Origin of the sequence: Asaia platycodi JCM 25414, from assembly GCF_000614545.1 — a bacterium.
GTDB classification, from domain to species: Bacteria; Pseudomonadota; Alphaproteobacteria; order Acetobacterales; family Acetobacteraceae; genus Asaia; species Asaia platycodi.
Genome location: NZ_BAKW01000021.1, coordinates 1 through 53,490, shown reverse-complemented (window position 1 = coordinate 53,490; position 53,490 = coordinate 1). Strand labels below are relative to the sequence as shown.

60 protein-coding genes, 1 tRNA gene and 6 pseudogenes (1 of these 67 only partly in view) are annotated in these 53,490 nt (G+C 59.7%); 29 read left to right on the top strand and 38 right to left on the bottom strand.

The genetic code is table 11. The annotated features are described in order from the left end of the window. Positions 1 to 651: the end of a TonB-dependent siderophore receptor gene (locus tag JCM25414_RS20640; protein ID WP_242403607.1), read on the top strand. The gene continues 1,044 nt to the left of window position 1, outside the view; only the last 651 of its 1,695 coding nucleotides appear in the window; its start codon lies beyond the left edge, outside the window; its stop codon occupies positions 649 to 651. A 34-nt stretch (positions 652 to 685) separates the two neighbouring features. Here the strand turns inward: JCM25414_RS20640 and JCM25414_RS13950 are convergent, their stop codons facing one another. Together JCM25414_RS13950 and hrpB are read right to left on the bottom strand one after the other, a co-directional pair. After that, positions 686 to 2,119, bottom strand: coding sequence for a sugar porter family MFS transporter (locus tag JCM25414_RS13950; RefSeq protein ID WP_025842030.1), 1,434 nt, complete (start codon positions 2,117 to 2,119; stop codon positions 686 to 688). A gap of 210 nt (positions 2,120 to 2,329) precedes the next feature. Beyond that, a pseudogene (hrpB, locus tag JCM25414_RS20635) lies at positions 2,330 to 4,856 on the bottom strand (ATP-dependent helicase HrpB). A gap of 186 nt (positions 4,857 to 5,042) precedes the next feature. On the opposite strand from hrpB, the gene JCM25414_RS26185 reads away from it, so the two are divergent. The 3 genes from JCM25414_RS26185 to JCM25414_RS26175 are packed head-to-tail and all read left to right on the top strand — an operon-like array spanning position 5,043 to position 7,013. Then, on the top strand, positions 5,043 to 5,924 hold the full coding sequence (locus JCM25414_RS26185) for a protein-disulfide reductase DsbD domain-containing protein (RefSeq protein WP_277911340.1): 882 nt from the start codon (positions 5,043 to 5,045) through the stop codon (positions 5,922 to 5,924). Further along, positions 5,851 to 6,390 carry a cytochrome c biogenesis protein CcdA gene (locus JCM25414_RS26180; protein WP_456303459.1) on the top strand — a complete coding sequence of 180 codons (540 nt, stop codon included), beginning with the start codon at positions 5,851 to 5,853 and terminating at the stop codon, positions 6,388 to 6,390. The genes JCM25414_RS26185 and JCM25414_RS26180 overlap by 74 nt, the downstream gene beginning before the upstream one ends. Beyond that, positions 6,378 to 7,013 carry a thioredoxin family protein gene (locus JCM25414_RS26175; protein WP_277911337.1) on the top strand — a complete coding sequence of 212 codons (636 nt, stop codon included), beginning with the start codon at positions 6,378 to 6,380 and terminating at the stop codon, positions 7,011 to 7,013. Before JCM25414_RS26180 ends, JCM25414_RS26175 begins: the two co-directional genes overlap by 13 nt. A gap of 123 nt (positions 7,014 to 7,136) precedes the next feature. Here the strand turns inward: JCM25414_RS26175 and JCM25414_RS13935 are convergent, their stop codons facing one another. After that, a complete protein-coding gene (locus tag JCM25414_RS13935; RefSeq protein ID WP_025842029.1) occupies positions 7,137 to 7,340 on the bottom strand; it encodes a hypothetical protein in 204 nt (67 codons plus the stop codon). A gap of 108 nt (positions 7,341 to 7,448) precedes the next feature. Then, a complete protein-coding gene (locus JCM25414_RS13930) occupies positions 7,449 to 8,387 on the bottom strand; it encodes an AraC family transcriptional regulator (protein WP_025842028.1) in 939 nt (312 codons plus the stop codon). A gap of 131 nt (positions 8,388 to 8,518) precedes the next feature. On the opposite strand from JCM25414_RS13930, the gene JCM25414_RS13925 reads away from it, so the two are divergent. The 3 genes from JCM25414_RS13925 (at position 8,519) to JCM25414_RS21970 (ending at position 10,087) form a co-directional block, all read left to right on the top strand. Then, a complete protein-coding gene (locus JCM25414_RS13925; protein ID WP_148301109.1) occupies positions 8,519 to 8,746 on the top strand; it encodes a hypothetical protein in 228 nt (75 codons plus the stop codon). Between the two features lie 92 nt (positions 8,747 to 8,838). Further along, positions 8,839 to 9,570: an SDR family NAD(P)-dependent oxidoreductase gene (locus tag JCM25414_RS13915; RefSeq protein ID WP_025842026.1), complete on the top strand. Its 732-nt coding sequence runs from the start codon at positions 8,839 to 8,841 to the stop codon at positions 9,568 to 9,570. Between the two features lie 76 nt (positions 9,571 to 9,646). Then, the gene (locus JCM25414_RS21970; protein ID WP_148301108.1) at positions 9,647 to 10,087 is read left to right on the top strand and encodes a DUF805 domain-containing protein; all 441 of its coding nucleotides are present in this window, start codon (positions 9,647 to 9,649) and stop codon (positions 10,085 to 10,087) included. Between the two features lie 113 nt (positions 10,088 to 10,200). On the opposite strand, the gene JCM25414_RS13905 is transcribed toward JCM25414_RS21970, so the two are convergent. The 7 genes and pseudogenes from JCM25414_RS13905 to hisG form a co-directional block, all read right to left on the bottom strand. After that, positions 10,201 to 10,276, bottom strand: a tRNA-Phe gene (locus JCM25414_RS13905). Positions 10,277 to 10,304: 28 nt separating this feature from the next. Next, complete coding sequence (locus JCM25414_RS13900; protein ID WP_025842024.1) at positions 10,305 to 10,490, bottom strand: DNA gyrase inhibitor YacG; 186 nt, start codon at positions 10,488 to 10,490, stop codon at positions 10,305 to 10,307. Further along, on the bottom strand, positions 10,487 to 11,467 hold the full coding sequence (locus tag JCM25414_RS20615; RefSeq protein WP_242403602.1) for a ribonuclease E/G: 981 nt from the start codon (positions 11,465 to 11,467) through the stop codon (positions 10,487 to 10,489). Before JCM25414_RS20615 ends, JCM25414_RS13900 begins: the two co-directional genes overlap by 4 nt. Before the next feature lie 91 nt (positions 11,468 to 11,558). Continuing rightward, a pseudogene (locus JCM25414_RS20610) lies at positions 11,559 to 12,165 on the bottom strand (Maf family protein). 10 nt (positions 12,166 to 12,175) lie between these two features. Then, on the bottom strand, positions 12,176 to 12,394 hold the full coding sequence (gene infA / locus JCM25414_RS13885; RefSeq protein ID WP_023979930.1) for a translation initiation factor IF-1: 219 nt from the start codon (positions 12,392 to 12,394) through the stop codon (positions 12,176 to 12,178). 145 nt (positions 12,395 to 12,539) lie between these two features. Then, positions 12,540 to 13,847, bottom strand: a complete 1,308-nt coding sequence (gene hisD, locus JCM25414_RS13880; RefSeq protein WP_025842023.1) for a histidinol dehydrogenase — start codon at positions 13,845 to 13,847, stop codon at positions 12,540 to 12,542. Then, positions 13,844 to 14,550 (bottom strand): annotated as a pseudogene (gene hisG, locus JCM25414_RS20605) (ATP phosphoribosyltransferase). The gene hisD and the pseudogene hisG overlap by 4 nt, the downstream one beginning before the upstream one ends. Positions 14,551 to 14,747: 197 nt before the next feature. Here hisG and JCM25414_RS20600 point away from each other — a divergent pair. The 3 genes from JCM25414_RS20600 (at position 14,748) to JCM25414_RS23115 (ending at position 17,766) form a co-directional block, all read left to right on the top strand. After that, complete coding sequence (locus JCM25414_RS20600; RefSeq protein ID WP_277911335.1) at positions 14,748 to 15,467, top strand: aldo/keto reductase; 720 nt, start codon at positions 14,748 to 14,750, stop codon at positions 15,465 to 15,467. Then, positions 15,437 to 15,616 carry an aldo/keto reductase gene (locus JCM25414_RS26170; protein ID WP_277911334.1) on the top strand — a complete coding sequence of 60 codons (180 nt, stop codon included), beginning with the start codon at positions 15,437 to 15,439 and terminating at the stop codon, positions 15,614 to 15,616. The genes JCM25414_RS20600 and JCM25414_RS26170 overlap by 31 nt, the downstream gene beginning before the upstream one ends. 740 nt (positions 15,617 to 16,356) lie before the next feature. Then, positions 16,357 to 17,766 carry a glycosyltransferase family protein gene (locus JCM25414_RS23115; RefSeq protein WP_148301107.1) on the top strand — a complete coding sequence of 470 codons (1,410 nt, stop codon included), beginning with the start codon at positions 16,357 to 16,359 and terminating at the stop codon, positions 17,764 to 17,766. Between the two features lie 217 nt (positions 17,767 to 17,983). Here the strand turns inward: JCM25414_RS23115 and JCM25414_RS13850 are convergent, their stop codons facing one another. Next, positions 17,984 to 19,483 carry a replicative DNA helicase gene (locus JCM25414_RS13850; protein WP_025842019.1) on the bottom strand — a complete coding sequence of 500 codons (1,500 nt, stop codon included), beginning with the start codon at positions 19,481 to 19,483 and terminating at the stop codon, positions 17,984 to 17,986. Between the two features lie 125 nt (positions 19,484 to 19,608). Here JCM25414_RS13850 and JCM25414_RS20595 point away from each other — a divergent pair, with 125 nt between their 5' ends. Together JCM25414_RS20595 and JCM25414_RS22615 are read left to right on the top strand one after the other, a co-directional pair. Then, on the top strand, positions 19,609 to 20,148 hold the full coding sequence (locus tag JCM25414_RS20595; RefSeq protein WP_081775952.1) for an MgtC/SapB family protein: 540 nt from the start codon (positions 19,609 to 19,611) through the stop codon (positions 20,146 to 20,148). Then, the gene (locus tag JCM25414_RS22615; protein ID WP_081775951.1) at positions 20,115 to 20,327 is read left to right on the top strand and encodes a hypothetical protein; all 213 of its coding nucleotides are present in this window, start codon (positions 20,115 to 20,117) and stop codon (positions 20,325 to 20,327) included. Before JCM25414_RS20595 ends, JCM25414_RS22615 begins: the two co-directional genes overlap by 34 nt. 144 nt (positions 20,328 to 20,471) lie before the next feature. Here JCM25414_RS22615 and JCM25414_RS20590 read toward each other — a convergent pair whose 3' ends face one another. The 3 genes from JCM25414_RS20590 to JCM25414_RS13835 form a co-directional block, all read right to left on the bottom strand. After that, complete coding sequence (locus JCM25414_RS20590) at positions 20,472 to 21,638, bottom strand: aspartate ammonia-lyase (protein ID WP_242403600.1); 1,167 nt, start codon at positions 21,636 to 21,638, stop codon at positions 20,472 to 20,474. Beyond that, complete coding sequence (locus JCM25414_RS27125) at positions 21,563 to 21,880, bottom strand: lyase family protein (protein ID WP_242403599.1); 318 nt, start codon at positions 21,878 to 21,880, stop codon at positions 21,563 to 21,565. Before JCM25414_RS27125 ends, JCM25414_RS20590 begins: the two co-directional genes overlap by 76 nt. A 138-nt stretch (positions 21,881 to 22,018) precedes the next feature. Next, entirely contained in the window at positions 22,019 to 23,059 is a 1,041-nt protein-coding gene (locus JCM25414_RS13835; protein WP_025842018.1) for an aromatic ring-hydroxylating oxygenase subunit alpha, read from the bottom strand. A 185-nt stretch (positions 23,060 to 23,244) separates the two neighbouring features. Here JCM25414_RS13835 and JCM25414_RS26810 point away from each other — a divergent pair, with 185 nt between their 5' ends. Both JCM25414_RS26810 and JCM25414_RS26805 read left to right on the top strand, forming a co-directional pair. After that, complete coding sequence (locus tag JCM25414_RS26810; protein ID WP_369346090.1) at positions 23,245 to 23,697, top strand: LysR family transcriptional regulator; 453 nt, start codon at positions 23,245 to 23,247, stop codon at positions 23,695 to 23,697. Beyond that, a complete protein-coding gene (locus JCM25414_RS26805) occupies positions 23,658 to 24,086 on the top strand; it encodes a LysR substrate-binding domain-containing protein (protein WP_369346092.1) in 429 nt (142 codons plus the stop codon). Before JCM25414_RS26810 ends, JCM25414_RS26805 begins: the two co-directional genes overlap by 40 nt. A 10-nt stretch (positions 24,087 to 24,096) precedes the next feature. On the opposite strand, the gene JCM25414_RS20580 is transcribed toward JCM25414_RS26805, so the two are convergent. The 12 genes and pseudogenes from JCM25414_RS20580 to JCM25414_RS13785 all read right to left on the bottom strand — a co-directional run bounded on the left by JCM25414_RS20580 (position 24,097) and on the right by JCM25414_RS13785 (position 33,464). Then, positions 24,097 to 25,008, bottom strand: a complete 912-nt coding sequence (locus JCM25414_RS20580) for a L,D-transpeptidase (RefSeq protein WP_199897648.1) — start codon at positions 25,006 to 25,008, stop codon at positions 24,097 to 24,099. A gap of 94 nt (positions 25,009 to 25,102) precedes the next feature. After that, entirely contained in the window at positions 25,103 to 25,447 is a 345-nt protein-coding gene (locus JCM25414_RS26165) for an alpha/beta hydrolase family protein (protein WP_148301106.1), read from the bottom strand. Next, complete coding sequence (locus JCM25414_RS26160) at positions 25,363 to 27,096, bottom strand: S9 family peptidase (RefSeq protein ID WP_051535903.1); 1,734 nt, start codon at positions 27,094 to 27,096, stop codon at positions 25,363 to 25,365. Before JCM25414_RS26160 ends, JCM25414_RS26165 begins: the two co-directional genes overlap by 85 nt. A gap of 9 nt (positions 27,097 to 27,105) precedes the next feature. Then, positions 27,106 to 27,873, bottom strand: a complete 768-nt coding sequence (locus JCM25414_RS26800; protein ID WP_369346091.1) for an efflux RND transporter permease subunit — start codon at positions 27,871 to 27,873, stop codon at positions 27,106 to 27,108. A 273-nt stretch (positions 27,874 to 28,146) separates the two neighbouring features. Further along, a pseudogene (locus tag JCM25414_RS26795) lies at positions 28,147 to 29,729 on the bottom strand (efflux RND transporter permease subunit); the annotation flags it as partial. Beyond that, complete coding sequence (locus JCM25414_RS26155; protein WP_148301104.1) at positions 29,678 to 30,412, bottom strand: efflux RND transporter permease subunit; 735 nt, start codon at positions 30,410 to 30,412, stop codon at positions 29,678 to 29,680. The gene JCM25414_RS26155 and the pseudogene JCM25414_RS26795, both read right to left, overlap by 52 nt. 80 nt (positions 30,413 to 30,492) lie before the next feature. Further along, positions 30,493 to 30,960, bottom strand: a complete 468-nt coding sequence (locus tag JCM25414_RS25390; RefSeq protein ID WP_242403598.1) for an SDR family NAD(P)-dependent oxidoreductase — start codon at positions 30,958 to 30,960, stop codon at positions 30,493 to 30,495. A 27-nt stretch (positions 30,961 to 30,987) separates the two neighbouring features. Next, positions 30,988 to 31,341, bottom strand: coding sequence for an SDR family NAD(P)-dependent oxidoreductase (locus JCM25414_RS25385; RefSeq protein WP_242403597.1), 354 nt, complete (start codon positions 31,339 to 31,341; stop codon positions 30,988 to 30,990). Further along, complete coding sequence (locus tag JCM25414_RS13805) at positions 31,331 to 31,768, bottom strand: ATP-binding protein (RefSeq protein ID WP_025842017.1); 438 nt, start codon at positions 31,766 to 31,768, stop codon at positions 31,331 to 31,333. The genes JCM25414_RS25385 and JCM25414_RS13805 overlap by 11 nt, the downstream gene beginning before the upstream one ends. Beyond that, complete coding sequence (locus JCM25414_RS13800; RefSeq protein WP_025842016.1) at positions 31,765 to 32,301, bottom strand: hypothetical protein; 537 nt, start codon at positions 32,299 to 32,301, stop codon at positions 31,765 to 31,767. Before JCM25414_RS13800 ends, JCM25414_RS13805 begins: the two co-directional genes overlap by 4 nt. 103 nt (positions 32,302 to 32,404) lie before the next feature. After that, positions 32,405 to 32,872, bottom strand: coding sequence for a hypothetical protein (locus tag JCM25414_RS13795; protein ID WP_148301102.1), 468 nt, complete (start codon positions 32,870 to 32,872; stop codon positions 32,405 to 32,407). 211 nt (positions 32,873 to 33,083) lie between these two features. Then, positions 33,084 to 33,464 (bottom strand): hypothetical protein, encoded by a 381-nt coding sequence (locus tag JCM25414_RS13785; protein ID WP_051535902.1) that lies wholly within the window; start codon positions 33,462 to 33,464, stop codon positions 33,084 to 33,086. Between the two features lie 71 nt (positions 33,465 to 33,535). On the opposite strand from JCM25414_RS13785, the gene JCM25414_RS21960 reads away from it, so the two are divergent. Next, positions 33,536 to 33,976 carry a hypothetical protein gene (locus tag JCM25414_RS21960; protein WP_051535901.1) on the top strand — a complete coding sequence of 147 codons (441 nt, stop codon included), beginning with the start codon at positions 33,536 to 33,538 and terminating at the stop codon, positions 33,974 to 33,976. Between the two features lie 8 nt (positions 33,977 to 33,984). On the opposite strand, the gene JCM25414_RS13775 is transcribed toward JCM25414_RS21960, so the two are convergent. Genes JCM25414_RS13775 through JCM25414_RS21950 form a run of 4 tightly spaced genes read right to left on the bottom strand, consistent with a single transcriptional unit; the run spans position 33,985 to position 35,976 of the window. Continuing rightward, a complete protein-coding gene (locus JCM25414_RS13775) occupies positions 33,985 to 34,713 on the bottom strand; it encodes an ATP-binding protein (RefSeq protein ID WP_025842011.1) in 729 nt (242 codons plus the stop codon). Then, positions 34,710 to 35,378: a hypothetical protein gene (locus JCM25414_RS21955; RefSeq protein ID WP_051535900.1), complete on the bottom strand. Its 669-nt coding sequence runs from the start codon at positions 35,376 to 35,378 to the stop codon at positions 34,710 to 34,712. Before JCM25414_RS21955 ends, JCM25414_RS13775 begins: the two co-directional genes overlap by 4 nt. Then, positions 35,375 to 35,554, bottom strand: coding sequence for a metallophosphoesterase family protein (locus JCM25414_RS23105; protein WP_148301101.1), 180 nt, complete (start codon positions 35,552 to 35,554; stop codon positions 35,375 to 35,377). Before JCM25414_RS23105 ends, JCM25414_RS21955 begins: the two co-directional genes overlap by 4 nt. Then, entirely contained in the window at positions 35,539 to 35,976 is a 438-nt protein-coding gene (locus JCM25414_RS21950; protein WP_051535899.1) for a metallophosphoesterase family protein, read from the bottom strand. Before JCM25414_RS21950 ends, JCM25414_RS23105 begins: the two co-directional genes overlap by 16 nt. 95 nt (positions 35,977 to 36,071) lie before the next feature. Between JCM25414_RS21950 and JCM25414_RS13765 the strand changes: the two genes are divergently transcribed. After that, positions 36,072 to 37,763 carry a Na+/H+ antiporter gene (locus JCM25414_RS13765; protein WP_025842010.1) on the top strand — a complete coding sequence of 564 codons (1,692 nt, stop codon included), beginning with the start codon at positions 36,072 to 36,074 and terminating at the stop codon, positions 37,761 to 37,763. A gap of 27 nt (positions 37,764 to 37,790) precedes the next feature. On the opposite strand, the gene JCM25414_RS13760 is transcribed toward JCM25414_RS13765, so the two are convergent. The 3 genes from JCM25414_RS13760 to JCM25414_RS13750 all read right to left on the bottom strand — a co-directional run bounded on the left by JCM25414_RS13760 (position 37,791) and on the right by JCM25414_RS13750 (position 41,189). Continuing rightward, positions 37,791 to 38,690, bottom strand: coding sequence for a sugar phosphate isomerase/epimerase family protein (locus JCM25414_RS13760; RefSeq protein ID WP_025842009.1), 900 nt, complete (start codon positions 38,688 to 38,690; stop codon positions 37,791 to 37,793). Between the two features lie 201 nt (positions 38,691 to 38,891). Continuing rightward, entirely contained in the window at positions 38,892 to 40,067 is a 1,176-nt protein-coding gene (locus JCM25414_RS13755) for a mechanosensitive ion channel family protein (RefSeq protein WP_148301100.1), read from the bottom strand. 159 nt (positions 40,068 to 40,226) lie between these two features. Next, positions 40,227 to 41,189, bottom strand: a complete 963-nt coding sequence (locus JCM25414_RS13750; RefSeq protein ID WP_025842007.1) for a bile acid:sodium symporter family protein — start codon at positions 41,187 to 41,189, stop codon at positions 40,227 to 40,229. 55 nt (positions 41,190 to 41,244) lie between these two features. Between JCM25414_RS13750 and JCM25414_RS20555 the strand changes: the two genes are divergently transcribed. Together JCM25414_RS20555 and JCM25414_RS13740 are read left to right on the top strand one after the other, a co-directional pair. Further along, positions 41,245 to 41,859 (top strand): NUDIX domain-containing protein, encoded by a 615-nt coding sequence (locus JCM25414_RS20555; protein WP_242403596.1) that lies wholly within the window; start codon positions 41,245 to 41,247, stop codon positions 41,857 to 41,859. Between the two features lie 435 nt (positions 41,860 to 42,294). After that, complete coding sequence (locus tag JCM25414_RS13740) at positions 42,295 to 42,813, top strand: DeoR family transcriptional regulator (RefSeq protein ID WP_025842006.1); 519 nt, start codon at positions 42,295 to 42,297, stop codon at positions 42,811 to 42,813. A gap of 32 nt (positions 42,814 to 42,845) precedes the next feature. Here JCM25414_RS13740 and JCM25414_RS23445 read toward each other — a convergent pair whose 3' ends face one another. Continuing rightward, complete coding sequence (locus tag JCM25414_RS23445; protein ID WP_159101779.1) at positions 42,846 to 42,986, bottom strand: hypothetical protein; 141 nt, start codon at positions 42,984 to 42,986, stop codon at positions 42,846 to 42,848. 133 nt (positions 42,987 to 43,119) lie between these two features. Between JCM25414_RS23445 and JCM25414_RS13730 the strand changes: the two genes are divergently transcribed. The 4 genes and pseudogenes from JCM25414_RS13730 to JCM25414_RS13715 all read left to right on the top strand — a co-directional run bounded on the left by JCM25414_RS13730 (position 43,120) and on the right by JCM25414_RS13715 (position 47,084). Next, positions 43,120 to 44,115: a tagatose kinase gene (locus JCM25414_RS13730; RefSeq protein WP_242403595.1), complete on the top strand. Its 996-nt coding sequence runs from the start codon at positions 43,120 to 43,122 to the stop codon at positions 44,113 to 44,115. Further along, a pseudogene (locus tag JCM25414_RS26790) lies at positions 44,112 to 45,360 on the top strand (class II D-tagatose-bisphosphate aldolase non-catalytic subunit). The gene JCM25414_RS13730 and the pseudogene JCM25414_RS26790 overlap by 4 nt, the downstream one beginning before the upstream one ends. A gap of 25 nt (positions 45,361 to 45,385) precedes the next feature. Beyond that, positions 45,386 to 46,168, top strand: coding sequence for an L-iditol 2-dehydrogenase (locus JCM25414_RS13720; protein WP_035443530.1), 783 nt, complete (start codon positions 45,386 to 45,388; stop codon positions 46,166 to 46,168). A 118-nt stretch (positions 46,169 to 46,286) separates the two neighbouring features. After that, the gene (locus JCM25414_RS13715) at positions 46,287 to 47,084 is read left to right on the top strand and encodes an N-acetylmuramoyl-L-alanine amidase-like domain-containing protein (protein ID WP_025842003.1); all 798 of its coding nucleotides are present in this window, start codon (positions 46,287 to 46,289) and stop codon (positions 47,082 to 47,084) included. 1 nt (position 47,085) lies between these two features. Here the strand turns inward: JCM25414_RS13715 and JCM25414_RS25365 are convergent, their stop codons facing one another. Both JCM25414_RS25365 and JCM25414_RS25360 read right to left on the bottom strand, forming a co-directional pair. Then, entirely contained in the window at positions 47,086 to 47,475 is a 390-nt protein-coding gene (locus JCM25414_RS25365; protein WP_277911342.1) for a GNAT family N-acetyltransferase, read from the bottom strand. A 177-nt stretch (positions 47,476 to 47,652) separates the two neighbouring features. Next, entirely contained in the window at positions 47,653 to 48,039 is a 387-nt protein-coding gene (locus JCM25414_RS25360) for a MarR family winged helix-turn-helix transcriptional regulator (protein ID WP_242403590.1), read from the bottom strand. Positions 48,040 to 48,274: 235 nt separating this feature from the next. On the opposite strand from JCM25414_RS25360, the gene JCM25414_RS25355 reads away from it, so the two are divergent. The 7 genes and pseudogenes from JCM25414_RS25355 (at position 48,275) to JCM25414_RS20535 (ending at position 52,717) form a co-directional block, all read left to right on the top strand. Next, positions 48,275 to 48,655 (top strand): TonB-dependent receptor plug domain-containing protein, encoded by a 381-nt coding sequence (locus JCM25414_RS25355; RefSeq protein ID WP_242403589.1) that lies wholly within the window; start codon positions 48,275 to 48,277, stop codon positions 48,653 to 48,655. A gap of 11 nt (positions 48,656 to 48,666) precedes the next feature. Then, the gene (locus tag JCM25414_RS25350; RefSeq protein WP_025842001.1) at positions 48,667 to 49,161 is read left to right on the top strand and encodes a TonB-dependent receptor plug domain-containing protein; all 495 of its coding nucleotides are present in this window, start codon (positions 48,667 to 48,669) and stop codon (positions 49,159 to 49,161) included. Next, positions 49,097 to 50,570 (top strand): annotated as a pseudogene (locus JCM25414_RS26785) (TonB-dependent siderophore receptor). Before JCM25414_RS25350 ends, JCM25414_RS26785 begins: the two are co-directional and overlap by 65 nt. Then, entirely contained in the window at positions 50,567 to 50,851 is a 285-nt protein-coding gene (locus JCM25414_RS13685; protein WP_025841998.1) for a hypothetical protein, read from the top strand. Before JCM25414_RS26785 ends, JCM25414_RS13685 begins: the two are co-directional and overlap by 4 nt. Then, a complete protein-coding gene (locus tag JCM25414_RS23440) occupies positions 50,848 to 51,156 on the top strand; it encodes a hypothetical protein (RefSeq protein ID WP_025841997.1) in 309 nt (102 codons plus the stop codon). The genes JCM25414_RS13685 and JCM25414_RS23440 overlap by 4 nt, the downstream gene beginning before the upstream one ends. Continuing rightward, entirely contained in the window at positions 51,153 to 51,290 is a 138-nt protein-coding gene (locus JCM25414_RS26145) for a PepSY domain-containing protein (RefSeq protein ID WP_159101778.1), read from the top strand. The genes JCM25414_RS23440 and JCM25414_RS26145 overlap by 4 nt, the downstream gene beginning before the upstream one ends. After that, complete coding sequence (locus JCM25414_RS20535) at positions 51,284 to 52,717, top strand: PepSY-associated TM helix domain-containing protein (protein WP_051535898.1); 1,434 nt, start codon at positions 51,284 to 51,286, stop codon at positions 52,715 to 52,717. The genes JCM25414_RS26145 and JCM25414_RS20535 overlap by 7 nt, the downstream gene beginning before the upstream one ends. A 44-nt stretch (positions 52,718 to 52,761) precedes the next feature. On the opposite strand, the gene JCM25414_RS13670 is transcribed toward JCM25414_RS20535, so the two are convergent. Beyond that, positions 52,762 to 53,415 carry a recombinase family protein gene (locus tag JCM25414_RS13670; RefSeq protein WP_051535908.1) on the bottom strand — a complete coding sequence of 218 codons (654 nt, stop codon included), beginning with the start codon at positions 53,413 to 53,415 and terminating at the stop codon, positions 52,762 to 52,764. Positions 53,416 to 53,490 lie beyond the last annotated feature (75 nt).

Here is a 53,490-nt window from a genome sequence, read left to right as displayed (position 1 = left end):
CAGCCTCAGGTCGGCACGACGTTTGCGGGGGCTGCTTTCGTGCCAACGACGGGCAAGCAGATCGAGGCCGGTTTGAAATACAAGCCCGCTACCCCGTTGCGTGGTGTCGATAATTTCATGCTCACGGCCGATTTCTTCAATCTGGTGCAGGATAATGTCCTGACCGCCGATCCGAATAATACGTCCTTCAGCGTGCAGACCGGGCGTCAGAGAACGCGCGGCTTCGAATTCGAAGGGGTGGGCCGCCTGCCTTACAGGATCGATTTCATTGCAAGCTTCACCTATCAGGACCCGCGTGTTCTGAGATCGAACACGGTGAGCCAGATCGGGCAGCGTCCTGTCGCGATCCCGTCGCATATGGCCTCGCTTTTTTTGAAGCGCGATGTCGCTTTCTCGGCACTTTGGCAGGCCGGGCTCGGGGCGGGTATGCGCTATACAGGCAATACCGCAGGCTCCATTCCTCTGACCTTCACCGTGCCGTCGCAGCTCGTCTGGGATTTGCAGGCCCATATCGACAGGGGCCGCACGCGCATCCAGTTCAACGGGACCAATATAGCCAACCGCAAATATGTTGCGATGTGCACACGCGACGTCGCCTGCGTCTGGGCGCCGGGTCGCGCCGTGTTCGTGACCCTGTCGCAGAGCTGGTAAGGCGCTGCGTTTGCGGGTTTCACGATACAGACCATCAGGAGTGCGACAGGAAGTCACCCGTGTTCAGGCTACGCTCGATGTCTTCGAGCGACCGGCCTTTCGTCTCGGGAATGCAGCGGCGGATGAACAGCCAGGCGAGGGTCGTGAGCCCGGCGAAAAGAATGAAGGTGCCTGAAACGCCCATGGTCTCGATGATCGAGAGTGTAATCATCGAGATCAGCAGGTCGAAAGACCAGTGCGAGACCGTGACGAGCCCCATCCCCTTGCCGCGTACTGAAAGCGGAAAGACCTCGGCGCCGACCAGCCAGAGCGAGGCATTGATGCTGCCCAGCGTGCAGAGCACGTAGAGCAGTAGCCCGGCCACGGCGAGGCTCTTGCCGATGCCCTGTGGATCGCCGCCGAAAAAGACAAAAGCCAGCACGATCAGGGCGAGAATGGAGCCGGGAAGGACGCGCAGCATGAGGCGACGGCGACCCCAGTGATCGACCGCCCAAAAGCCGAAAATGGTCGCAACCGTAATCGTTACGCCGATAGCGATCGAAATCAGCAGGGCCGAGTTACGGTCGAAACCGGCGCCAGCGAGAATAGTCGGCGCATAGGTGAGCACGGCATTGGTGCCCGTCACCTGGCTGAACATCGCAAGCCCGGTTCCGGCAATGAGGGCGGGACGCAGGCGTTCTGAAAAGAGCAGGCGCCAGCTGCCGCGCTGCCCGGCAGCATCGTGGATTTCGGCCATTTCGGCCTCAGGATCTTCATCCGGGCCGCGCAGGCTGCGCAAAATGGCAAGGGCTTCTTCTTTTCTGCCTTTCGAGGCCAGAAAACGCGGGCTTTCGGGCAGAAAGATCAGACCGATCAGCAACATCAGCGCCGGAATGGCGCCCAGCAGGAACATCATGCGCCAGTCGCCGCCTTGGCTGAGCAGGCGGATCAGAAACGGGCTGCCGCTCAGCGCCCAACCGATGAGCGACGACACCAGCACACCGCCGACAATGGCGAGCTGAAACAGTAGCACCAGCCTTCCGCGCCGCGCCGCCGGGGCCAGTTCGGCGATATAGACCGGCACGATCTGGCTTGCCCCGCCAACGGCAAGACCCAGGATCACACGCATGAAGGTGAGCCCGGTCGGCGACATGGCCATAGCCGAGCCTATAGAGCCCAGCAGGAACAGCGCCCCTGCGAGACCTACAAGAAGGCGTCTGCCCCATCGGTCCGAAAGCGGCCCGGCCCCCATGCAGCCGAGCAGGGCACCGGCGACCATACCGGCAGCGATGGCCTGCTTGCCAAATGTGTCGAGCGGAAAACTGTCGCCCAGCGTCAGGAGGGCGGCTGAGATGATGCCCTGATCATAGCCGAACAGCACCCCGGCCAGTCCCGCCACGCAGGAGGCGATAAAGACCCGCCTTTGTCCCGAGGCTGAGGGGGCGGGGCTGGCGAGAGGTGTGGAAGGCAAGGGGGCGGCCAGAGTCATGGTCGTTTCTCATCCCGATCGGAAAGCTCAATTCGGCTCCGAAAGAAGTGGGAGAGAATCTTGCGATTCGAAAGACAAGTTTTCGTGCTGAAAGATGCCTCGATTACCTATCGCCGAGTGGAGCATTGCAAAACCGGCGTTTTGCCACGAGATACGCCTTCTTCACCTTTTGGTGTGATTTTGTTTCATCGGAGTGTTTCGTTTCATCGATCAGCGATCGGGACGTCGCCTCGAGGGAGGCGGGCTCGCCAGGGCCGGGTTTTCGGGCCAGTCATGACGGGGGTAACGGCCGCGCATATCGCGTCGCATATCAGGCCAGCCTGTCTGCCAGAAAGACGCGATATCGGCGGTGATGGCCTGTGGTCTTCCTGCCGGTGAAAGCAGCGCGAATTGCAGCTTCACCTTGCCATTGGCGATCAGCGGCGTTTCCTTCAGGCCATAGAAAGCCTGGGCTCGTGCCGAAATGGTTGGGATCGGCTCACGATAATCGATGGAGGGAGAGGCACCGGGCAGGGTGAGGCTGATCGGCAGCTCCTGATCGAGGCGCTTCAACTGCATAATCGAGCCTCTGGCGAAGCAGAGAAAGCATATCGAGACCCTGGATCTGCGAGAGTCTGTTCATGTCATCGATATAAGGCAGCAGCCATTCCTCCAGCGTAGCCGCAAGGGTTTCGTCATCGGCAGCGGGCAGAGTCTCATCCAGATGGGTGCGTGCCAGAGCCAGCCGGGCGCGGAATTGCTCACACCCTTCGCTCCAGTTGAGGCTGCCTGACAGATCGGTGCGAATGCGGGAGAGAAGCAGTGCCTGGATTTCTTCAGGGTCGGCTGGGGTCGAGCGATCGCGCAGCACAAGTGTCCCGAGGCGCAGCCTGCGGCGGGCGATGACGCTACCCGTCGCGCTGTCGAGTGCCGTCTCGACCTGCTCTTCGGTTCTGGCGAGCAGGGTCGGGGGCAGGGAGTTGAGGTCGAGAGGGGCGGCCAGACAGATTTCGGTAGCGGTGCGTGTGTGCAGGGCAGGCGCGACCAGAAACTTTTCGCGGGCCAGCGGGTCGATGGCGCTCAGCCTCGCAGACCCGCCGCCAGCCAGACGATAGCGCCCTGTCTCGCCAGCGGCCATGGCCACACGATCGGGGAACCCGGCAGCGAGCAGGGCTGCGGCACAATGCGGGTCGGGGGGAAGGCGCTGGGAGAGCCCGAGGCGCTTCTGATAGCGCTGGCTCGACTGGCGAATGCGCGCAATACTGGCCCTGTCGGCGCCGGGGTGGTGCTCTGCCCCCTCGATCAGTGCGAGGCGCGACTGGATATCGGCGGGCGTCACAGGCGCGCGCTGCCCCGGCACGGGCCGGGGGCGCAGCGGATCGCGCTCTTCCAGAAGGGCGGCGAGGGCGGCGGCGGTGGCTTTTTCGATCGGCGTTTTGGCCGCGCACATCATGGCGGCCAGACGGGGCTGCGCACCCAGACGCGCCATGGCAGTGCCGAGCGGCGTGACCCTGCCCGCCTTGTCGAGAGCACCAAGGGTTTGCAACAGGGCGATGGCGGCCTGCCTTGCGCCCGAAGGCGGGGCATCGAGCAGAGCCAGGGCATCGGGTGCCGTACCCATGATCTCGTGCCATGAGGCGGCATCGAGGCAATGCCCGGCAAGATCGCTACTCAGGATTTCAGGCAGATCATGCTGAATCATGGAGCGCCCTGTCGCTTCGGTCCATAGACGCAGGGCGATGCCCGGCGCTTCACGTCCGGCGCGACCCGCGCGCTGAGTGGCGGTAGCGCGAGAGACGCGCAGCGTTTCCAGACGCGACAGCCCCGAGCCGACATCAAGACGCGGCTCGCGTCGGAAACCACCATCGACAACCAGACGCACGCCGGGCACGGTAAGCGACGTCTCGGCGATGGAGGTGGCCAGCACTACCTTACGTCTGTCCGCCGGTTTGAGTGCCAGATCCTGCTCTTTCGTATCCAGTTCGCCATAGAGCGGGAGGATCAGCGCATCCAATCCAGCAAGGGCGGCGGCGCAGCGTCTGATTTCGGCAACGCCCGGCAGAAAGGCCAGAAGATCGCCTTCTTCTTCGGCCATGAGGCCGCGAATGCTGCGTGCCATGGCTTCAGGCAGTTCACGCAAGGCGGCGATATCACGTTTGGCATGGCGGATATCGAGAGGAAAGGCGCGGCCCTCGCTCTCGACGAGTGCGCCATCGAGCAGGGCGGTGAAAGCGCGCCCATCGGTCGTGGCGGACATGGCGACAAGACGCAGTTCAGGCCTCAGCGTGCGTTGCAGATCGAGCGCGAAAGCCAGCGCCGTATCGAGGTCGAGCGAGCGTTCATGCACTTCGTCGAACAGGATGGCGGCCACGCCTTCGAGAAGCGGGTCGGTCAGCAGGCGGCGCAGCAAAAGCCCTTCGGTCACGACCTCGATACGTGTGGCGGCGCTGACCGCAGAGTCCGTGCGGGTACGATAGCCAACCGTTCTGCCGGTTTCCTCCCCCAGCAGCGACGCCATGCGATGGGCGGCGCCGCGCACCGCCACGCGTCGCGGTTCGACCACGAGAAGCCGTCCGTCTTCACGCCAGGGGGCTTGTAAAAGATGAAGCGGCACCAAAGTCGTCTTGCCTGCGCCTGGTGGCGCGACAAGCACCGCATTGCGGCCAGAGGCCAGCACGTCCTGCAATTCCGGCAGGGCGGCCGAGACAGGAAGAACGGGAAGCGAAATGAGATTGGCGGGCAATACGGGACCGGTCATAATGACCTCTATGGCGCGTCCCTGGGGCGGTCGGCAATTCTCTTCCAACGATGCGATCGGTCCGATGCTGCGTAAGTTGTCTTTTCTAGTCCTGTCCCTGTCGGTGTTCCTGTTCGCTTCGGGCAACGCACCGGCTTTCGCCGCTTCCAGCGAGCCGGTCATTTCCAGCATGATACGGCGACTCTGGTGACCGATCGCGACAGCGTGGCGGCGGGGGCGACGCTTCATGTCGGGCTGCGTCTTCAGCTCAAGCCAGGTTGGCACACCTACTGGCTCAATGCAGGGGATGCCGGTGAGCCGCCGACGCTTAAGGTCACTGCCAGTGGCGCCATGACGGGGCAGAGCGAGACGATCGATTTCCCGACCCCCGTGCGCATCAGCGAAGGCGGGCTGATGTCTTACGCCTATACGGGCGATGTGCTGCTGCCTCAGGCACTGAAGCTTGAAGGGCAGGAAGGCCCGATCACACTCAAGGCCCATGCCGAATGGCTGGTCTGTGCGGCCACCTGTGTGCCCGAGCAGGGCGATTTCACGCTCTCTCTGCCCGCAGGCAAGAGCGCAGCCAATAGCTCTGCAGAGGGGCCGCTTTTCGTTCATGCCTCTCAGGCCAGCCCTGTGCCGTCCCCCTTTGCAGCATCTGTTGCCTCTGACGGGGTGCTGAGTCTGAGCGGCAAGGGGCTTTCTCCGGCGAGCATCGAACGCGCGTGGTTCATGCCGTCAGAGACCGGGGTGATCGATCAGGTGGCGCCGCAGAAACTGGCGGTGAGCGAGGGTAGTCTGACGCTCAAGCTCAACTGGATCGATGCGGCGCATCAGCGCCTCGCTGGCCGGGATTGTGGTGTTGCAGGATCAAGCCGGTCAGCAGACCGCGCTCTGGATCAAGACGGCGCAGGCTTCAGCCACGCCGGCCGAGGCGGTGCCGCCTGCGCCTGCTCAGGCAGCCTTGTGGCGTCTGCTGATTTTTGCGTTTCTTGGCGGGCTCATTCTCAACCTGATGCCTTGCGTCTTCCCCGTTCTGGCCATGAAGGCATTTTCGCTTGCGCGTCTGGGTGGCAGCCATCGCCATGAGCAGATCAGAAGCGCTCTTGCCTATACGACCGGGGTGATGGGCAGCTTCGCCGCGCTTGGTTTGGCCATGATTGTGCTGCGCAGCGTCGGCTCCGCTGCTGGCTGGGGCTTTCAGTTCCAGTCGCCGATTTTCGTGGTCGGTGTCGCCTGGCTGCTGGTCATGATGGCGCTCAATCTTCTTGGTGTTTTCGAGGTGACGCTGGGGCGTATCGGTCAGGATGTCACACCGCGCCATGGCATCTGGGGTGACATGCTGACGGGGCTGCTGGCCGTGATTGTGGCCACGCCCTGCACAGCCCCCTTCATGGGGGCTGCGATTGCGGCGGCGCTCAGCGGCCCGGCCTGGGCAGGGCTCGCCCTGTTTCTGGCCATGGGGTTCGGTCTGGCCTCGCCCTATGTGGCGATTGCACCATTCCTTTCCTGGCGCGCCATATGCCCAAACCCGGCGCGTGGATGGCTGTGTTGAAACAGGCTCTGGCATTCCCGCTTCTGGCCACGGCTGTCTGGCTGTTCTGGGTGGCCTGCGTGCAGCGCGGGGCGATGATCCTGCCTGTCGGGTTGGGCGGCGCGGTGGCGCTTGGTCTCGTGGCCTGGCTGTTCGGCACGACTCAGCGACAGGCCATGCTCAAGGGCGCCACGCCGGGCGTGATCGTAGGGCGTGTGCTGGCCGTGGTCGTGCTGGTTCTTGCTGGGATCGGTCTGGCGCGTATCGATAACGGGATTGCTGCCAGCGCACCGGCAGAAGCGAAGGCAGAGAGGGGCAGCGTGGCCTATTCACCCGAGCGTCTCGCCAAACTGCGTGAAGAGGGCAAACCTGTTTTCATCGACATGACGGCGGCCTGGTGCATCACCTGCATGGTCAATGAGCGCGTGGCCCTGCAAGCAGCACCCGTACAGAAGGCGTTCGAGGCACAGGGCATCACCTATATGAAGGGCGACTGGACCAATCGCGATGAATCCATCAGCGCTTATCTGCGCGCGCATGGACGCGACGGCGTGCCGCTCTACGTCTATTATGCGCCTCGCAAGGAGGGCGTCGTTCTGCCGCAGATCCTGACCGTTTCAGGCGTGCTCGACGCAATCAAATAAGGTCGCAGACCTCACGCGGAGCCACCCGGCTCAGACCCTGATCTGCTTGCTTGCCCTTCTGGAAGAGAAAGGTACGAACGGGCAGCGCAGGCGCTATTGGAAGCGGATTAGTCTGATGGCGGTTCAGAGAGGCGAGGCGCCCATACCCGTGCCCATATACATGTGGCCATGAGGTTTGTGGTCGAAAGAGGGGGTGTTTTTCGACGGGGCGCTGCCTGTTGACGAAACGGGGCGAAGCAATCCGGAACGACTCTCATCTGCCGGCGGGTGGGGATGAGAACATGCGGTCAGGGTGAGAATCATGCCGCAAAGGGCCAGAATACGCATAACGATACCTCGGTCTTTTTCCGGCCAGCCTGCGCTCAAAACATGCCCCGGCCAAGAAGCTGGCCCGGATGATCGTGTAACGCAGTGCATCCTGCCCTCATGCCTCTCTCAGATCCAGACATCCTCGTTCAATTCCCGGTAGCGCTCGACGCCGATTGTGCGAATGCGTTTGACGTCCTGATGAGGTGGCAGGCCAAAAATCGTCTTGTATTCACGCGTGAATTGCGACGGGCTTTCATAGCCCACAGCAAATCCTGCATCGGCAGCAAGCCTGTCTTCGCTCAGCATCAGGCGGCGGGCTTCCTGAAGCCGCAGGCGCTTGCGATACTGCACGGGGGAGAGACCGGTTATGTCCTGAAATTTGCGATAAAAGGTCGATTGGCTCATTCCGGCCAGGCGCGGTAGATGCGTCATCTCGGCTTCTTCCATGAAATTAGCGCGTAATGAGGCCAGAGCGCGATTGATTCGCGACGCATCGCTCTTCTGATCGGCAATTTCGTGCAGCACATGGCGCTGGTCGCCTTGGAGGGCGCGATAGATCATTTCCCGTTTGAGCATCGGCGCCAGAAAATCCCTGTCCTGCTCGTGATCGAGGGCAAGGAGCAGACGGCGCAGCACGTCCAGCAGGTCGGGCGTGACCGGACTGAGGCCGAGACTGGCGCGCAGCGGTGTCTTAAGCCCCGGATCGGCGTGGGTCTGTGTAATGATCTCGGCAATTTCAGCAGGGTCGAAGGCGATGCAGGCCGCGAGATAGGGTTCATCCGGCGAGGCACGGGTAATACGGCCCGAAAGCGGCAGATCGACCGTGGCGACCAGATAGTGATTCTGATCGTAATCGAAGCTGCGCTTGTGGATGCATATGGTCTTTGCACCCTGGATGATGAGGTAGATGCGCGGCTGATAGACCACCAGTAGCGGGTCGGTGGTCGTGTCGGAGTGATAGAGCGTCAGATAGTCGATGGCGGTCTTCGTGCTTTTGCGTGGGCAGTGAAGACGGACGAGTGCCTGAACCTCTCTGAGCTGCGCGGTTGTTTCCTGATTCATCATGGTCCCGCCATCGCATCATGAGAAAATAAGGCAAGTTTTTCGGAATCCTGAGATAACGCAGGCGGCTTCTGTCTGCGCATTCTCTGCCTGTCCGAAAAGGACAGGTGTTTTATTCCGAACAGGAGCCTGCCATGCAGAACCATATCCCCGCATCCCGCACCGGAAATGTCGTCAAGACGTGTCCGACGACGGAGCGCCGCAAGGATATCCGGCTTCTGTATCGCATATGGCGCGAGCAGATTGGCAGGCTCGAACGGGGCAGAATTCGCCTCTCTGCGGCTCAGAAGCGAAAGATGCTCAGGGATTTCTGCAGAAATTGCCGCGCTCTCGATCGCTCCTGTCGCCTGTTGCAGGCCTGAGCGATGCTCGAATTTATCCTCGTGACCGACGCTCTCAAATATCTCGGGCTGAACGCCTTTCTTGCCATTTTTCAGAACAGGGAAACAGATTGATGACTGCAAAAGTTGCTCTCGTAACCGGTGCCAGCCGCGGTATCGGCTCCGGTATCGCCCGCCAGCTTGCCAGCGAAGGCTATGATATCGCCTTTTCCTATCCTCGTGATGCAGCGAGCGCACAGGATACGATCAGGCAAGTCGAGGCGCTCGGGCGCCGTGTGCTGGCCGTGCATGCCGATGGCAGCACTGTCGAAGGGAATGAGAAAATCGTTGCGGAAACAATCCGCGTTTTTGGCCGTCTGGATGTGCTGGTGTGTAATGCCGGCATGTATCCCAAGGGTACGATCGACGACATCACGCCGGAGATTATTGAAGCCGGGCTCAATCTCAATGTGCGTGGTCCGATGATCGAGACCATGCATGCCGTCAAGCATATGCAGCGCGGTGGGCGCATCATTCTCATGGGCTCGTCATTCGGTGGGCGTGCGCCTTTGCCTGGTCTGTCGCTCTATTCCAGCACCAAGGCGGCTCTGCGCGGCTTCGCTCAGGGCGTGGCGCGCGATCTCGGCGATCGTGGCATCACCATCAATGTTGTCGAACCGGGACCCGTGAATACCGCCATGAATCCGTCGGATACTGAGGCGGCGAAGGTGCTCGCAAGCTTTGTCGCGACTGGCGCCTATGGCGAGATCGAGGACATCGTCAATGTGGTGTCGTTTCTGGTCAATGAGCGCTCGAGCTACATCACCGGATCGGCCCTGGCCGTGGATGGCGGTCTGCTGGCCTGAGGCAAACAGGCTCTTCCCGGCTGATATTAAGGTCAGGGAAGAGCTTTTTATTTCCGTATAACTTTGTCGCGTAATAGTGCCGTTCCAATTCTTCTTTTCTGCCCTAAAAAGCACAAAAGAAGGAATAAGGAATAAAAATATGGACGCCATCTGGATGGGGCTGAAACAGGCGTTTCAGTTTCAGGGACGTACTTCAAGGGCAGATTACGCGATCTTTATCATCGCATGCTGGCTATTTATGCCTGCTTGGGCGCGGGTTATCTATTACAATGCGCATCTGTTCAATGATCAGATCATCCAGTCCAGTCTGTGCGCCATCCAGGTGATCATCGACCTTTTTCTTCTGATAGCGACGATCTCCGCCTCTGTCAGACGTTGCCATGATTGCGGTTGGTCTGGCTGGGTAGCGCTTATTTCGCTCGTTCCCTTCATCGGTGGCATAATCCTTTTTTTCATGAAGGCTGACCCGGATGAGAACCGTTTCGGGAAAATGGGATTCATGCCCTGGACGAGCTGAACGCCGCTGTTTTGCCGATTACGACTGTTTCAGGCCCATTGGGCCTGAAATATCAAAAGGGTTCGCTCGCAGAGCCATTGCGGCCAAGTAAGAAAACAGATTTTCAGGGAAAATGGTGCCCAAGACCGGGATCGAACCAGTGACACTGCGATTTTCAGTCGCATGCTCTACCAACTGAGCTACTTGGGCACCGTCACCATGCGGTGTGAGAGGGGGTTTACTCTAACCCGTCATGCTGATCAAGCGGGGGAAAGACGTTTTTTTCCTCATCCTCTTCCGACACTGATGGCACGCTGTAGCTCTCGTTGAACCAGCGCCCGAGATCGATATCGGCGCAGCGCTTGCTGCAGAACGGGCGAAACGCTGTCTCCGTAGAGCGCTTGCAGATGGGGCAGAGGCTCATGGTGTGAAGCTCCAATAGGCATCCGGGTAATCGGGCATCATTGTCAGGGTCAGCGTTGCACCCCAGCACAGAGCGAATTGTGCCAGCGCGTCGTGGTCGCTCTCCAGAGCGCGAACGACGGCCAGTGAAGCCCGGAGTACAGGGCTGCCGCCAGCCCTCTTGTCGCTCCTGTCACGCAAGATTTGCCTCAGCGCAGAGAGACCGCGGCCGCCGGGGCTTGAGAGCGTCTCATGGAGCGGCGCGCGTCCCCTGACACGCACGACTTCGAGCAGGCCGAGGGATGTGGCTCCGAGCATCCTGGGCTGCATTGGGTCATCGACCAAGGCGTCGGCGAGAAAGCCGCCGAGTGCCGGGCGTTTGCGCAACGGCACTCCCGCCGGATCCAGCAGAATGGCCCCGCTCAGATTACGCAGGCGTATTTCGCGCGCCAGAGCCGGAAAGGCGTTGCGATTGGCGGTGAAGCCATCCATCTGGCGGCGCTGATCGGGGGCAGGGTCGTCCAGATCGATCGCGGTCAGGGCAGGTGTCGGGGTGATTGTGGCGCGCAGTCCGTTTGGCAGCGTTGCCTGCGGCGTGGCAAGCTCGTCGCAACAGGCTTCGAGCACCGTGTCGAAGGCCTGAGGAACACGCTCGATACGCGGCCTCAGCGCCGCCGGTATAAGCGCCATGAGCGTTGGATCGTCGCAGCATAACGCAAGATCCGGGTAGCGCATGGCGATGTCTTCGAGCGGTGTCGGGCCGCGCGCCATGAGCTGTGGGGCCTCGCCTTCAGGAGATACATTGGGGAGAGGCTTGAGGCGCAGCCCCTTGCCATTCTGGGCGCTGCGCGTCACGCGGGCAGCGATCAGTGCGCCATCCTGGTGTGTGCCTGTCAGAAAGCCGGTGCTGTGATCAGCAAGCGTGACAAAGGCCCCGCCAAGTGCTGGCGCGGCCTTCTGCACCCTGACCAGATGCGTGTCGCCATAGCCATCGGGCATGCCGGGCCGCCAGAGGCAAAATCGATCAGATCATCGCCATCGCAGACCGCAATGCGTGCCTCGCCCGGTGACCAGGCGATGCGGCATTCTCTCATGCCAGGAAGCGGAAGGACTGGCCGCGCAGCATCTGGGCGGTTTCGAAAAGGGGCAGGCCGATTACAGCCGAAGGGCTGCCACCCACATAGCGTATGACTGACGCAGCCGCACCCTGAAGCGCATAGCCGCCAGCCTTGCCTTGCCAGTCACCCTGATCGAGCAGGGCAGCAATCTGGGAATCGGTCAGACGGGAAAAGGTCACGTCGGTTTCTACCAGACGCTCGACCCGACGCCCCTCGGCCCAGGAGGCGCTCGGCATGACGCAAACCGCGGTCAATACGGTATGACGCCGGCCCGAGAGCAGGCGCAGGCAACGTTCTGCCGTCGCACGATTTTCAGCCTTGGGCAGTATTCGTCGCCCCACGGCAACGAGCGTATCGGCGGCGAGGATCAGCGCCGGTTCGCCTGTCCGGGTGGCAACCGTTTCGGCTTTCGATCGGGCCAGACGTGCGACGCAGAGGCGCGGCGTCTCGTTCTGGCGCGGCGATTCATCGAGATCGGCAGCAACGATGCGATCGGGGACGAGTCCGATCTGGCGCAGAAGATCGACGCCGGGGGGATGCCGAGGCGAGGATCAGCTCCGGCCGTATGCCGTCCGTCATGAAAACGCTCTTACTTGAAGCGGAAGGTAATGCGGCCCTTGGACAGGTCGTACGGCGTCATTTCGACATTGACGCGGTCACCGGCCAGAACGCGGATGCGGTTCTTGCGCATCTTGCCGCTGGTATGGGCGAGAATGGTGTGTTCGTTGTCGAGGGTCACGCGGAACATGGCATTGGGCAGCAGCTCGGTAACAGTGCCGCTGAATTCGATCATGTCTTCTTTTGACATTGGGGTCCTTGTCGAGATTGAAGCTGGAACAGGCCAGAAAAAGGGGCCGTGCCAGCCCCGGGCATGAAAATTCTGCCGCGTATGTGCTGGCTGCGGGGCGTTACGTCAAGTTTCTTGGTCATTTACCGGGATGAAAAGGGCCGGATTAGCTCTGATTCCATCCCAGCGCATCGAGTCGCGCCGAAAGGCTGAGTGCATGGGCCCCCAGTCCTTCGGCACGGGCAAGCGCGACACCGGCGGGGCCGACGGCGCGCAGGCCATTGGCGTCAGTGGCGATGGAGGTCGTGCGCTTGAGGAAGTCGAATACCGAGAGGCCAGAAGCAAAACGTGCCGTGCGGCTGGTAGGCAGAACATGGTTCGGCCCACCCACATAATCGCCCACGGCCTCGGGGCAGTTGCGCCCGAGGAACATGGCGCCTGCGTGACGGATCTGCGTAGCAAAGCCTTGCGCGTCGTCGAGCATCACTTCCAGATGCTCGGAGGCAAAGCGATTGGCGATCTGCGCGGCCTCAGCCCAGTCGCGCACGATCACGACCGCGCCGTGATCAGCCCAGGATTTCCCGGCGATGGCGGCGCGCGGCAGGGTCAGAAGCTCGTTTTCGAGCGCCTCGACAATGGTTTTGGCAAAGGCGGAATCATCTGTGATCAGCACGGCCTGGGCGAGTTCGTCATGCTCGGCCTGAGCCAGAAGATCGAGCGCGACAAAGCGCGGCTCGTTTTTGTTATCGGCCACGATGACGACCTCGGACGGGCCTGCAATCGAGTCGATGCCAACATGACCGAAGACCTGACGCTTGGCCTCGGCCACATAGGCATTGCCCGGCCCGACGATCCGATCGACGGGTGGAATGCTTGCCGTGCCATAGGCGAGGGCGGCCACCGCCTGGGCGCCACCGACACGATAGATCTCACTCACGCCGCAGACACGAGCCGCCGCAAGCACCAGCGGGTTGAGCACACCATCGGGGCAGGGCACGCACATGGCGATTCGCTCGACACCGGCCACACGGGCGGGCAGGGCATTCATCAGAACAGACGAAGGATAGGCGGCCTTGCCGCCGGGCACGTACAGCCCGACCGCATCGAGCGATGTCCAGCGCATGCCCAGCGTCAGACCGGCGTCATCCGTGTAGGAGAGGTCAGACGGCATCTGTGCCCGATGAAAGGACTCGATACGTGTGGCGGCGAGGGTCAGGGCCTCCATCAGCTCGGCATCGACCTTGTCAGCTTCCTGAGCAATCTCGGCTTCGGCAATACGGATGGTGTCCGAAGTGAGATTCAGCCGATCGAAACGGGCGGTGTAATCGCAAAGCGCCGCGTCACCCTGAGCACGTATGGTGGCGATAATATCGCGAACAGGGGTGCTGACACTGGTTTCGACCGCGCTGCGATCGGCTAGAAGGCTGCCGAGGCGGGTCTCGAAATCAGTGTCGCTGCTTTGGAGCCATTTCATGCGGCATTCTCCTGCAGGGCGTTGCGAAAGCGCTCGATCAGGCACGAATGGCATCGGGCCGGGTCTTCAGGGCAACGCGATTGACGATAAGGCGGCTCGTGACATGGGCGATGACATCGGTCTCGCGCAGGCCATTGGCCTTGAGCGTCGAGCCTGTATCGACCAGATCGACAATCACGCTCGCCATGTCGAGTGTCGGTGCCAGTTCCATCGCGCCATGCAGATGCACGATTTCGGCATTGACGCCCTTCGCGGCAAAATGGCGCCGCGTGATGGTCGGATATTTGGTGGCGACGCGAATATGCGAGCTCGCGGCATTCGTGTCATGCGCGCCCATGCCGACAGGTCGGGCAAGGGAGATACGGCAGCCACCTATACCCAGATCGAGCGGCGCATAGATATCGGGATAGTCAAATTCCATCAGTACATCGGCGCCGCAGACGCCGATCTGGGCGCCCCCATGGGCGACGAAGGTCGCCACATCGAAAGAGCGCACGCGTACCACATCGACATTGGGGTCAAGCGTCGGAAATCGCAGGCTGCGCGTGCCTTCGCCGATGGCGCTGCCATCCTTGAACAGCCCGGTGCGTTCGAGCACGGGACCGAGCGCCTTGAGAATGCGGCCTTTCGGCAGCGCCAGAATGAGGGGCGCATCCGTGGGGTCGGACGGGGCGTGAGACTGGGTTTCTGGTGCTGCGATCATGACACCTCGTTCCTAACACAGAGTCTCACGCTCAAGAACCGGGAGCGCGAAGAGTTTTTACCGCAGAAGCCCCTGTTTCGCGCCTCTGTGTTCACGCGTTGATGACCGTGTTTCGGTTTCGTGTTGCAACCCGGCGCGGGTCAGACCGCTAGACTGACTGAAAAATACCGCGCCAAGGCGACAGTAAGGAGATCCTCATGTCTCGCACCGATTCTTCCTCAGGGCTTTCTTCCGCGACGATGCGCGCTGATGGCCAGCAGGTTCATCTCACGCTCAATGATGGCACGCGCATCCCGCAATTCGGGCTTGGCGTTTACAAGACCCCCGCCGATGAAACGGCGGAGATCGTGCGTTATGCGGCCAAGGCTGGCTATCAGATGGTCGATACGGCCGCATTTTACGGCAATGAGAGCGGCGTGGGAGACGCGTTGCAGGATTTTCCCGATCTCTATGCCGTAACCAAGCTTTGGGCGAATGATCTCGGCTATGACAATGCCATGCGCGCCTTCGATGAAAGTGCCCGCAAGCTGCGTCGCGACGTGGTCGATCTTTATTTGCTTCATTGGCCCATGCCGAAAACGGGCCTTGCGGTCGAAAGCTGGAAGGCGCTCATCAAGCTCAAGAATGACGGGCGTATCCGCTCGATCGGCGTGTGTAATTTCCAGCCCGAGCATCTGACCCAGCTGATCGAGGAAACCGGGGTCAAGCCGGTGCTCAACCAGATCGAGCTGCACCCCTCCTTCCAGCAGAAGGATGTCCGCGCTTTCAATGAATCGCTCGATATTCGTACTGAGGCCTGGAGCCCCTTGGCCCGCGGCGCCGGCTTCGATGGCGAGATCATTACCAGTATAGCGAAAAAACACGGCAAGACGCGGGGCAGGTCACATTGCGCTGGCATCTCGAACTCGGGAATATAGTCATCCCGAAATCGGTTCATCAGAAGCGGATCGACGAAAATCTCGATGTGTTCGATTTCCGTCTCGATGAGGAAGACATGAAGCGCATCGAGACACTCGATGATGCGAATGGCCGCACCGGCCCCAACCCCAACACCGCTGAATTCTGACCGTAACAGGGCGTCACGAAAGTTGACGCCCTTTTTGACTTATTCAAGTGTAGAATTCACGTTATGCTTGAAGAAATAATCAATAAAAAAGCAATTCTTGTATGGGCTATGTGTGTCGGTGCAGTGCACAGTGAGGCTATGGCGGCTGACACGGGTTATTTCATGCCGAGTGCGCGAGCCGTCATGTCAAAAACTCGATACCAGTCGAGTGACAGAGCGAGCGCTCTCATCACCGCGGCGCTCTTGCCCGTAGGCAGAGGATTCGATCTGAGTATTACAGCTAGGCTCTACCTCAGCCGTTCTCCAAGCCGTCCATGCAATCAATCCTACGCCGGATCGGCCCGATTACGGTTGAAATTACTGACTCGTCCCCCATCGCAATGGAGCACGGTGTTACTACCACGTTTGCAATGCCTGTTACAGGCATTGCGGGACTCGATCTAACAGCCAACTTTTTCGCCGGTCATCGGAATACCCGTCTGGGTGCCCCACCCGGTTCAGCAGCGTTCACAGGAGGCATTCGCTGGCGTTGGTGAGGCGGAGAGCAATGCTTTCCTCGTCGACGGCAAGTTGCGCGACGATTGATATTCAACGAATATGTTCTCGTTTATGTTTCGTCTGTAATTCCAGTGTGTTTCTGGGATGCACGATTGACAACTGTGAGAATATGGCTTTCAGATCAGAAAGAGACGCCGTTAAAAGGCAAACAGACCCCAATTTTTCGTCGAAAGTGCATTAGAATGTCCGATCAAAGGAAAGATCCCGGACCTTTTTTTGTCATGGATGCGCACGGAAAGGTGTTGGTCCTTCAATGCGGTGCGCCAATATTCGTTGAAGTTACAGAGATTCATGAGCAGGAAGCTCTTCTCTTCGATAAGGAGAGAGCTCTCTTCATGCATGATGGGTGCGCCTATAGGCTGCGTGCGGGCTTCAGGAGTGTTCACTGTGAAAGAGCGAGTCAGCCGCAACAAGGCCTCCTGACCGAGGGGGAGCGCTTTTTATCGATCGGATATAACAGTGAGTATATATCCGCAGCGCCTGACGGGTCTCTTTTTACGACCTTTCGTCGAGAGATATGGGAGCGATTTTTCCTCCTCTCTTCTTCGTTACTGCACTATCTGCGCTGCATCCTGCGGCACGGTGTGACGGTCAATGGTCGTCCAATTCAACAGATCTCGTTTCAGCGCTTCAGGCTTCATCTCGATGAAGAAAGTTATTGTCTTGAGAGAAACGACGATCTTTCTCTGAGCGTTGCCGAGAATTTTCTCATGCGCGACAATCTTGCCATGGATCGCGCCACCCATTTCAATCCAGTGGTTTACTACTGCGCCTTTGAGCGGCGTGACGTGCTGTTATCGGCAGTTCTATGCGCCAAGTCAGTCATTCGGAACTCTGGCGTAAGTTTTTCTATCGTGATTTTCACGGATATCGATGAACCTGCTCGCGATCTTGATCTGACAGGGCTGGAACGGATTATCAGTTTCGTAAATTGTGACGTATTCGGATACACTGACATCTTCTTTTTTAGGTATAGTCTATTTGTTCTGGATAGATTGAGAGATTATAATCTAGTCTATTATTCTGATTCTGATATCATATGCAATAAATCTCTCATAGAAATGGTAGAGAGAACTCTCGAAAGCGAGAAAATTTGTGTAAATATCGAATTTCGCGTGAAAAATGCTTCTGAGGGAGGGTGGTTCATCAGCGATTTCATGAGACGTGACGAGAAAATCGCTGGTCAGACGATCCTGCCCATCAATTCAGGTTTTTTCGGCTTCTCCTCGACTGAAGCATTCGAAAAAGTGGTTCGCTTCATGGCGAAGGTAAAGGGAAGCCTAAATCGGTTTCACTACAAGAACAGTTATTCCTACGATCAGTCTGTTTTCAATTATGCGCTCATTTCTCTCGATCTGATCGATGACGATGCAATTGCAGCCTATATCGTGAATTGGCCCCCTGCGGCTTTTGCCGATATTCCTCGATCGGGTCTGGTGCATTTCTGTGGGGGACTGGGAGAGTTTGCCAGTCGGCTGGCAAAAATGGAGTCCTATATTGCCTATGTCGAGCCGCTTATGGACAACGCGGATGCGATTTTGGAGACGGAGCAGATCGAACTCACTGAATCCGCGCCACAGGGCTTGCCCTGAAGTGGAACTTTCCAGGAACGAGTCTGTGTCTTCTTCCGTAACAACTGCATAGTCGGACACTGCGCCCGTCACCTTGACGTTTTGAAACGGGTTATCTCAAGCAAAAGCCACAAGGCGTTCCTGTATTCTGGCGGCCTCCGATAGTCAGGCTACAGAAGCTGTTTCGCGGCTCCTTAGCTGATGGAGGCACTCCAGATAAAAAGTACCTCCGCGTCGATCAAACGTCGTGGACGGTATCCAGATCGCCGAAGCGGGTGAATTCGCCTTCGAAGAAAAGCGAGACGGTGCCGGTCGGTCCGTGACGCTGTTTTTCCAGAATCAGCTCGGCCTTGTTATGCACGAGCGCCATCTTGCGCTGCCATTCTTCCATGGCGACCTGATATTTATCCATGCTCTCATAAGCACTATCTTTGGGCATGCGCTGTTGCAAATAATATTCGTCGCGATAGACGAACATCACGGCGTCGGCGTCCTGCTCGATCGAGCCGGATTCACGCAGATCCGAGAGCATCGGGCGTTTGTCCTCACGCGATTCCACCTGACGGGAGAGCTGGGACAGCGCAATGACCGGCACCGAAAGCTCCTTGGCAATGGCCTTGAGCCCCTGGGTGATCATCGAGATTTCGAGCACGCGGCTTTCGGGCTTGGTGCCGATGGCGGGGCGCATGAGCTGGAGATAATCGACCACCACAAGGCTCAGTCCCTTGGTGCGTGCCAGTCGGCGGCAACGCGTACGCATGGCTGAGAGCGAAATGGCGGGGGTATCGTCGATATGCAGCGGCAGCTCCGACAATTCGCGAGAGACACGCACGAAGCGGTCGAATTCGCGCTGGCCGATATCGCCGCGACGGATTTTTTCACCCGAAACTTCGGATTGCTCCGACAGGATACGCGTTGCGAGCTGCTCAGACGACATTTCGAGCGAGAAGATGGCCACGGCGCCGCGCGGCTTCGTACCTTTGTCTTCCGCTTCGCGCATCAGAGCCTGCGCCGCCGAGAACGCTATCTTGGTTGCAAGCGCTGTCTTTCCCATGGCGGGTCGTCCCGCGAGGATCAGCAGATCCGATGGATGCAGGCCGCCCGTTTTCTTGTCGAAATCGCGTAGGCCCGAGGTCAGGCCGCTGACATCGCCCGTGCGCTGAAAGGCCTGCTCGGCCACCTGCAGGGCCCCGGTCAAGGCGCGCTCGAAGGTCACGAACCCGCCATCCTGACCCTTGTCTGTGGCCAGTTTGAACAGGGTTTCTTCCGCTGCCGCAATCTGGTCGCCGCCTTCCAGATCGGCGCGGGCGCCATAGGCATTATTGACGACCGATTCACCGATCTCTATCAGCTGGCGTCTGATCCAGGCATCATGGATAGCGCGTCCGTAATCGCCTGCATTGACGATGCCGACCATCGCCATGAGCAACTGGCCCAGATATTGCGGACCACCGACTTCATCCAGAAGCCCCGAATGCTCGAATTCAGCGCGCATGGTGATGGGGTCGGCCAGCATGCCCCGGTCGATACGCCGGGCGATCGCCTCGAAGATACGCCCATGCAGCGGGTCGGCAAAATGCGCCGCCACCAGAAAGTCGGAGACGCGCTCATAGGCCTTGTTATTGGTCAGGAGCGCGCCCAGCAAAGCGCGTTCGGCCTCGGGGTTGGCCGGAGGCGAGCGGCGCAGCAGCGCGGTAAGGCCGTCATCGGCCACGGATTGTTTGGATGTATCGATCATAGTCACAGCGTCCCTCTATCATGGCCGCGGACGATTCGAGCAAGCCAAGAGGCTGTTGCGGTCGTCATCCGTGCGCAATATTCATCTTCGTGTCCGCAAGGGCGTTGTTTCGAGGGGAGGCTGTCATGCACGCGGTGGGTCTGTTCGCGCATATTCCCGGTGAGGGGCTGCTTCAGCTTCAGGAGCTGGGGTTCGCTTTTTTCCTGTCCGCTCTGGTCGGTCTTGAACGCGAATATCGACAGAAAGCAGCAGGTTTTCGCACCTATACGCTCGTCGGGGTCTCCGCTGCACTCTTCATGCTGATCTCCAAATACGGCTTCGACGATGTACTGGTGCCGGACCGCGTTGTGGTCGATCCGTCACGCGTAGCCGCCCAGATCGTCTCAGGTCTCGGTTTTATCGGCGGCGGTGTCATTTTCATGCGGCGTGACACCGTGCGCGGCCTGACGACCGCTGCTTCGGTCTGGCTCACTGCAGCCATAGGCATGGCCTGCGGTGCGGGTATGACCATCGTGGCCCTGCTGACGACCGTCGGGTATCTCGCGACCATGTTTCTTACCCCTGGCTGGCTGCTGAAGATGCCGCGCGCCCCGCGTCACGGTTCAAGATCAGTGTGCGTGGTGATTCGAGCGTGGAATTCACCGAACTCGTCAGCACCACCCTGACCAAGCTCGGCTTTACGCTCGGTCACGTCTCGCAGGAGCGTCAGGCCGAGAGTGAAAAGCTGCTCATCACCCTGCATGTGCACGGCATCAAGACGCCTGACGAGGTCGTTACCGCTCTGATGCGTATTCCGGGCGTTCAGGCGGCCTGGAGCGAGAAGCCTGAGGAGTCGCTCGACTGAACGAGGCCTCGCCAGGCGCTGCCGCGCCACCGAAAAGCGATGTGCCCCGTCCATCCATATAAAAACGGGTATCCAAAGGGCGATGGCCTTTTGGCGGGTTTCAGGGCAGAGCCTGATGAATTCCTCGTCCTGAAAAGCCTTCCCTCAGAGTGGCTCCGCCTTGTGCAAATGACAGAGACCTTCGGGAGAGAGGATCTTACCGAGCGTTTCTTCCGGCACGAGTTGGCGTTCACGCACGATTTCGATCACGCCGCGTCCGGTGCGATGGGCTTCGAGCGCGATAGCGGTGGCGGTTTCGTAGCCGATATAGGGGTTGAGAACGGTCACGAGGCCGATGGAATGCGTCACCATGGCTTCGAGCTGGGCGGTATTCGCGGTGATGCCGCGAATGCAGCGTGATTCGAGGGTCAGGCAGGCGGCGTGGAGATGGGTCAGGCTCTTGAACAGGCTGTGGGCAATGATCGGCTCGAACGCGTTGAGCTGAAGCTGACCGGCCTCGGCTGCCATGGTAACGGTCAGATCATTGCCGATCACTTCGAAGGCGACCTGATTGACGACTTCGGGAATGACGGGGTTGATCTTGCCCGGCATGATCGAAGAGCCCGACTGCATGGGGGGCAGGTTGATCTCGTTCAGCCCGGCGCGTGGCCCTGAGGAGAGCAGGCGCAGATCGTTGCAGATTTTCGACAGCTTGACGGCGAAGCGTTTGAGCACGCCGGAAACCTGAACGAAGGCGCCGCAATCCTGAGTGGCTTCGATGAGGTCGCTGGCAGTCAGGAGGTGGAGATTAGTGATCTGGTTGAGATGGGCGCAGACCGTTGTGGCAAAATCCGGGTGGCTGGCGATGCGTGTGCCGATGGCGGTGCCGCCCAGATTGATCTCGCTGATCAGAAGAATGGCCTCGTTCAGGCGTTTTTGATCTTCGTCGAGCATGACGGCATAGGTCTGGAATTCCTGCCCCAGCGTCATGGGGACGGCATCCTGAAGCTGGGTGCGGCCCATTTTGAGGATGTCATGGAATTCCCGCGCTTTGGCAATGAACGCCTTGCGGAGCACGGTCATGGCGTCGGTCAGGTGGTTGACGCCATGAATGGCGGCGATGCGCAGGGCAGTGGGATAAACGTCGTTCGTGCTCTGGCCCATATTGACGTGATCGATGGGGTGAAGCGCGCTGTAGTCGCCGCGTCGGCGCCCCAGATGTTCGAGCGCGCGATTGGCAATGACTTCATTGGCGTTCATGTTGGTCGAGGTGCCAGCGCCACCCTGGATGACATCGACAACGAATTCGTCGTGCAATTGCCCGCTGCGCACATCCTCGCAGGCAGCATGATGGCGCGCGCTTTTGACGCATCGAGAAGCCCGAGATCGCGATTGCTGAGGGCCGCAGCCTGCTTGATAGCGGCGAGCGCATTGATGAGCTCGGGATAGGCGCTGATCCGGCGACCGGTGATGGGAAAATTCTCGACGGCGCGCAAAGTGTGAATGCCGTAATAGGCCTCGCTCGGGACTTCACGCGTGCCAAGAAGATCGTGTTCGGTTCTGGTCATGCCCATGATGTGCGAGTCTCCCTCTCTTTGTTCCCAGAGGAAGCCACAAGACGGGGCGAGGCAAGAGAGGCGAGGCGCGGGGTTATGTCCTCTCGCCGCAGGAGCCATGCGTTCTTTGCGGAGGCATCCTGCGTAGGGCTTGTGTCAGGCGATAAAGAACCGGCTCAGACCCAGATCGCGCAGCCCCTTGCGATAGGCGATGGAGCTGCGATCGGCCATGATATGGGCTTCGAGTGTGGGGTCGAGGGGCAGGCATTCGGGCTTTTGCGCCTCCACCAGAAGGCGGTCTTCTTCGAAAACGCGTCGATTGAATTCATAGACGGCCTCGACGGGAATATCCTGATCGAAATTGCGACAGATCGGCGCGAACATGCGTGTCTTGCGGGCAGAGACAGGTGAGGCCGCGTTCATGATGACCAGCCGCCCGTCATCGGGAAAATGGATTTCGAGCGTTGCCGTGAAAGGCAAGGACGTGCGGAAATGGCGCAGCCACTCGAAACCCTCCGGGGCGCGGCCCTCTACGCCGATAGGATAATTGCCGACAAAGCTGCGATATTCGACCTCGAAGCCGTCTGCAGTCATCTTTGGCATATAAGGGGGCACGACCGGATTTTCGGGATCGGCAAAGGTGTCGGTGTGCACGAAGGCAAAATGGGCGACGTCGAGAAATCCTTCGACCTGTCGCCCGGCAAAGCCGGCAATATCGATCGAGGGGCAGGTGATCTGCTGATAGCCGGGGTCATGCCAATGCGGCATGTCGGGCACATCATGCGGCGTCTCGCCAGCGAGGCAGGTCCAGACCAGCCCATAACGCTGCCGCACCGGGAAGGTCCTGAGATGCAGCTTGTTGGGTATGGCCGAGTTGGGATGGGCGGGCACCTTCACGCAGCGCCCGGCCTGACCGAAACGAAAGCCGTGATAGGCGCAGGCGATGCTCTCGCCGTCACCCGACCCCATGCTGAGAGGGACACCGCGATGCGGGCAGAGATCCTGCGCCACCACGATTTCCTCACCCGAGCGATAGATCACCAGCGTTTCGTCGAGCAGGGTCGCAGCGGTGGGTGTGTTGCCGATATCGCGGCAAAGGGCGATGGGATACCAGAAGCGCGACAGGATGGCCCAGTCCGCGGCGTCGAAGCTGCATTGACGCGGCAATTGTACCGGACGCTCGAGAGTTTCTGACATGGGGCCTCGCCGGTTGATGCTGGAACAAGAAAAACATCTCACTTCCTGTCCGTTCGACGATATATCGAAATTCCTTACTGTCCGTTCTAAAAAAGAGAGCGCCTTCTCATGCCCGTTTTTTCGCGTTTCTCGCGCTATTTCATGGCCGTGGCACAGCACGGTCGATCAGGCGGGCTTCCGAAGCCTTGGGAATTTCAGCGTCGTCGATCGATCGACAGATATTGCTGGGTGAGGAGACACTCGGCTCGCCCCTTTTCGAGCGTCTGCCGTCAGGGCTCAGGCTGACGGCAGCGGGGGCGATGCTGCTGGTGCAGACCAGACGCTGGCAACGCGAACTGGATGCGTGCCGCACCGAGATCGACGACCTCAAGGGGTTGAGGCGGGGTCACGTGACGCTGCTCATTCCCGAGGCCATGGCGCGCGGTCTGGTGCCCGGCGTGATCGCGGCCCTGCGCATACAGCATCCAGGCATTACTCTCAGCGTGCTGGTGAAAGCCAATCACGAGATCGGCCCGGCGCTGATCGAGGGGCAAGGCGAGCTGGCGCTGATTTTCGATCCGGTGCTGTCCTCACGTCTTTCTGTGAGGGCGAGAATTGCCTGCCTCTGGGGTTCGTCACCCTGCCCGGCCATCCTCTGACCGCGCAAGGCGAGGTACGGTTCAGCCAGGGGGTTTCCTATCCCCTGATAGCCCCAGCCGCGCCGCTGGCGCTGGCGCGGAAAATCGCGTGGCTCACCGCTGAGACGGCTCAGGAGGGGCTCCCCGTCTGTGAATCGGACGATATCGAGGCCATCAAATCACTGGTCAGGAGCGGGGTCGGTATCAGCATTCTGAGTTCTGTCGACGTGATGCAGGAGGTGGGCGAGGGATCGCTCATCTTCGTGCCGCTCGCCAATCGCAAGATCAGACCGTTCGAACTCTGTTTCTGCGTCGATCAGGCGCGGTCTCTACCCGCCGCAACGCGCCTCGTCGCCCAATCGCTGGAGGCAGCTTTTCCTGCTCTTGCCTTGCCGGAACGGGCGGCTTGAGCCGGGACGATCAGCCTTCGTGATGGGTGGGCAGGGTCTGATGCCCGACAGTGGCGGAGGATATGGCCTGCACGGCTTCGGCTGAGTCCACGACGACCAGCGCATCCCCTGCAATCGGACTAGGTGTGCGGTCCTTGGGCAGAAGCGCGCGAAAGCGCCCGTCATAGCTGGCAGCCTGCTCATATTGCACGTCAAGCAGGCCGTTCTTGTCCATGAAGATATTCATCGTGGCAGGGATACGAATGCAGCCTTCCGACGCTGTGTGGCCAAGGCGCTGCTCGAGGAAGTCGGGGTCGGTCGCATGGATTTCCAGGCGGATATCACCCGTCTCACGGTCAGGACGCCAGCCCTTGACGGCATTGTGCCAGCCCATATCCCAGACGCGCATACCCTTGGCGCCGATACCGCGAATGCCGTTTTCGTTTTTGGTGCCAAGCGCCCGATAACCCAGACGGTCGGGTGTGTTGATGAACACGCCTGTCGGGGTGATGTAGTAGAATTTGCGTCCCGCCTGTCCGGTCGAGACCGGGGTGCCGCCCAGCGTTTCCCAATCCGCGTTGCCGGGCATGGCCAGCACGAAGCAGAGACGCTGCACCTTGGGGTTGCGGTCGACCACCATCAGGATCTGGGGGCGGTCGATGGGCGTATTGGTGCTGGCGATGGCGGCGCGCGCGAGGCGTATGAAACGTTGACGAATCTCGGGTGTGTAGGTGGTAAAGCGCTTGACCGATTTCTTCATCTGCACCGTCAGGCGGCTGGCCTCGAGTCGAGCTTCCGACTCCGAAACGACCGGCAGGGGCGGAATGACGACGGGAGCCGAGGCAGCGTGATCGGATGGTGCAGCGGGGGCTGCCGGGGTTATGGCCGAAGGCAGGGGCGGTGCCTCCGTTGTCTGTGCTTGGCACAGGCCGAGAGCGCACAACCGAGAATGAGACCGGGAATAGCCAGTCTGATCGGGGTCAGCAGGCCTGAGAAGGGTGCCTGGTTTTTATTATGCATCTCGACTCCAAAACTTCTCAAGCCAAACGTAACAGACCGTTCTCAGTTTGCCACGGCAGGGTGGGCATCGCGGCCGTTAAGATAGCGATCGAACCATGCAGTATACGCTTCTGGGCATCGATCGCATGGTCACGCCCCCTCATGCCATGCCCTTCACCGGGATAGATCACAAGGCTGGTCGGAATTCCGAGCGCACGCAAGGCATGATAGAATTCAAGACTTTGTGCAGGCGGACATTCGACGTCATTGGCACCGACATAGATGAAGGTCGGGGTCTTCACCTGCTTGATGAAGGTAATCGGCGAGGAATGGGCGTAGACAGCCGGATCGTCATAGACCGTGGCGCCAAAGAAAGGCGGCATCCAGCATCGATGCCGTTCTGGCCATAATAGGACTGCCAGTTTGCAATGCCACCTCCTGCGGCGGCCGCCTTGAAGCGGTTTGTCTGCGTCACGATCCACATGGTCATGTAGCCGCCATAGGAATAGCCGGTAATGCCGAGACGGCTCTCGTCGATCGGGGCTGTTTTTTCAAGCGCGTCGACGCCGCGCTGCACGTCGCGCAGATCGCCGTACCCGAAATCGCGACGGTTCGCCATGGTGAAGGCTTCGCCCTGACCGTAGCTGCCGCGCGGGTTGGGCATGAACAGATCATACCCGGCTTTCAGCAGCACGGCCGCATCGCCATTTGCGCGCAGAAAACGTGGCATGACGGCTGAAGACGGGCCGCCATGAATTTCGGTGATGAGCGGCACCTTGCCGTCACGGGTCATGGGCGCGGGGCGTGAAAGCGGGGCGAGATGCCAGCCCTGCACGGAAAATCCGTCACTTGTCCAGCTCACGCTTTCGGCTTTTACGGGCACGGACAGGCCCTCATTGAGATGGGTGACCTGCTGCCAGTCACCGATCCTGCCAGCCCAGATCTCGGGTGCTTTCGTGAAATTCTGGCGGATGACGACGCTCCGACCGCCCGCGCAGGTCAGGCGGGGCTCGCCGCCGCCATTAGAAAGCAGATCGTCGGAACTCACCATGAGCGGTGCCTTGTCATCAAGCGCCTCAAGCACCGTTTTCGGGCTGGCGATGGAAGAGGCGATCAGACGGCCCTGACACCAGCTCAGCCCCGTGACGGTGCTTTTGCTGTTTCTGGTCAGGGTGACAGGGGCGGCGCCCGGCGTGGTGAGGTCGAGCTGGAGAGCATCGCCACCAAAAAAGCCGAAATCGCTCATCAGACCGGCGACGAAGCTGACGCTTCTGCCGTCAGGGGACACGAGAGGCAGGCCGATCTGTTGTGACAATGCGTGGGTGTAGAGAATTGTCTCCTGCCCGTCCGCAAAGCGTGAGAGATGGGCCTGCCACCAATGGGCGTCGCCATTGCCTTCGGCTGCCGTGCCGACAAAAGCGGGGCCGGCGCTTTTCTGCCAGTCGTACTCATAGACATAGAGTCCGTCGGGCGATTGCCAGTGCAGGGCATTTTTTTCGATCGTGGCGATACGCTGCTCGTCTTCCTTCGCATCGATCTCGCCTGTTTCGGGCGCCCCTGCCTGAAGCGCACCGGGGTCGCGTCTGGCATTGGCGATGGCGAGTACGGCCAGTTCGCCATCGGGGCCGTAGCGCAGATCCTGCAAAGACCCTGTGAACTTCAGGAGCGTTTCCAGTTTTCTACCAGAGCTTTCAACACGCATGATCTGGCGATTCTGCGTGTCTTTCTGTCTGACGATAAAGGCCAGATGCGTGCCGTCGGGGCTCCAGCTCGGGCTGGATGGAAGGCAGTCCTTGCAGGGCAGGGCGATGATTGTGGCCTTGCCGCCCGGCAGGCTGCGCAAAACGAGAGATGGCACAGGTGTGGCGTCGGAACCGGGCTGTTCAGTCGTGTCCAGTGTCGCGAGAAGATGGCCATCGGGCGAGAGTGCGGGCGCATTGAAAAGATGCAGCGGGGCGGTAGACGCAGCGAAGGCGGGCGTCAGCAGGCTGGCGCAAAGCAGAAAGGCCGGGCTGAGGGCTTTGAGAAACATGACGGGCTTTCAGCTTTCAGAGGGGAGCGGGGCTGCGAGCGGGCGTGGAGCGGGGCGTCTGGGCACGAAACGGTGCCACAACCGCGTGCCGAAACGCCCTATTGCATCCATGTAGAGATAGACGACCGGGGTGGTATAAAGCGTGAGCAGCTGGCTGATGAGCATGCCGCCCACAATGGCGATGCCGAGCGGCCGGCGCATCTCTGACCCGTAACCGTGACCGACCATCAGCGGCACAGCGCCGAGAGCAGCGGCAAGGGTGGTCATGAGAATGGGGCGAAACCGCGTCAGGCAGGCTTCGTAAATGGCTTCGCGAGGCGTATGGCCCAGCTCCTTTTCGGCATAGAGCGCGAAATCGATCATCAGAATCGCGTTCTTTTTCACGATGCCGGTGAGCAGGATCATGCCGATCATGGCAATGAGACTGAAGGATTCGCCTCCGACCCAGAGCCCGAGAATGGCCCCGATACCGGCTGAAGGCAGGGTGGAGAGAATAGTGAAAGGGTGGATCATGCTCTCGTAAAGCACGCCCAGAACGATATACATGGCAAAGAGCGCCGCAACAAAGGCCAGCAACTCATTGACCAGCATGTCCTTGGTCTCACCCGCCAGACCGGAAAATTCGCCCGTCAGGCCGGGCGGGGCGCCCATATCCTTCATCGTGCTTTCGATCAGCTTGCGCGCGTCCTCATAGGTCTTGCCATCGGTCAGATCGAAGCTGATGGCGGTCGAGGTCATGCCCTGCTGATGGTCGATTTCCATCGGTGTGGGTTCCATCACCAGATCGGCCACATTGATAAGCGGGATCATGGTCTCGACGGAAGAGGCGACTGCGGAACCGTTGGAGTTGTTGCCGGTAATCTGGTTGGCTATGGCATTGCGCAAAGATGCCTCGCTGAGCTGCGTGGCTGTCGAGGCGGAGCTGCTGCCTGTGGTCTTCACGCGTATCTGGTTGGAGCGTACGGCGCCCGAAGGCGTGCCCGAGGCAGTCGAGACCCAGGCGCTGCGCAATTGTTCCGGTGATTCCCGATAGGCGCGGGCCACTTCCATCACCACCGAATGAGTGGTGATGTCGGTATGGATGCGCGAGGCAACGGTCTGGCCGTAAGCATCGTAGAGCACATTGCCGACGAGCTGTGGCGTGACCAGATAGCGGGCCTCCGTATCGCGGCGCAGTTTCACATGCACCGAGGCGCCGTGACCTTCGACATTGGTGGTGACGGTGGTCATCATCTTGTTCTTGCGCAGCCTGGTGGCAAGGCGCTGCACCCAGAGCTTCAGCTCCACCGGGTCCTGATCGCGCAGCACGTAGCGATAGGCGCCGTTGCGATGCTGACCGCCGCCGCCATTGGGGTCGCCTGCCGAAAAGAACGAGGTGCGCAGGCCGGGCATGTCACCCAGCTTCTTGCGTATGCTGTCCACAATCTGGATGTCTGTACGCGTGCGGGTGCGCTTGTCTGAAAGCCGGGCAAAAAGCTGGCCGTCGCTACTGCTGTTGTTCCAGCTGGTGACAGACAGCACATCCGGGTCGGCTTTCATGACCTCGCCGACATAATGGATGCGCTTGGTGATTTCGGAAAACGACATCGTGTCATCGCCGCTGATCGATCCGCCGACGAGAGAGATATCCTGCGCCGGTACGCCCGTCTTGGGCATCAGCACGATAGAGGCGACAAGGACGATAAAGCTGAGGGGCAGAGTGAGCGCTGTCAGAACGTGAAACCGCAGCGCCACCCGCAGCGTGCGCGCATAAAGCGCGATGATGCCATCGAGCACGAAATCGATCAGGCGCAGGGTGCGGTCACGCAGCCCAGGTCCGGTTGGCTCCTCATGCTCCACGTCCAGCCAGTAGGCGCACATCATGGGGGTGAGAGTGAGCGACAAAGCCAGTGAAATGAGCAGCGCCGAGACGATGGTCATCGAGAATTCGTAGAATATTGCGCCGACCTGACCCGGGATAAAGAGTAGGGGGATAAACACGGCAATCAGCGAGGCGGTGATCGACAGCACGGTAAAGCCGATTTCCGAGGAGCCTTTCAGGCTCGCGCTCATGCGGTCCATCCCCGCTTCCATATGGCGGGCGATATTTTCAAGCACGACGATGGCGTCATCGACCACGAAGCCCACCGAAATGGTGAGGGCCATGAGCGACATGATATCGAGGGTGAAATGCTCCCATTTCATGACGGCCAGCGTCCCGACGAGCGCAATCGGTACGGTCACGGCAGGATGATCGTCGAGCGCAGGCGGCGCAGGAAAACGAGAATGACCCCGATCACCAGAATGATCGAGATGCCCAGGGTCAGCTGCGTATCGTCCAGAGAGGCGCGTATGCTCGATGAAAGGTCGATAGCCGTGCCCATTTCGACACCCGGTGGCAGGACCGCTCGTAGCGTGCCCATACGCGCTTTCACGGCATCGACGATCCTGACCGTGTTCGCCTTGGGCTGACCGCGCACGATCAGGGTAATGGCGGGTTTGTTGTTGAAATAACCCGCCTGATACAGATCCTGAACGCTGTCCTTCACCTCGGCGACCGAAGACAGTTTGATCGGGTTGATGTTGTTGCGATAGCCGATGATCAGATCGCGGTATTGCGCGGCATCCTCGGCCTGATCGTTCGTCTCCAGCATGAGTCGCTGGCCGCCAGAATCGAGAAAGCCTTAGGTGTGTTGGCGTTGGCCGAAGCGAGGGCCTGTCGCACGTCTTCAAAACCGATGCCCCATTTGTAAAGCGCATAGGGGTTTACATCCACGCGCACAGCTGGTGCTGCCGAGCCCACCGCCTGAACGCGGCCCACGCCCTTGATCTGCGCCAGAAGCGGCTTGACTCTGATCTGGGCGAGGTCGAACAGCTTGGGCAGCGTCATGACATCGGAGGTCAGGGAGAGCAGATAGACCGGCTGTGAGGTCGGATCATCCTTGTAGGCATAGGGGTCGCGGTCGAGCGTGCCCTGGGGCAGATCGGCGCGTGCCGCTCTCAGCGCGGCCTGAACATCGCGCAGGGCGCCGTCGATATTGCGGGATTCGACAAAATCGATGCGGATATAGGCGAAGCTGTTTTCACTGTCTGACTCGATCAGCTTTACCCCGGCAATCTGACCGAGATAGCGCTCCAGCGGCGTCGTGACCGAACTGACCATCTGTTCGGGACTGGCGCCCGGCTGCTCGACTTCGACATTGATCGTCGAAGACCCGATATCGGGCAGGCTTGCGACAGGCATCAGCGGATAGCAGATGGCGCCGGCGGCAAACAGCGAAAGGGCGAGCAGAATCGTCGCCACGGGACGCATGATGAAGAGACGGCAGAAATTCATTTCGTCTCCATAGCAAAGTTTTTGCCTGAATACGTAGCCCGAGGCGTCTCTGTCTTATTCTTTTCGTATGGCCGGTATGACTAGTGGTCGAGAGGCGCCATCGAGCCGGGGCGTCCGGTGGGTTGGTGCGTATAATAGGCCTCGGCCAGACGCACGGGTAGCACATCCATGAAGCGCGAGCCCAGAACCAGCCAGGCAGGAAAGATGATGCGCCTTTTGCGTCGTACCAGACCACGCAGGATCTGAGCGACCGCACGTTCGACGCTTGAAAGGCCGGGCATGGGGAAGCGGTTTTGCGCGACCATGGGCGTATCGACAAAGCTGCAACAGACGCTGGAGAGATGGATCCCGGCCCGCCGGCTATAGGCGCCGCTTGCCACCAAAAAGCGGTCGAGCGCCGCTTTCGAGGCAGAATAGGATGGCGTGCCGGGATAGGAGACCAGGCCCGCGACCGAGGCTATGGCGCAGATCTGCCTCGCTGGCGGGCAAGTCGGCCAGTTTTGCGCAGGGGCTGGGCACGCATACGCGCCATCATGGCAGAATCGCATTGAGGGCCCCGTCAAGATTGACGGCCATCATGCGGCGGACCTGCTCGATGCTTTCGAACGCGGCTCCGTCACCTTCCTGGGCGGCGACCCCGCCTGTGACGCCCGCACAGACCAGAAGCAGGTCGACCGATCGATCCGACGCTGGGCACACCACTTCGTCGTGGCCTCCTGATCGGTTACGTCGAGGCAGGTGAGATGTGTCTCGGCGCCTTTTTCCTGACAGGCTGTGCCCGTGTCGTCGAGGCCATTCCGCTGGCAGTCGGCGAGATGGAGCTGGCGGCCCGGTGCGGCAAGAGCTACGGCCAGAGCGCGGCCGATGCCCGAGGCGGCGCCCGTGATGAAGATCGTCCCATAATTCATGATCGCAAAATTACACGGCATGGCGCGTCGCACCAAATGCAGCGGCCATGGTGGCGAGATGGGCATGATGAGTCAGAAACAGGATCTGCTGATGCCGCGCCATAGCTGCCAGTGTCGCAAACCCTGCTTCGGCGCGGTTTTCGTCGAAGGTGATGAACAGATCATCGGCGATGAAAGGCAGGGTCACGCCACGCGCCCGAGCCTGTTCGAGGGCTGCCAGACGCAGGCTCAGGTAAAGTTGATCGCGTGTGCCTTCGCTCATCGCCGAGGGACGCACCATTCTCTCGTTCTGCATCATGCCTGCGAGTTCTGGCGTCCTGCCGTCTTCTGCGATGAGGAGCTTTTGATACCGCCCGCATGTCAGCGACGTGAAAATCGCTTCTGCCGCTTTCAGAAGCGGGTTGGTGTTTTCGAGCCTCTGGCGCCTAGCGACATGGGTGAGGATCAACGTCTGGATACGTGCTGATGCCCATTCTTCGGCAGCGCGCGCCATTTTGGCCCGGCAGGATTCGATGTCGAAAGCCGCATTGAGAGCGGCCTCGTCCTTTTCGATCTCACGCAGCGACGCCTGATTTCGCCACCGCGCGAGAAGGCTGCATCGCGCTGCCGCTCCAGCTCGGTCTGTTCGCTCTCAACGGCGCCGAGGCGGGTTTCTATCAGGGCGGGGTCGGTCTCTCTGGCCTGTGCCTGCAATTGGGCCAGATCCAGCCCGTCCGAATGTTCGGTGATCTGAGTTTCAAGCCGCGTCTTCTCTTCCTGATCGCGATAATGACGCGCTGCTTCATCAAGGACCGGACGTATGGCATCGATTTCGGAGGCGCCTAGCCGTTGCAGAAATGGTGTGAACGTGGCGCGCAGCGTCTCCAGCTTCGTGTCGGCAAGTGTGCAGGCCTCGGCCTGCTCCGTGATCCGGGCATCCTGACGATCGGCCTGCGCCTTGTCGAGATGTGCTTTCAGCAGGGCCTCGTGCAGTGAGGCCATGCTGCGCCAGGTGTTGCCAGAGCGAGGGCCTCCCCCCGACCGAGACTCACCATGAAATGGCGGAAAGCCTCTTCGAGGGCGGCGCTGTCGGCTTTTCGTGCTGTCAGGCTGTACGCCGGATCAGCAGCGTGCTGGCCTTTCTGCGCGCGTCTTCGAGGCTTTCGACTTTCTCCGACGACCATGGTGCTATGCCGGGGAGTGTCTCGGTCCAGCGCGCAAGCAGCGCCTGTCGCTCGGCAACAAGCGCCTCACCCCTGCGCTGCTCTGACAGAGCCTCGCGCCGGGCCAGATCGCACTCCGTTTCGCGCTCGGCGAGGCGTTGAGCCTCCTTCTCGCGGTCACGCAGCTGCATTCTGGCGTCGATCATGATGTCGGCGAGTGTGCCGGTTTGCGCGAGAGCCGGCAGAAGCTGGCGCAATGTCGCAAGCATGAAATCGCGCCGGGCGCGGGCCGTATCATGATCGGATTGCGCGGCCTGATGACGCGCCTGCGCGTCGAGTGCCTTTTGCCTGAGATCCAGCCAGCCGGTCAGACGGTCTGGCGGCAAGACGGGCAGGCCCCGTTTCTCCACTTCACTCTGCCAGGCGCGACCGGCTTCCTCCTCAGCCTGAATCAGGGCGTCGCGCCGCGATTCTGCCTGGGTCCGCTCCAGAATGCAGCGTTCGAGTGCCTGTTCGATCTGGGTCAGCTTTGCCGATTCCTCCGCGTCTTCGAAGCGGCGATCGGCGAGTTGATCGGTCAGGAGCCGTGACGCCAGATAATCCCCTCGCTTTCCCGCATCGTTAGGACATCATCAGTGTGTCGAAAAGGGTGTCGCGCCGGGTGCGCTCCTGGCTGAGCGCGGTATGTGAGACGATATCGCGCTGTTCGAGCTGGGCCTTGTCGAGCAGAAGGCGTTCCCGGGTGTCACTGACGGCCTGCAGGGCGTCTTTGACTGTGGCAATGGCTTTCTGCCTTTCGCGCCACTCCTCGCGCTGATTATCCAGAAAGACGGGTTCGGGGAGGGCCATCCTCTCCAGAGCTTCCGGGGCACCATCCCATGGCAGCAGATCGCGCAGGAACTGGGTCAGCCGTGCACCAGTCTCGCGACAAGCGCGTTCGAGCGCGGTCACGGCGCTGTCGATGTCTCCCAGAGACTCGGCCTGTTGCAGGGCAATCTGCAAGGGGCGCAGATCGGAGGCCGTGACTGCGCGCGTGTTGCTTTGGCGCGGGCCAGTCTCTCTTGCGCGGCGTCATGATTTCGGCGCCACTCGGCTTCACGCAGGATCAGGGCGTCATGCGCTTTCGCCAGTGGGCGCAATTTTGCGAGGAGCGCCTCTTCCGGCAGGTGGCAGAGAATTTCCTCCGCAGTGCCGGTGTACCCCTCTGCCAGCAATGCGGCTTCAAGCCGCGACAGGCTGGCTTCTTCCTCGCGGTCGGTACGGTTGGGGCCGAGCGTCTCGAAACGGCCCCTGAAGTCACGTACTTCTTTTTCCCGCGACAGCAGAACGAGATCGGGCTGGCAGCCTGCGCGGGTTTCGACCAGTCCATCATAGGCATGTTGAAGATCGGCCCGTCTTTGCAGCGCTTCGGTCCAGCTCCGCAGCAGCCCCTCGCAAGTTTCATGCTCCTGCGGGGTGAAGAGTGGGGCGGGGTTGGCATTCAGTGTGTCGCTGAGCGCATCCAGTCGGGTTAGCGTCGATCTCAGACGCCTGAGGCGTTCCAGCCTGCTGCGTTCCTGACGCAGGGTCGTGATACGCTGCTCAAGGCCGAGGCGATCGGCATCAAGGCGCTGGCTTCGTTGTTCAGCGCTGTCCAGCGCGTGCGCGCGCCCTCGGCGGCACTCAGCTGGCCACGCGCCGCATCGAATTCTTTTTTCAGCTCGCCAAGTCGAGTGCCGCGTCCGCCTTTCTTCCACAGTGCGTTGGCCTGTGCGTCGAGCGCATCGAGGACGTTCTGCACGTTTTCGAGCCCGAAACCTGCGGCCAGAAGCTGCTGGCCGAGATCGCCCTCAAAGCGTGCCATGGCGTCGCCACCGGCGCGCAGACGCTGATGGTCGAGGCTCCACATGCGCTCGAAAGCGGCACGATCGACGCCGCCGAGCCAGCGGAGCAGCGTGTTTTCATCAAGTGGCGTGGTGTCGTCAGGGGCAAGCAGCGTTTGTGTGCGGCCCCGCTTACGCACGACATCGAGCCGCGTATCGCTCTGTTCAAGGCTGGCGCCGACGCGAAGCTGAGCCGCGTCGAAGCGCCAATCCTGCGCCTTGAGATTGGGAAAGCCGAAAAAAAGATCGCCTATGGCGGCAAGCGTGGTCGATTTGCCAGCCTCATTGGCGCCGTGAAGCACCTGAAGATCGGCGGGCTGCGCGACGAAATCGTAATGACGGTCAGCGAAGCCGCCATAGCGTATGAGATCGAGAGAGGCGATCCTCATAGAGCGTCTCCCTTGCCTGAAAGCCTGTCGCATAGGGTTTCGTTCAGCTCGGGCAGGATAGAGGCCCAGTCGCGCCGGTTGATGCGGTCGAGAAGGGAATCAGGGGCAATGTCGCCGAGATTGAGTGTCTTGAGGCAGGAGTCGAGTTCTTCGCCGAGGGATTTCAGCAGGGTTTCGTCGCTAGCGGCGTCATGCACGAGACCCGAAAGGGCAAAGCTCTCTTCCTCATCCGGCATCGCGCGATTCTGTGCCGCGGGGGGGCTGGTGTCGAGAACGAGTTTTTCGAGTTCGATCTCGCCACCGCTCATGGCGGCCAGATGCTGCACGATTTCGCGCAAGGCGGGGCCTTGGCGTCTGAGTGCGTCGTGAAGCGGGGTCGCGCCCGTTACTGTCAGCCTCATAACGCAGAGATGCCCGTCATGGTGGCGGGAAATATCGCGCAGAAGCGCGCCCAGTCGATCTTCGAAGGCAGGCATGCTCTCCAGCCCGGTGCAGTCGAACGGCGCCACATGCCAGCGCACCACATCGCAGGCGATGGGCGTGATGGAGCCGATGCGATGATCGGTCACGGAGACGAGCACGACGCCTTTCTCTCCGGTTTCGCGGATATGACGGCCCTGAAGCACACCGGGAAAGACGATCGGCGTTCCATCGGTCAGGATCATGCGCTCATGTACATGGCCCAGCGCCCAGTAATCGTAATCCTTGGCCTCAACGTCTCGGGAGTGCAGGGCGCGTAGGTTTCGTGTTGCCCGTGGCCCGAAAGCGAGGTGTGCAGAACGCCGATATTGAAATAGCCGGGCACGGGCGCCGGATAGGCCGGGGTCATGTCATGGGGCATGTGCCTGTTGGCAAAGCTCTGCCCATGCAGGGCCACGCCAGATCGTCGATGAGAAAGCTGCCCGGTTTAGGGGACGGAAAACGGTCGATACCGGCCTGCAGGGGCAGGTCGCGTGTCAGGACCGAGGCGGCGTCGTGATTGCCCTGGAGCAGAAAAACCCTGATGCCATGGGCGATGAGGCGCCCAAGAGCGATAGCCATGTAGCGCCCGGTGCTGATCGTCTTCCAGTCGCCGTCATAGAGGTCGCCTGCAATCACCACGAAGGCGACGTCATGATCGATGGCGGCATCGACCATATTGTCGAGCGCACGGCGCGATGCCGATCGGATGCGGTCGATGGACAAATCGTCATGCCGCTCCAGCCCCTTGAGTGGGCTATCAAGATGGAGATCGGCCGCGTGCAGAAAGCGAAAGGAGCTCATTTCTTTCTTCTAGCGCATTTTGGAGCAGTGTGCGCCGAGCAGGAAATGGAGGGTGTCTTTACTGTCATGTCGTGCCATGCGCTGGCCCCGCTGCCATGATCCCTGCAGATCACATTCTCTTTCTTCTCGTTCTGGCCGCAGCAAGCAGCCTGTTGACCCGCTTGCTGAAAAACCGGATTCCCCTGCCGCTGCTGCAGATCGTGCTGGGTATCTGCGTTGCGCTGCTCGGGGTCAGGATCGGGCTGCGTCCTGATCTGTTCATGCTGGTCTTTCTGCCGCCGCTGCTTTTTGCCGATGCCTTTCGTATGCCGCTGCGCGAATTCCACGAACTGCGAGGCACGATTTTCTTTCTGGCTTTCGGGCTAGTCGTGTTCAGTACCATTTTTTGCGGATATGCCATTCACTGGCTGATTCCCACACTCGATCTGCCCTGCTGCTTCGCGCTCGCTGCCGCGCTTTCGCCGACAGATACGGTTGCGGTGTCCAGCCTCATGGCCGGCCGGCACGTGCCCGAGCGAATGATCCATGTGCTCTCGGGCGAGGCGCTTTTCAACGACGCGTCGGGGCTGGTGTGCTTTCGCTTTGCCACAGCGGCAGCACTGACGGGTGAGTTCTCGTATCGACAGGCGTTCGACGCGTTTCTGCTGGTCGCTTTCGGCGGCATGGCGATCGGGGCGCTCATTGCCTATGTCTCGGCGCGTCTCAACCGCGTCCTGCTGCGTCGCGGTTTCGATGATCCGCCCTTGCAGATCACGCTCATGATCCTGCTGCCTTTCGTGACCTATATCGTGGCCGAGGCGGTGCATTGCTCGGGTATTCTGGCCTCTGTCGCAGCCTGCATGGTCATCAAGATGATGGGTATGATCGAGGAGACGAATACGGCCACGCGCCTTCAGGCCACGACGGTCTGGGGCATGGTCAATTATATCTTCAACGCCCTGATTTTTCTTCTGCTGGGGTTGCAGCTTCCTGCGCTGGTGCAGGGCGGTGTGGCCATGGCGCATGAGCGTCAGGTCTCTCTGCTGCAACTCGTCGCGCTGGTCGGTGCCGTCTATCTCATCATGACCATGCTGCGGTTTGTCGGGATCTGGCTGTCGATCCTGCGCCGATGGTGTGTTGCGCGCTGGACGCACAAGCCTTTTGCCTGGCCCGGATTTCTGGGTTCGCTACTGCTGACTTTCGCCGGTGTGCGAGGGGCTGTCACGCTTGCTGCTGTTTTGTCCCTGCCAGCCGTAGGAAGCGAATTGGGGGCATTTCCCTCGCGTGATCTGCTGATCACGGTTGCCGCCGGTGTGATCGTGATCTCGCTTGTCGGCGCCGGCGTGCTGATGCCGCTCTGCATCCGCTTCCTGCCCGATCCCGGTATGGATCGTCATGCCGCCGAAGAGGTCATCGCGCGTCAGCGGCTGTTGCGCACCGCAATTTCCCTGCTGCACGATGAACGCTTCAGGGCGCCTGAAACGCCAGTGCCGGCTGAAGCCAGTACGCAGGATAAGGCACTGAAAGATGACGTGATCGATCGTCTGGAACAGAGTTATGAAAGTCGCCTGAGCCAGATCGATGAAACGCATCATTCCACGCTGATGAACCGCCAGCTTGCACTGCGCCGTGAGAGGCTCGAACTGGCCACGCGGTTGCTCGTGCTGCGGGCGCAGCGCCAGACCTTGCATGATCTGTTCGTCGAGCGTGGCATCAACGACCAGACCGAATGGGAATTGCAGAAGGAGCTGGACTTTGAGGAGCAATTGCTCCGCTCTCGTGTCCAGCGCCTGCCGAAAGATATCTGAGCCTCGGTCGAACGAAGCTCTCCCGGGTCAGATCATGCGTCGCTTGCCCAGCTCTCGACGCATCGTCTCGAGCATGAAACGCGACGATTCCTCGGCGCGCTCTTCCCAGGCGAAGACGCAGGAGGAGAGAACGCCATCGAAGCGGATCTCGGCCAGCGTATCGAAAAACGCCGTCCAGTCGATCTCGCCCTGACCGATATCGAGATGCTGATGCACCCTCACGCGTGAGCCTGGCGGGTTGACGATGTAGCGCAGTTCGGAGGATTTGCGGTGATCGAATGTGTCGGCCACGCGGATATGTGCGAGAATATCCGCAGCTTCGCGCAGCATTGTGGCCATGTCTTCGCCGTAGAAGAAGGTATGCGGCACGATATAGGACATCTTCACCGCATCGGAGCCGATATTGCGGATGATGTCGATGGCCGGATGAAAGGTCTCGACCCAGTCTTCGGGATGCGGCTCCAGAGAGAGGGTGATGCCTGCGCGTTCGAGCACGGGCACCAGATCGTCCATTGAGCGCCAAAAAGCTGCCTCGCAGGTTTCGGGCGTTGCGACACCGGGCGGCAGGCCCGCTGACCGTTCGGGTGAGGTGCCGCGCCCGAATTCGGACACCATCAGGGGGCATTCCATCTCGGACGCGATTTCGATGGCGCGTTTCCAATAGCGGATGGCGATTTGCCGCTCTTCCTCGATCGGGCTCGACCAGCGATACATGGGCTGGAGGGTGGAAAGCTCGGTGCCATTATCGCGCAGGGCGATCTTGAAATCGCGGATACGTTGTGACGTGGCGCGCGGCATGACCCACCAGTCCAGAAAATCGGCACGCGGTGAGAGTTCGATGCCATCGAAACCATAGCCAGAGACCGTTCTGGCGATCTCCGGCAAGGAGAGGTGGCGTTGCATATAGGGGTCCAGAACCAGTTTCACCGGGCAATTCCCTTCGACAGAGGCGAGTCCGGCCCGACAGGTGTTCTGTCCGGTCCGGTCGCCTTTTCGTCTAGAGCCTCAGCCTCGTGCTGTTGCGTGTGAAATTGATTAAAAACCATCAGAAACGGCTTTGCCCTGCCGTTTCAGCGTGAGAAGCCTGACCGTCTGGCGCCGCATTGCGCCGTCATGGCCATGCCGGGCCTAGCGATTGGGACGGATATTCGGCCCGTTATACTGGCCGCCACTCATCGGGCGATTGACGGGGGGTGAAACGAGAGAGTCAGGCCAGGCGGGTTCATCGGCGGCGCCGGGTACGATAGCGGTGCGTCCACGCGGCAGGGATTGCGGCAGTTCTTCACGCAGGCGTTTGAGCATACGCTCGCGCAGATCGCAGCAGAGATTCCACATGCCATTGGCGTCGCTGGCGCCAGCGATCAGACGAATGGAAATCACCTGGGCATTGCTGTCTGCCACCTGACAGCCGACCGACCCCATGTCGTGATCCCAGTTTTCGCAGGCCTGGAGTTCTTCGTGGAAAAGACGACGGACCTCATCCATGGGCGTCTGGTAATCGAGCCAGAGAAACACCGAGCCGATGAGCGAGGGCGAGCTATGCGTCCAGTTCTGGAAGGGGTTTTCCAGGAAATAAGCGATCGGCACGATATAGCGCCGGCGATCCCAGGTGCGCAGCACGACATAGGTGGCGTTGATTTCTTCCACATAGGCCCAGTCACCATTCAGAATCAGCATGTCTTCCATGCGTATCGGCTGGGTGATGGCGATCTGGATGCCGGCAATCAGGTTCGACAAGGCCGGCCGCGCTGAAAGACCGACCACAAGAGAGGCAGCGCCTGCGGACGCAAAGAGCGAGACGCCATACTGCCTTACGGACTCGAATACCATCAGCGCCGCACCGACGGTGATGACACCGCAGGTGATCTCGATCAGACGGCGCAGGATACGGATCTGGGTCTGGTGCGAACGGACAGTGATGTCATCGACTTCAGCACGATTGGCGATGCGGTCGAGATATTTATCCGTGCCGAACCGGAACGCCTTGATCAGGCCAAAGCCGATCGTGATGATGGAAGCGAAGACAAAGAAATGCGCCAGAAACTGGGTGGTCTGGGGCGTAAAACCCGTCGTGGCGGGAAGTGCGGCGCTCGCCGCCACGATCATGAGCAGCAGGCGCACATGGTTCTGCAGCCGGGCGATCGTCTCATGGATGAAGGCGATGCGTCGCAGCCCCGGCAGGCGGGGAAGCGCCTCCGTGATCAGGCGGCTGAAAAGCAGCGCGAACAGGGCGGCGGCACAGAGGAGCAGGGTGGAGGCGAGTGAAGGCGGCAGCCAGTCGAACCATGCGAGAAGTCTCGACATGGAGTGTACATAGTCTTGCTTGATCACTGGCTCTCCTGACGCTTGGCGGGTGGGGTGCCAGAATATCACTTTTGCGTGATATCTCAAGGCGCCCCGGTCAGAGGCTTAACAACTCACCTCTCAGGCGTTTCCCATGAAAGAGCGGTAAGGAAAGGTTTTTCAGCTTTCTCCGTCCGTTTGATGGCGTGCGGCGAAGCGTCTTGCGAGCAGCGTGCAGATGAAAAGCTGGATCTGGTGATACATCATGAGTGGCAGCACGATCGTGCCGACTGCAGCAGCTGGGAACAGGATATTGGCCATCGGCACGCCGGTCGCGAGAGATTTTTTCGACCCGCAGAACATGAGCGAGATGCTACTCGCTTCACTGAACCCGGCAAAACGTCCGATCCCGCGAGACAGGAACAGCACGAGCGCCAGAAGCACCGTATCGAAAAGTGCAGTGATCAGCAGGTCGGGCACCGAAACGCGATGCCAGATGCCCTCGACCACCGCATGGCTGAACGCCGTATAAACCACGAGAATAATCGACCCGCGATCGCTGAGCGAAAGCAGCTTCTTGTTGCGCCGCGCCCAGTCACCCAGACGCCTGTGTAGAAGCTGACCCAGACCGAAAGGCAGCAGAAGCTGGGTGGCGATATCGATGATCGCATGGCCGGACCATACATTCCCCCGCTGGACGATGAGCGCGACCAGAATGGGCGTGGCGACGATGCCTGCCAGATTGGAAAGGGTCGCCGCACAGATCGAAGCGGGCACATTGCCACGAGCGATTGAGGTCAGGGCGATGGAGCTTTGCACCGTCGAGGGCAGGCAGCACAGAAACAGCACGCCGCGCCACATATCGGGCTTGAGCAGGCCAGGCATCAATGCATGCAGAACGATGCCCAGAACCGGAAACATCAGGAAGGTGCATGCGAGCACGCTCCCCTGCAAACGCCAGTCGCGCACGCTTTGCAGCACGGCTTTAGGTTCGAGCCGCGCCCCTTGCAGAAAGAACATGATGGCGATGCAAAGCGTCGTCAGATGTGTCAGCAGCGTGGCGCCCAGCCCACTACAAGGCAGAAACGTCGCGAGGACGATGGCAGCGATCAGGCTGAGGAGAAACGGGTCGAGTTTGCGCATAGCGGGCGATTTCCACTGCCTTGATCGGCTTTGGCAAGGGGCTGTTTCGAATGTGATGCCAGACTCGACGCGCGAAGGACAGACGCAGCATGACGGGAGGCGTATCCTTGCCAGGCTCACGCGTCCCTTTCAGGCAGGAGAGATCATGAACGAGGCAGACAAGCTGGCGCGCGCCGGACGCACCACGATAGAAGGGCGGGAGATCCTGTCGAAAAATTGGGGTACGCTGTCGCGCTACAGCGTCGATTATATGCGTAAAGATGGCGCGCATCAGCATCTGAAACGCGAGGTTTACGATCGCGGCGACGGCGCGGCAATCCTGCTTTACAACACGGACCAGAACACGGTCATCCTGACCAGACAAATGCGCTTTCCCGTTTTTCTGCGTGATAACGAGGGCGATTTGATCGAGGTCTGTGCCGGCATGCTTGATGGCGAGGCGCCAGCTGAAGCCATACGCCGAGAGGCAGAGGAGGAAACCGGGATAAACCTTGATCACGTCGAGGAAATTGCGGCCCTCTACACCAGTCCTGGCGCGGTGACCGAACGGCTGCATCTTTTCGTCGGAGCGTATACCGGGGCGATGCGTACCGGACCTGGAGGAGGGCTACTGCACGAAGCGAGGAAATCGCCGTGCTGGAACTACCCTTTCCCGAAGCCATGGCCATGATCGCTGATGGGCGTATTGCGGATGCAAAGACGGTGGTCCTGCTTCAACACGCAGCTCTCAGGGGGCTCTGCAAGCTGTAACCGGACTGACGTTTTGAGAGATTCGGATGCATCCTCTCTGGCCGGGCTGCTCGGGCGAAAGCTGAATTCATACATTCTTTGCCGCTGCCAACCCATGAGGCACAGCGTCGTCCCTGGTAGTGGTCGAGAGTAGAAAACTGATCGCTGATCGGGATTATCCCGCAGAACCTGTCGCCAGAGCCCCTTTGATAAACCGCCGTCCTTGAGCGCCTGTCTGGAGGCTCGGTATTGCCTGTTCGAAGGTCGCGCTGGCAAAGAAACACAAGGGTGTGATGACGCGAGAGCCTACCTGACACGAAGCTAAGAATATCTTACAAAACAAAAACTGAATTTTCGTTTTGAAAGATCGTCCGGTATGTCGATGGGGGTCAATAGTGCGACACTGAAACGACGCCTCGGCATTGTCGATGCTGTGAGGCGGACCCAGTTCGTCCGAACTGAGGCTTTGGCCGACCAGTTCGATGTGTCGATGGTTACCATAAGATCCGATCTGGCCTATCTGCAAAGTCAGAATCTCGTCATCCGGACCAATGGTGGCGCCCGGGCGGCGCATGATTACGCGGTGGATGCTCCTCTCAATGAGAGCCCGACCCTGTTTGAAGCGCGTGCACTGGCGAGAGCGGTAGCTTTCAGGCTGCAACCGGGGCAGTGCGTGTTTCTCGACAACTCACAAGCCGCGTCTTTTGTGCCGGTCCATGCGACAGCCGAGAATTTGCGTTTCGTCGTCAATAGTTTCGAGACCTATCATCTGGCGAGCCGCTGCAGCGATGCTTCAGTTTCACTACTTGGTGGTGAATATGACCGGCTCGGCTATCCGTTGATCAGCCTGCGGCCAATCACGCTCTTTCTTTTTATGACCTCGACCTTGCGATAATTTCGGTCTCGCAGGTCGGCAAGACCGGCTTCTCATGCCTCGACCAGACCGGCAATTGTCTCGATGCCGCCATCTATCGGGCGAAGCAGGTATTTCTGCTGACTGATCGCCTCGACAGGGTCGATGAAGATCCGCATCTGTTCGAGTGGCGCAATACCATGTCGGTGCTTCATGGCGGCAGCCCACCCGATGGGGCGGTGTTGAGTCAGGACTGGAGTGTTTTCGCTGAGAGCGGCTCTTCGTCGGACTGAAAATGCGGCACCCGAATTTTCGAATTTTTTCTCCTTTCCGGATGGATATCTGACCATGGCATCCAGTTTTCTGATGGATCTTGATCCCGAAGCGCCACGTTGCATCGTCACGATCGGCGAAATCGTGGTTGAGATCATGGCCGAAACACAGGGCATTGGCTTTCTTGAGCCTATGGCCTTGAAAGGCCCTTATCCCTCGGGGGCACCCGCTATCTTTATCGATCAGGCGGCAAAGCTTGGGGTCGATTGCGGTGTCATCTCGGCTGTCGGTCATGACGATTTCGGCACGCTGAATGTCGAGCGTCTCAAACATGACGGTGTCGATATTTCAGCTATTCTGAGGGCTGACTCCTATGCCACCGGTAGTGCTTTCGTGCGCTACCGTCCGGATGGAAGCCGGGATTTTGTCTATAATATCAGGCAATCGGCCTGCTCGCAGATAGGTCTCCATGAGGCGGCACGCGCTTTGCTGAAACGTGCGACGCATTTCCACGTCATGGGGTCGTCGCTTTTCTCTTTCCCGATTATCGATGCGGTGACGACCGCCGTGCATCAGGTCAAGGCGCAAGGCGGTACGATTTCATTCGACCCGAATATTCGCAAGGAAATGCTCGATATTCCGGATATGAAGGCGGCTCTCGAACTGATGCTGCAGGAATGCGATATTTTTCTGCCCAGTGGGCCGGAACTGCTCCTGTTCTGTAATGGCACGACGCAGGAAGAGGCCATTCGAGAGATCCTCGATATGGGAGTTTCCGAAATCGTGCTGAAGCAGGGGAATGAAGGCGCAACCTGTTTCTGTGCCGACAAGACCGTGCATAACGTCGCCTTCACCGCTCAGGAAATCGACCCGACAGGGGCTGGCGACTGCTTTGGCGCCACTTACGTGACCTGTCGCCTGTCGGGCAAGACACGTGAGGACTCCCTGCGTTATGCCTGTGCCTCTGGCGCCCGCGCCGTGTCGGTGTTCGGGCCGATGGAAGGGACATCGAGCTTCGCCGAACTCGATCAGCTGATTGCTGCGCAAAAGGTGAATGGAGCTGCATCATGAGAGCTTCCCCTCTGACTATGCTGCGGACGAGTTACGATAAGGGACAGGGCCAGGCTCTGATTTCCGTCTGCTCGGCCCATCCCGTCGTTATCGAGGCAGCGCTTTTGCACGCGGCGTCGCGCAACCAGCCTGCCCTGATCGAGGCGACCTGTAATCAGGTGAATCAGGAGGGCGGCTATACCGGCATGACCCCCGCCAATTTCAGGGAGTACGTTTTCGGCATCGCCGATCGTGTCGGGTTTGCGCGGGAAGGGATTATTCTGGGTGGCGACCATCTCGGTCCCAATCCCTGGAAAGCCTGCCGCCTGAAGAGGCGCTGCAAAAGGCCGCTGACATGATTGCGGCCTATGCCGGGGCGGGATTCACCAAGCTGCATCTCGATGCCAGTATGGGGTGCAAGGGCGAGGCCGAGCATCTGCCCGATGCAGTCGTCGCCGAGCGCGCGGTGATGCTGGCCAAAAGAGCCGAGTTGGTTGCGCCGGGCCAGCCGGTCTATGTCATTGGTACCGAAATTCCGACGCCGGGCGGTGCCACCGAGGCGCTCGATCATGTTGTGCCGACGACGCCCGATGCGGTGCGGGCGACTTATCGTGTGCATGAGGCAGCGTTTCGTAACGCGCTGCCCGAGGCATGGAGCCGTGTGATCGGTATCGTGGTGCAACCGGGCGTGGAGTTCGGGCACGAGGACGTGGCGGTCTATCAGCCCGAGGCAGCCCGGGCGCTGGTGGCAAGCCTTTCAGATTTACCCGGGCTCGTTTTCGAGGCGCATTCCACAGATTATCAGCCGGGTGCGTCTCTGGCACAGCTCAAGCGCGACGGCTTCTGTATTCTCAAGGTCGGGCCGGAGCTGAGCTTCGCGCTGCGCGAAGCGCTTTACGGGCTCGATGCCATCAACGGGTTTCGGGAGCCGCAGGCACCCTCGCTTGTCGAGACGATGGAGCGGGTGATGCTGGCGGAACCTGCGAACTGGCAGAGCCATTATCATGCGATGCCAGAGGCCAGCGTATCTTGCGTCATTTCAGCTATAGCGATCGCATTCGTTATTACTGGCCAGTGCCTGAGGCAGAAAAAGCCGTGCAGGGATTGATGCGATCACTGGGTGCGCGCGCGCTGCCCGAGACCATGATCAGCCAGTATCTGCCGCGGTTTTTCGATCGTGTGAAAGCCGGCGCTCTTTCCGCCGAGCCCGAGCACTTACTGATCCAGTCGGTCCGGGATGTCCTGGATCGTTACGAGACGCTGTGACAGGCACAGCAACAGGAATAAAGACATGAGCACCAACAAGACGTTGCAGGATCGTGTTGCCCTTATCACCGGTGCCGCTCGCGGCATTGGCCGTGCCCTCGCCGAACGCTACGCGCAGGAAGGCGCGAAAGTCGTGATCGGGGACCTGAACGAGGCTGGCGCTGTCAGCGCGGCCGCCGCGCTGGGCGAAGACCATCTCGGTGTAAAACTGGATGTGACCCGTCAGGAATCGATCGATGCCGCCCTGTCGGCAATTATCGCGCGTTACGGGCGTATCGATATTCTGGTCAATAATGCAGGCCTGTTTGATCTGGCGCCGACAGTCGAAATAACGCGTGAGAGTTATCACCGCGTTTTCGCCGTCAATGTCGAAGGGCTGCTGTTTACGCTTCAGGCGGTCGCCCGTCAGATGATTGCCCAGGGGCAGGGCGGCAAGATTATCAATTTCGCTTCTCAGGCCGGGCGCCGCGGCGAGCCACTGGTCGGTATTTATTGCGCGTCGAAAGCAGCGGTCATTTCGCTGACCCAGAGCACCGGGCTCGACCTCATCAAATACGGCATCAACGTCAATGCGATCGCGCCGGGTGTGGTCGATAATGAGCATTGGGACGATGTGGATCGCCGTTTCGCACACTATGAAAATCTGCCTCTGGGTGAGAAAAAACGCGTCGTCGGGGCCTCGGTGCCTTTCGGGCGCATGGCACGCCCTGAAGAAATTGGCGGACTGGCCGTTTTTCTGGCTTCTGAAGACGCCGATTATATCGTTTCGCAGACCTATAATATCGATGGTGGAAACTGGATGAGCTGAGCTTTGAGGCGCGCGAATTCAGCACATTCTATTTTGCGTTGAAGAGTGTCCCCTCTTTATTCGGGGGGCATTCCCTGCGACTGTGTCGCGTAGCAGAGGCAGATACAGGGAGAAATCCATGCGGCAGCATTTTTACAGAGGTATTTTCGGGCTGTTTACCGCTTGTCTGTCACCTGTTGCGGTGCAAGCTGCGCCGCTCGTCTTTTCTGCGTCGGATCAGGCGCGTGTGGCGCAGATCGAAAGCGGAATTGCTGCGCTCAAAGGGTTTTCAGAGCGGATCGATGCCGTTTCGGCCCAGTTTCTGGGCACGCCCTATATCGCCAACACACTTATCGGCGGTCCTGATACGCCGGAAGAACTCGTGGTGCGGTTCGATGGGGTCGATTGCTATACATTCGTCGATCTGGTGCGGGCGCTCACCCTGTCTGAAAATCAGGCGGGCTTTACCGCCGCGCTTGAAAAGACGCGCTATCACGACGGACGCGTGGCCTATCTGGAGCGACGTCATTTTCTGACCGACTGGGTCGCGCTCACGCCGCAAAATGCACGTGACATCACCTTGACGCTCTCGCCCCAGGTGCAGGTGACACACAAGGACCTCAATCGCCGTGCCGATGGGGGTGTGTATATCAAGGGGCTGGCGGTTCACCCGCGTGACATCGCGCATCTGTCGCCGGAATTTCTGACACCGGAAGTAGCCGCGAAAATCCGTACAGGCGACGTGATCGGTATTTACACGAAGCTGGACGGGCTGGATGTCACCCATACCGGTCTGGCCATCTGGAAAAACGGCGTGCTGTATTTCCGCAATGCCTCGTCGCTCAAGGCCAATATGAAAGTGGTCGACACGCCGCTCGCTGTCTATCTAGCGGGCAAGCCGGGCTTTCTCGTTCTGCGCATGGTCGAAGCTGGCTGAGTCAGGCCGAAACCTGCGTCCTTTCAGGGGGGAGTGCAGTCTGCGGAGAGAGGCAGCATTCCCAGTCTTCTCCCTGCAGCGGCACGCCGAAAAGATCGTGCGGCGCCGTTGCAACGCAGACAAACCCGTTTCGTGCGTAGAGACGGCGTGCCGTTTCGAGCACGGTATGGGTCCAGAGAATGACCCGCTCATAGCCGCGCTCACGTGCGAAGGAGAGGCAGTTCTGCACCAAGGCGTCACCGACGCCGCGCCTGCGGGCAAAAGGCTCGACATGGAGAAGGCGCAGTCGCGCTGTGCCGCCGCCTTCGTCGGTCAGAAAAACGGCGCCAGCCATAATCCCGTCGAGTTCAGCCACCCAGCAGGCCTCGCGATCCGGTTTGAACTGGCGCAGAAACCCCGAGACAGTCTCGGCAATCAGACATTCGAGCTTGTGCCCCCAGCCATGGCTTTCGGCGTAGAGCGCCGATTGCCGTGAGGCGATCAGGCTGGGCTCCCCCGGTCCGGCGGGACGGAGGGTGAAGCGGGCCTCGCTTGAGGGTGCAAGCAGATGGCGCGCGCGCGCGAGGGACTACACGAGGTCGGTCTGCTCTAGCGGGAGCAGTGCGTCGAGATTTCTGGCCACGGCGCTGTTTACCCGCTCTTCGAGCTGATCGAGCAGGGCCCGGCCTTGATCTGTGAGAGAAATGGGGCGTGCGCGTCGGTCTTGTGCCGGGTGGTCGCGCCGGACGAGATCGTTGCGGACAAAACGTGCGATCATGCGGCTGAGATACCCACGATCAATCTGCATGACGTCCTGAAGCGTTGCGGCGCGTACGGGCGCGCGTTGCGCGATTTCGTAGAGCAGGCGCGCCTCGGTCGCAGTGACTTCCGAGCCGAGAAAATGCGCATCGATTGCGCCGACATGCTGCACGTAAAACCGGTTGAAACGCCGAATGGTCTCGATCCTGTCATTCATGCAGCCTGCTCCTTCTGCCGGGGCGCTTTTTTTTTCAGGGTTGTGAAGCGATGAGCCTAGGGATGTGCAAGGCCCCTGTCATCTCACCTTGGCGGGATTCGGCGCGCATCCTGTGGCTTTGCCGTAGCACCTTCACGACGAAAGCTGACTCTCTGGCTATTATGCAATTGACAATAAGTCGCATTTAAAAGAAGCCAGCTCGGGTTTTGAACAGCTTAGTGTGAATTTTAAATCGATGCGCAGGATAATCGGTCTCGTCGCCCTTGCCGCTGCAAGTGCCTCCTCTCTGACTGCCGTTCAGGCAGAAGACAGTCAGCCGGATTCGGTCCTGCGACAAAAACCGGCGCATAAAAAAACGGATCGGCAGAAACAGGCCGAGGCGAAGCGCGACAAGGCGCATAAAGACAAGGCCGATGAGGTGATTGTCGTTTCGGCTACCGGGCTTTCCCAAGCCGGGGCAACGACAAAAACCCGCACGCCGATTATCGATTCGCCCCAGACGATCTCGATCGTTACGCGTGAGGAGATCGAGTTGCGAGCCTCGCCGACGATTGCCGATGCGCTGTCGTATATGGCGGGCGTACAGGCGGAGCCTCTGGTATCGATAACCGTGTAGATGAAATCTCGGTGCGCGGTTTCGGTGCGGGCGGATTTTCTTCCAATAATAATTTCGTTGATGGTCTGCGTCTGCCTTCGGGCGGACAATGGACGCGCACCTCATTTGACCCTTTTGCCTTGCAGCAGATCGAGGTTCTCAAGGGGCCTTCAGGGGCGCTTTATGGCCAGACGGCGCCAGGAGGCATCGTCAATCTGACAACCAAGCGTCCGACCGAAAAATCGCATGGCGAATTTTTCCTGCAAACCATCGGCTACACGCAGCTTGGCAACTGGCAAGGACAGGCTTCTGGCGACGTTTCGGGCAAGCTGAATAAATCCGGAACGGTGAGCGGTCGTATTGTTGCGGTGGCGCGCTATGGTGGCACGCAGGTGAATGACGTCAATAGCGGGCGTTATTATGTCTCGCCCAGCCTGACCTGGCTTATGCGCCGGGGTCGAGCTGGACGCTGCTGGCGCAGTATCAGCGCGACACAGGGGGATCGACTTTCCAGTTTCTACCCATGACCGGCACGCTCGTGCCTCAAAGGGGCGTTATATCGCCAATGATGCGAATATCGGCGAGCCGGACTGGAATAATTTCGACCGTACACAGGCGCTTGCAGGGTCGTTTCTCGAACATCGTTTCAGTCGCATTGTCACGCTGCGGAATAATACGCGCTATACCTATCTCGATAATCTCTATCGCTCGACCGTCTTGTCGGGTGACACGCTCACCAAATGTACCGCAGCCATCAAGGGATGCGTGCCTTACGACACCGTCAATCGCCGTGCGGTTGAGGGGCGCGGGCGGTCGCAGGGTGTGGCGACCGATACGCAGCTCGAGGTCAAGGCAAAGACCGGCATCGTGCATCACACGCTGCTTTTCGGAACCGATTATTTTTATACGAATTGGGAAAGTTCGCGCGATCTGGTGAATTCCGCGCTCGTTCTGCCCATGCTGAATATTTTCGACCCGGTCGCACGCGGCACGACGGGCTATTCAGCCGGGCTTGCGCCGCAGGTTTATGGCGCGACGGAATCGCAGCAGAACGGTGTTTATTTTCAGGATCAGATAAAGATCCAGAATCTCTATATTACCGTAGGCGGCCGTCAGGACTGGGCGCGTGACAACACGCTCAATATTCTGACTCAGAAGCACTACCTGAACAACAATGACAAGTTCACATGGCGTGCCGGCGCGGTTTATCGCACCAAAATCGGCCTGGCTCCGTATTTCAGCTATGCAACGTCGTTTCAGCCGCAGGTTTCTGACCCGTCGACGGCACTCGACAACAAGCCGTTCAAGCCGACAACGGGCGATCAATATGAAGCCGGTCTGCGTTATCAGTACGGCAAGAATATCTACGTCACTTTCGGCGCCTATCAGATCAGGCAGCGCAATGTGACGACGCCCGCTCCGAGCGGCGTTCTGTGTGGCACGACGACCTGCCTGGTGCAGGACGGGGGAGATGCGCGCGCGCGGTCTTGAACTCGAAGGCCGGGCGACCCTGCCATGGGATATGGCGGTCATTTTCACCGGCACGCGCAGCGACGCCAAGATCACGCAATCCAACACCCTCTCCCAGATCGGCAATTACATGAATGCCGCGCCAAAATGGATGGCGTCGTTATTCGTCGATCAGCGCCTGCTTCATGGCCCGCTGCGTGGCGCCGGGTTTGGCGGGGGCGTGCGTTATACCGGTCATTCCTATGGCGATACGGCCAATACGCTCTCAATTCCCGGCTACACGCTTTACGACATGTTCCTGCGCTATGATTTCGGGGTGGCGCGTCCGCATTATGACGGGCTCTCTTTTTCGCTCAATATGCGCAACATCGCCAATAAGCGTTTCGTCGCAACCTGCACCGCTGTGTCGGCCTGCTATTACGGTCAGGGCCGCAGCCTGACCATGCGTCTGGAGTATCGCTGGTGAGCAATGCACCGCTCTTCGTTCTGACGGGTGTGGTGCTGACGCTTGGGGCGGGTGTCCTGTTTTATCTGGCATCGCATCAGCAGCAGATCTTGTCCAGGCGACTGCCGTTCAGGCCCTGTGTGGTGGGGGGCGCATTGCTGAGCGTGCTGAGCTGTCTTGCCTTTTCTGGCGCAACGAGCCCGCTGGTCGGTATTTTCATGGCCGTCATCTCCCTGATGATGGTTTTGAGCCTGTTTCCACTGGTCGCGGCGCTGATCATCCATAAAAGGCGCCTCTTATGAGGAAACGCGTCATCGACAACCGGCATTGGCTTGCAAAGCTTATGGCGGGGCTGCTGCCTGGAGCCGCCTTCTCTCTTGGGGTCATGGTGCTGATCGGGCATGTCTGTGGCAGCACAGGCAACCCGATGACACAGTCGGCGCAATGGTTGATGTGGCTGGCGGCGCTGCTCTGGGTGGTCTGCTTTACTCTCTGTTTTCTTTTCCGCACGGGGCTGGGGGCCTGGCTGGGTTTCGGCTGGCTCGCCTGCCTTGTCTGGCTGGTCAACACGCTTCTCACGAGCTTCGACGTGGCAGGTGGGTCATGAAATTGCGTGCCGATATCGTGACGGTCTATCGCGAACTGCATAGTTGGGTGGGCGTCGTCGCGGGGCTTTTCCTGTTTATCGCGTTTTATGCCGGCGCGATCAGTATGTTCGAGCCTGCGCTGGAATCGTGCTGACGCCGCGTGTCTCCCTTCCCGCAGCCGTGTCGCTCGACCGGACGCCTGCGCTGATGCAGAAAGTGTTCGAGGCGTTTCCCGAAAGCCGAAAAAACTACACGATTGTGGTCGCGCCCGATGCGGATCATCCGGCCCGCATGGTCTGGCCGTTGACGGCGGCGCGGCACGGTCATGGGGCGCAGTCGGTCATGATGGCGGCCCTCGACGAGCAGAACGGTCTTGTGACGGCGCAGCGCAGACCTTCTGATGTGGCGCAGGTGATCGATACGCTGCACCAACAGATGGGACTGCCCCTGCCTCACGAGACCGCGATGATCGTAATGGGCTTTATCGCTCTGGGTTATGCGCTGGCGCTCGTTTCCGGGACGCTGGTTTTTCTACCTGCACTGGCGCGGGCGCTTTTTGCGGTAAGGCTCGAAGGAAGCGTGCGCCGCAAATGGCTCGATCTGCATAATCTTCTGGGTTTCTGCTCGCTGCCGTTCCACATCGTCATGGCGCTGACCTCGGTGGTATTCGCCTTTCACGATGTCATTTTTACAGTACAGGCCGAATTTCTCGCTCATGAGCAGAGCGATGCGCATCAAGGGAGACATGGAGGCCGTGCCATGGCGGGAATGCCCCGTGGTTCTCATCCCCCCGAGGGAGCTGTGCCGCTTTCTCCGGTCGGGATCGTGTCGCATCTTGCCCGCGAAGCACCAGGTTTTACGCCCGATACACTCGATTATTCGACGCGTCCGGGTGGCGTCATGATGCTGCGTGTTGCGGGGCATGATCCGGCGCATTTCATGCGTGGCCCGAGCAGCGGTTTCACGACGATGGACCCGTATACGGGGCGGCTGCTCTGGCGCGATTATCTGCCCGGTGTTCAGTCGGGCAGTTTCGCAGCCCTGACCAGTTTCTTCGCCCTGCATTTTGGCAGCTACGGTGGTGCGCCCATACGCTGGGCTTATCTCGTGCTCGGTTTTGCCGGGGCGTTTCTGTTTTATACTGGCAACCGTCTCTGGATTGCGGTCCGTCGGCGTAAGGAAAAAGCCTCGGGAGTAGAGACCGACACGCGTGGTACGTGGTTTTTGTCCCGGGTTACGGTTGGTTGCTGCTCCGGCTGTATGACCGGCATTGCTGTCGTAATTTCGATCGCATTACTTTTGCCGACCAACCTCCGAGAGGCTCAAGCCTGGTTATTATATCATGGTGTCTTCTGGCTCGTCATTCTCGTCGCGCTCCTTGCCCCCAAGGGAGAAAAGCTTTCTTTATGGGGCGCTATAGCTGCTCACTTGGGGCTTGCCATTATCGTGCTGTGGGAGGGACGACCGCCTCATCTGGCAGGTTATTGTGTAGCCCTCATTGCACTGACACTCTCGCTGGCACTCTATCGTCTGGCAAAGGAGTTCCAAGGGTCGCGCTCTACCGTCGGCGAAGCGCAATGAGCTTGCGTCTCTGACGACTTTCGTTGGTTTCCTTCCTGTCGATTTCAGGCCAGAATCGAGTCCAACTCGTCGGAACCCTCATGTTTAACGGTAAGAAGAGCGGTTGATATCGGCATATGGATCAGTTTTCTGCTTCGATGACTGTCTGCCCCGCTGGCGATACGTGAGATTGTACCGGCAGTAACTCCGTAGCGAAGTGCGATAGATTTGAGGGTCTCTCCAGACCGTCGGCTTTCCCGGATAACATTTCGTTGTTCGGGAGTTATTCGTGCCGGCCGTCCCATTTTGACGCCACGACTCAAAGCGCGAGCTCGACCTTCAGCGGTTCGGTTGCGTATGAGGTCTCGCTCCACATCAGCCAACCCGCCCAGCACAGCGAGCATGAGGCGCCCTGTGCTGGTACTCGTGTCAACCCAAGGCTCTGCAATCGAAAAAAATTGTGCGTTTTTTCTCGTAATATCCTGTACAATAGCGAATAGATCGAAAGTACTTCTTGCTAATCGGTCGATACGTGTCACGACGACCGTATCGCCTTTACCCAAATTACCAATGAGGCGGCGTAGTTGTAGGCGCTCCGAGTCGGCGCCGCTCGCTTTTTCTTTGAAAATACGATCGCATTCAAAATGCCGCAATGTCTGGATTTGCATGTCGAGTGTCTGGCCGATAGTGCTGACCCGTGCATAGCCGATCTTGCGCATCAGGATCCTTTCCCGCCCAACGATAATGGCGGGACCGTAACTGTCTGCGACATGTTGCTCAATTGCTGATTTGCG

What these genes read in the sequence shown, in the direction of transcription:
- JCM25414_RS13715 (WP_025842003.1), top strand. Translation starts at nt 46,287, where the DNA reads ATGCGGCAGCATTTTTACAGAGGTATTTTCGGGCTGTTTACCGCTTGT.
- JCM25414_RS23440 (WP_025841997.1), top strand. Translation starts at nt 50,848, where the DNA reads ATGAGGAAACGCGTCATCGACAACCGGCATTGGCTTGCAAAGCTTATG.
- JCM25414_RS25390 (WP_242403598.1), bottom strand. Translation starts at nt 30,960, where the DNA reads ATGCGATTCTGCCATGATGGCGCGTATGCGTGCCCAGCCCCTGCGCAA.
- JCM25414_RS13835 (WP_025842018.1), bottom strand. Translation starts at nt 23,059, where the DNA reads ATGTCAGAAACTCTCGAGCGTCCGGTACAATTGCCGCGTCAATGCAGC.
- JCM25414_RS20555 (WP_242403596.1), top strand. Translation starts at nt 41,245, where the DNA reads ATGCCAGACTCGACGCGCGAAGGACAGACGCAGCATGACGGGAGGCGT.
- JCM25414_RS13900 (WP_025842024.1), bottom strand. Translation starts at nt 10,490, where the DNA reads ATGAGCCTCTGCCCCATCTGCAAGCGCTCTACGGAGACAGCGTTTCGC.
- JCM25414_RS23445 (WP_159101779.1), bottom strand. Translation starts at nt 42,986, where the DNA reads ATGAAGCACCGACATGGTATTGCGCCACTCGAACAGATGCGGATCTTC.
- JCM25414_RS26165 (WP_148301106.1), bottom strand. Translation starts at nt 25,447, where the DNA reads ATGCCGCCTTTCTTTGGCGCCACGGTCTATGACGATCCGGCTGTCTAC.
- JCM25414_RS13935 (WP_025842029.1), bottom strand. Translation starts at nt 7,340, where the DNA reads ATGCGTATTCTGGCCCTTTGCGGCATGATTCTCACCCTGACCGCATGT.
- JCM25414_RS13740 (WP_025842006.1), top strand. Translation starts at nt 42,295, where the DNA reads ATGTCGATGGGGGTCAATAGTGCGACACTGAAACGACGCCTCGGCATT.
- JCM25414_RS13750 (WP_025842007.1), bottom strand. Translation starts at nt 41,189, where the DNA reads ATGCGCAAACTCGACCCGTTTCTCCTCAGCCTGATCGCTGCCATCGTC.
- JCM25414_RS21960 (WP_051535901.1), top strand. Translation starts at nt 33,536, where the DNA reads ATGATTTCGGCGCCACTCGGCTTCACGCAGGATCAGGGCGTCATGCGC.
- JCM25414_RS13670 (WP_051535908.1), bottom strand. Translation starts at nt 53,415, where the DNA reads ATGCGCAAGATCGGCTATGCACGGGTCAGCACTATCGGCCAGACACTC.
- JCM25414_RS20615 (WP_242403602.1), bottom strand. Translation starts at nt 11,467, where the DNA reads ATGCCCGATGGCTATGGCGACACGCATCTGGTCAGGGTGCAGAAGGCC.
- JCM25414_RS26155 (WP_148301104.1), bottom strand. Translation starts at nt 30,412, where the DNA reads ATGAATTTCTGCCGTCTCTTCATCATGCGTCCCGTGGCGACGATTCTG.
- JCM25414_RS25355 (WP_242403589.1), top strand. Translation starts at nt 48,275, where the DNA reads ATGCGCAGGATAATCGGTCTCGTCGCCCTTGCCGCTGCAAGTGCCTCC.
- JCM25414_RS26175 (WP_277911337.1), top strand. Translation starts at nt 6,378, where the DNA reads ATGGCTGTGTTGAAACAGGCTCTGGCATTCCCGCTTCTGGCCACGGCT.
- JCM25414_RS13915 (WP_025842026.1), top strand. Translation starts at nt 8,839, where the DNA reads ATGACTGCAAAAGTTGCTCTCGTAACCGGTGCCAGCCGCGGTATCGGC.
- JCM25414_RS13775 (WP_025842011.1), bottom strand. Translation starts at nt 34,713, where the DNA reads ATGAGGATCGCCTCTCTCGATCTCATACGCTATGGCGGCTTCGCTGAC.
- JCM25414_RS13950 (WP_025842030.1), bottom strand. Translation starts at nt 2,119, where the DNA reads ATGACTCTGGCCGCCCCCTTGCCTTCCACACCTCTCGCCAGCCCCGCC.
- JCM25414_RS23105 (WP_148301101.1), bottom strand. Translation starts at nt 35,554, where the DNA reads ATGCCCCATGACATGACCCCGGCCTATCCGGCGCCCGTGCCCGGCTAT.
- JCM25414_RS26800 (WP_369346091.1), bottom strand. Translation starts at nt 27,873, where the DNA reads ATGGAACCCACACCGATGGAAATCGACCATCAGCAGGGCATGACCTCG.
- JCM25414_RS13800 (WP_025842016.1), bottom strand. Translation starts at nt 32,301, where the DNA reads ATGGCCTCACTGCACGAGGCCCTGCTGAAAGCACATCTCGACAAGGCG.
- JCM25414_RS25385 (WP_242403597.1), bottom strand. Translation starts at nt 31,341, where the DNA reads ATGCCGTGTAATTTTGCGATCATGAATTATGGGACGATCTTCATCACG.
- JCM25414_RS13930 (WP_025842028.1), bottom strand. Translation starts at nt 8,387, where the DNA reads ATGATGAATCAGGAAACAACCGCGCAGCTCAGAGAGGTTCAGGCACTC.
- JCM25414_RS13720 (WP_035443530.1), top strand. Translation starts at nt 45,386, where the DNA reads ATGAGCACCAACAAGACGTTGCAGGATCGTGTTGCCCTTATCACCGGT.
- JCM25414_RS26160 (WP_051535903.1), bottom strand. Translation starts at nt 27,096, where the DNA reads ATGTTTCTCAAAGCCCTCAGCCCGGCCTTTCTGCTTTGCGCCAGCCTG.
- infA (WP_023979930.1), bottom strand. Translation starts at nt 12,394, where the DNA reads ATGTCAAAAGAAGACATGATCGAATTCAGCGGCACTGTTACCGAGCTG.
- JCM25414_RS26145 (WP_159101778.1), top strand. Translation starts at nt 51,153, where the DNA reads ATGAAATTGCGTGCCGATATCGTGACGGTCTATCGCGAACTGCATAGT.
- hisD (WP_025842023.1), bottom strand. Translation starts at nt 13,847, where the DNA reads ATGAAATGGCTCCAAAGCAGCGACACTGATTTCGAGACCCGCCTCGGC.
- JCM25414_RS13730 (WP_242403595.1), top strand. Translation starts at nt 43,120, where the DNA reads ATGGCATCCAGTTTTCTGATGGATCTTGATCCCGAAGCGCCACGTTGC.
- JCM25414_RS25360 (WP_242403590.1), bottom strand. Translation starts at nt 48,039, where the DNA reads ATGAATGACAGGATCGAGACCATTCGGCGTTTCAACCGGTTTTACGTG.
- JCM25414_RS27125 (WP_242403599.1), bottom strand. Translation starts at nt 21,880, where the DNA reads ATGGGCATGACCAGAACCGAACACGATCTTCTTGGCACGCGTGAAGTC.
- JCM25414_RS26180 (WP_456303459.1), top strand. Translation starts at nt 5,851, where the DNA reads ATGCCTTGCGTCTTCCCCGTTCTGGCCATGAAGGCATTTTCGCTTGCG.
- JCM25414_RS20600 (WP_277911335.1), top strand. Translation starts at nt 14,748, where the DNA reads ATGTCTCGCACCGATTCTTCCTCAGGGCTTTCTTCCGCGACGATGCGC.
- JCM25414_RS13765 (WP_025842010.1), top strand. Translation starts at nt 36,072, where the DNA reads ATGATCCCTGCAGATCACATTCTCTTTCTTCTCGTTCTGGCCGCAGCA.
- JCM25414_RS20595 (WP_081775952.1), top strand. Translation starts at nt 19,609, where the DNA reads ATGCACGCGGTGGGTCTGTTCGCGCATATTCCCGGTGAGGGGCTGCTT.
- JCM25414_RS13850 (WP_025842019.1), bottom strand. Translation starts at nt 19,483, where the DNA reads ATGATCGATACATCCAAACAATCCGTGGCCGATGACGGCCTTACCGCG.
- JCM25414_RS13925 (WP_148301109.1), top strand. Translation starts at nt 8,519, where the DNA reads ATGCAGAACCATATCCCCGCATCCCGCACCGGAAATGTCGTCAAGACG.
- JCM25414_RS21955 (WP_051535900.1), bottom strand. Translation starts at nt 35,378, where the DNA reads ATGATCCTGACCGATGGAACGCCGATCGTCTTTCCCGGTGTGCTTCAG.
- JCM25414_RS23115 (WP_148301107.1), top strand. Translation starts at nt 16,357, where the DNA reads ATGTCCGATCAAAGGAAAGATCCCGGACCTTTTTTTGTCATGGATGCG.
- JCM25414_RS13755 (WP_148301100.1), bottom strand. Translation starts at nt 40,067, where the DNA reads ATGTCGAGACTTCTCGCATGGTTCGACTGGCTGCCGCCTTCACTCGCC.
- JCM25414_RS21950 (WP_051535899.1), bottom strand. Translation starts at nt 35,976, where the DNA reads ATGAGCTCCTTTCGCTTTCTGCACGCGGCCGATCTCCATCTTGATAGC.